This is a genomic window from Paenibacillus shunpengii (genome assembly GCF_042684905.1).
Lineage (GTDB): Bacteria > Bacillota > Bacilli > Paenibacillales > Paenibacillaceae > Paenibacillus > Paenibacillus shunpengii.
In genome coordinates, this window is record NZ_JBHUMJ010000005.1 from 1 (window position 1) to 57,671 (window position 57,671).

Below are 57,671 nucleotides of genomic sequence, written 5' to 3' on the forward strand. Positions count from 1 at the left end.
AGGCTGGGGGTGGAAGTGCAGCAATGCATGGAGCTGACCAGTACTAATCGGTCGAGGGCTTATCCTAAAAGTTTTCGAAGAAAACTACTTCGGAAGCATAAGCTTTAAATCGCAAATTGTTTCGTATCTAGTTTTCAGGGAGTAAATCCTTGGAGTGAAAAGTTCACATCGTTAGAAACATACACACTAACGTGATGTACCATTTCTAACGTAAACCGTGGATTTTTCTGATGATTTTTCAAGAAGCGAAGGCTTCGAAAAATCCTGTTTGGTGGCGATAGCGGAGGGGTTCCACACGTACCCATCCCGAACACGACCGTTAAGCCCTCCAGCGCCGATGGTACTTGGACCGCAGGGTCCTGGGAGAGTAGGACGTCGCCAAGCAAAGAACCACTGTCGATCACGACGGTGGTTTTTATTTTGTCTATTTTTATAGATGAATCGTTTATGTAATAGGTAGTAACATTTTTGTTACGGATTAAAACACATGAGAAGTTATAATAGAATAGGGTTCTTTTAACATAGAGATCGTGTCACTTCGCAACAAAGGGGGAATTTCGACTGCGTTACAGAATGCTATGTCTCTATGCTATCATCTGCTTCACTATAATCCTTACTGCCTGCAGCCAAGGCACATCGTGGGACTCATACGAGGGTGCAGTGAATGTTAATACCTTTCCCGTACCTAAAGAAGCCAATCGAATGGATCGAGCATCGAACAATCCGGAAATGGATTATGTACAATACACTCTGCCTGGTATAGGGAAGAATACAGATATACCTCAAGAATATATTAATGAAATTATAGAGTGGGGCTGGAAAGAAGATACGGCAGCCGAGGATACGAGCAACACTGACTCTGCTCCTCGCATTTTCGTAAAAGATAGCACCCGTGTTCATTTATCCTTGCATAATGGTTATCTTACGGTATTGGTACCCACACAGGACCCTTCAATTATTAAACCTAAGACCGTAGACAGTAACTAGACCTTCACGAGAGTGAAGGTCTTTTTTATATGTATAGAATGAGCAGTATGCGCTCTATTTTATTGAATATAGTAGGCCACTTCTTGATGGGATATTTTTAAATAGCCGTCTTTTCTTTGTCTGAATAGCCATAGGAGGCACGTTAGACGCGGTGCCATCAGCCATACATGCCAAAAAAACAAGCTCATCGCAAAAGAGGGGGGAGAAGCGACGATAAAAACAAAGACAAAGATAAGACCAATCCAGGTCATATGTAAATGAATACGGCTAAAAAGAGGATAAGCAATATGCTGTGAAGGAATTAGTCCTATCCAGGGAGCTCTCCAGGACCAGTGCCAACGATGAAGCTGCCGATTACTAAGAAGAAGAATAGAACGTGAGACTAAATAATGAATCCATACCATGGTTACGCAGGACAAAATGAAATACAAAAGACCAGACCAAGTAAAAAAAATGAGGCTGGCGAGCAGCATAATGAACGTTAAGCTTAAGTAACTAAGTAAAGCTGGCCTAGATATATTGATTTTGCGGATAAGACGATATTGATAGTAAGTAGCCTGATCTCCGATTACCGCGGACATTCCATTCATAACCTCCTATTTATAGCAGAGAACGGCTCTTGATATGAGCTACATAGCAATCAAAAGACCGAATTTATATAATATATATCGGATTGCTGTTTGGAAAAATTTAAATGTTATAAATAATTGGGTACAGACACCTACACGTATTAGGTTGAATAGCATAGGTTATGGAAATAAAGTAGAGTTTCACTATGAAAAGGTTTAAAATAGTAGAAACTGTACCATACTGATAGCAAAAGAAGTGAAGGTGGGATCGTATGGAAACACAACAAATGGAACATACGTGCATTGTTTGTGAGCAGCGTAAGAGGGAAGGCATTTTTATAGTTTCTGAGTTTATTTGCACCGATTGTGAGACGGAGATGGTACACACTGACGCGCAGGATGCCAAGTATCCATTTTTTATTCATCAGTTAAAGCAGATTTGGCTGCATCAAAATAATGTATAATAGACAAGTCATAATTATGAACTTATTTTTAAAGGTCTGAGTAAGGCCTTTTTATTTTTTCTAATTTAATGGATGGGTTCAGAGTAAGTTTGATATGATATACCTTTAAAATGTTTTACAATGGAAGAAGGATAATGACGGAAAGGTTATATGATCTATGGGAAACCAGCTTGATAAGCATAGAGCACCTTTATATGAAGCACTTTTGAAATACAAGTCATCTCAACAACGAACCTATCATGTTCCAGGTCATAAAAATGGACAAGTTTACTCTGATGCATACAGTCGATTCATGCAAGACGTCATGAGTATAGATGTGACTGAAATAACAGGAACAGACGATTTACATCATCCTGAGGGTGTCATTTTAGAGGCACAGCATCTGGCGGCAGATTGTTTTGGTGCTGAAGAGAGCTACTGGCTCGTCGGAGGCAGCACTTCAGGAAATATCGCCTTACTTCTTACGGTATGTACAGAACCTGATGATCTTATACTTGTTCAGCGGAACGTTCACAAGTCGGTATTACATGGGTTAATGCTGGCCGGAGCTCAGGCCGTCTTTATGTTACCGGAGATGGATCATCATTCCGGGTTAGCTACAGCTCCTTCAGTCGAGACGGTTAAGGCCTCCCTTGAAGCCTATCCGCAAGCAAAGGCAGTATTGATTACGATGCCGAATTATTATGGAATGGGCTTTTCTATCGAATCCATTGCAGCAATATGCCACCAATTCCATGTTCCGCTTCTTGTGGATGAAGCACATGGGGCACATTATGGAATGCACCCGGATGTCCCGGCATCCGCGTTGTCGGCTGGAGCAGATGGTGTGGTTCAATCCACACATAAAATGCTGTCGGCGATGACGATGGGAGCCATGCTGCATGTACAGGGAGAGCGGATCAATCGGACACTGCTGAAGCAGCGCTTGTCCATGATCCAGAGCTCCAGCCCTTCGTACCCGCTCATGGCTTCGCTTGACTTGGCGCGCCGACATCTGCATGTGCACGGCGCAGAGGCTTTCACGGCTGGGCTCACTGCCGTGAAAACAGCAAGGCGCGGCATACAGTCGATGCCGCGTTACGGTATCCTGCAGCCATCGGCAACTGGGGCCGCAGGATATACCGCTCAGGACCCATTTAAGCTTGTCATATATGACAAGTTAGGGGACCTGAGCGGTTACGAGCTGCAGCGTGAGCTTGAAGCTCACGGCTGCATGCCAGAGATGAGCGACGACCGTTACGTCGTCCTCCTGTTTAGCCTGGGCTCTACAGAAGAGGATGCCATGCACCTTTTAGGTGCACTCATGCATATATCGTTAGAGAAGGAGCCCAGAAATAAAGACATTACAGAAGCAAACAACAGTCCTGTTTCCACGTGGAACATTTTGCAATCTGATGTCTATTCCTGTCCGATCCCTTTTGATATGCGTACAAGAACGGAAGAAGATATCGAATCTGTTGAACTTAGTAAATGTGCTGGTCGCAGAGCTGCTGAGATGGTGATTCCTTATCCGCCAGGTATTCCGATCCTGTATCCAGGAGAGCTGATTAGTGAAGCAATGCAAGAGCGTTTAATTGCACTTCGAAATGCTGGGGCCAAATGCCAAGGGACGCGGGATGCAAGTTTACATCAGCTGCTCGTTATACAAGAAAAACGCTAGCGAAAGCTGAATATTTCAAATAGATCAAGTTGAAAACGTAGTTTAGGAGAGATACACATTGCCGATGGGAAAGTTTATTACATTTGAGGGTGGAGACGGCTCCGGTAAAACAACCATGATTAAGAAGCTGTCTGCGTATCTAGAAGACAAGAAAATTCCTTACTTGATGACACGCGAGCCCGGTGGAATTGATATAGCAGAAAAAATCCGCTCCATTATATTAAATCCGGAGCATACAACGATGGATGCTCGCACTGAAGCACTGCTCTATGCAGCTGCTCGCAGACAACATCTTGCGGAGAAAGTCATTCCCGCACTTCAAAATGGAGTAATGGTCTTGTCTGACCGCTTTGTCGACAGCAGTCTGGCTTATCAAGGATATGCCAGAGGGCTTGGTATGGAAGAGGTCCGCTCCATTAATGAATTTGCTACAGATCACTTATCACCTGATCTGACACTTTATTTTGATATTAGTCCAGAACAAGGATTAGCTCGGATTGCTGCCAATCAAGGGCGTGAAGTGAATCGGCTTGATATGGAGAACCTATCGTTCCATGACAAGGTGAGAGAGGGATATTTGATTCTAGCTAAGCAAGAGCCGAATCGAATCCAGATTATTGATGCTTCCTTGTCGCAAGAAGAGGTTTTTTGTAGCTTAATTACGAAGCTAAGGTGTGTAATAGAGGATATTTAAGGGTATATGTCTAATTATTAAGTATTTAAGGAGTACTGTACATCTCTCAGGTACGCTTTGAATCAAACTTTAGGATTTTAGTATGGGCTATCACTGCAACTTAAGATTCTTAAGGACTAAGTTTTATTCCTCATTATTCGTCGAACTCCTATAGGCGGGAGAAGATTCATCATATCTTTGAAGGTTACGCTGCCTTCGGGCAAGGGTGACTTACTCTGGAATAGAGTAGTGACTTATGATTTATTCTAACGGTGGAAGCTTGGTTGAAGGCGGTTGGGAACATAAGTGCTGAGCATGAGATTATTTAGAGGAGGCGTTTCAAGATGAAACTTATTGTTGCGATTATTCAGGATAAAGACAGTAATCGTTTATCTAGTGCACTGGTCAAAGCAAACTTCCGTGCGACGAAGCTGGCGAGCACAGGTGGATTTTTGAAAGCAGGGAATACCACATTCATGATCGGGGTGGATGACAGCCAGGTTGAATCCGTGATGAACGTGATCCGCAGCAGCTGTAAGGTAAGAGAGCAGCTCGTTACTCCGGTTACTCCAATGAGCGGAACGACCGATTCCTATTTACCGCTTCCTGTAGAGGTTCAGGTAGGAGGAGCGACGGTGTTCGTTCTGCCGGTTGATCGATTTGAACATTTTTAAGAGCACTCTTTTGGCAACAGAAAGCAGGGATATCTTGTGAAAATCAATCCAGGATTCAGACCACTTCAGAGCGGCATCAATTCAAATGAGAATAATAGCAAGCCTGTGCAAAATAAAGGTTTTGCCGATATGATGCAGCAACAGGGTGAACGAGCTTCTCAGGCAGAGCTGACTCGGCGGTTGAATGAGATTCAGCTGCAAGGTGATCGGTTAGCGAGATCCATGACCATACGGGAGCTCAAGGCCTATAAGCAGCTGGTCAAGCGTTTCTTAGATGACACGGTAAGAAGAGGCATAGCGACGAAGCAGACCAAAGGCTGGGACCGCCGCGGACGCGGGAAGAAGTACTTACTGCTTGATGAAGTGGATGCCGCTCTGGTTGCTATGGCGGAGGAGCTGCTTCAGAGTGAGCAGGGGAAGATAGAGCTTCTGCAAAAAATCGGCGAGATTCGGGGAATGCTGATTAACTTGAGCTTTTAAAATCTCATAGCTTATGACGTATCCAAAGACAAGTGATTTCGATCGCTTGTTTTTTTTGTAGATAAGAGCCGTCGGCAGATAAGCCGATTGATTTTTTTGGCTGCAGAAATGGAAAATGTTTTTTTTGTGAATACTAAAATTAAAATGGTTGCGTGTCATGGTATAATGAAGTTTAGAGGATTGAACTAAGGGATTCCCTTCTTCTGAGGATTCATTAAGAGGAATCTATTCCCTACGTTTGGAATGGATTCCGGGCAGGGTTAACGATGGATGATCTCTTTGGTTCTTCTCTTCTAAATGATATATAATATCTCATGCTGACTAACAGGTGAAGTTCTAGACCGCAGCAGCTTTTTTTATAGGGGAGGAACTCATGTCATTTCGTGAAATTTTGGGGCAAGATACAGCTAAACAAATGCTGCAGGGCGGACTCCGCAAGAACGCGATCAGTCATGCTTATTTATTTAGCGGTCCATTAGGCAGCGGACAACGTCAGATGGCAACAGCATTCGCCCAATCTATTTTTTGCACTCAAAATGCAGACGATGCATGCGGTGAATGTCTGGAGTGTCGGAAGGTTAAGCATGGGAATCATCCAGACCTCCATTATGTAGAGCCTGAGGGCGCAAGCCTCAAAATAGATCAGATTCGCGATTTGCAAAAAATCTTTGCTTATCGGTCTGAAAAAAATAATCCTAAGATTTATATTATTGATCAGGCGGATAAAATGACAGTTCAAGCTGCCAACAGCATGCTGAAGTTCCTTGAGGAGCCGCAGGTGCCGGCAGTAGGAATACTGATCACGAGCAACAAGGGAGCTATGCTTCCTACGATTTTATCTCGAACGCAGGAGATCCCCTTTAAGGCATTGAATCCTGAGCTGGTTCAGGAGATGCTGCAGAAGGAGGGTTACGCGCCCGCGCTCGTTCGAACAGCTTCATTTTTAAGCGCAGGCCTTGAGTCTTGCAAGAATTTGCTTGACCAGAATTGGTTTGCAGAAATTAGAAATGTAGTGTTACAATTAGGGAAAGAATCTCTGTCCAGAGGCGATATAGCGCTGATTTCTGCCCAGCAGAAGCTGTTCAAGACAGGGCTTTCTGAACATCTTGAACTGATGTTTGAACTCTTTCATTTATGGTTCAAGGACATGCTTTATATTATTTACGGTAAGCAGGAGAACGTTATTTTTATAGATCAACTCAATACACTCTCTACCATTGCTATGACTCGTACAACCGAACAATGGGTGTCCTATATGGACTTGGCTGCAGAATGCAGAAAGAAGCTTCGGTATAATGTGAATGGTCAGCTATGTGTAGAACAATTACTAATTGGACTAGCCTCTTGAGGTGGAGCACGCAAGTATTAGGCGACGATATCTCAGGGACGTTCATTCTATGCCCTAGCACAGTCCTAACATGATACGCTTCTCGATTGCGGCCCTGTTTTCAGGCTTCGATAGAGGTTTATTGGCATACAAGGGGGTTAATTTTTTTGTATAATGTAGTCGGTGTCCGTTTTAAGAAAGCGGGCAAAATTTATTACTTTGATCCCCTCGATCTTCCTATTGAAAAAGATTCTAGCGTCATCGTAGAGACAGCGAGAGGGATTGAGTACGGCAAAGTCGTTATAGGAAAGAAAGTCGTTGGTGAATCTGACGTTGTATTACCTCTCAAGAAGGTAATTCGTATTGCAGGTGACTCGGACGCCAAAGTGGTGGAAGAGAACAAGCTTGCTGCAAAAGACGCATTTGGCACCTGTTTAAATAAAATCAAAGAGCACGGACTTAAGATGAAGCTTGTCGATGTGGAATTCACATTTGACCGAAATAAAATTATATTTTATTTTACGGCTGAAGGACGTGTCGATTTTAGAGAGTTAGTTAAAGATTTGGCCAGCATTTTTAGGACACGGATTGAGCTTCGCCAAATTGGCGTACGTGATGAAGCGAAGATGCTTGGAGGGATCGGCCCATGTGGGCGGATACTCTGCTGTTCCTCCTGGCTGGGTGATTTCGAACCGGTATCCATTAAGATGGCCAAGGATCAGAGCCTGTCCCTGAATCCAACCAAAATATCCGGACTTTGCGGCAGACTTATGTGCTGCTTGAAATTTGAGCATGATAACTATGAGAGTGTTAAGGAAGAGCTGCCAGCCGTCGGCAAGCTTGTCGTCACCTCGTTAGGTGAGGGCAAGGTCGTTGGAATTCACGCAGGCAACCGCAAGGTACATGTTCAATTGTTTGAGATTAACAAAGTAAAAGAGCTTTCTATGGATGACGTCGTCATCAAGTAACCATTATGTTTGCTTTCGGGGTGGGATCTTGGAGAAAAAATCGATTTTTGCGCACATTCTTGAAATGGAAACACAAATGGGACAAATGCATAATGATCTTGGCGAGTTAAAAATGATTGTAAAGGAACTGCTCGAAGAGAATCAACGTTTGACGCTGGAAAATGAACAGTTGCGCAAGGTCCTAAAGCGGGAGTCCTCTACAGAGACACCTGCACCAGCTCCCAAAAATCCTGTACAATTCGTGCCCGCAACCGAGACTACCGAAGAGGTGGTTGGAGAGGGATACGATAATTTGGCAAGATTGTATTACGAAGGTTTCCATATTTGTAACGTTTATTATGGGCATTTACGTACAGAGGGCGATTGTTTGTTCTGTCTGTCATTTTTGAATAAGTAATGAGCCGTAGGGATACCCTACGGCTTTTCTATTAAAGCTGAATGGGTTCGATTCATGCATCGAGGTTTGGTTTAGTATACACATTAATATGAATCAGGCAGGTATCAGAATGAGTATAAACAAGGTTAAGTTACAGCCATCTGAACGACTGGATGATCTGTTAACTCATGATTTGCGTATTATTCAAAGCGATGAGGTGTTCAGCTTCTCTATGGACGCTGTATTGCTGGCCAGATTTGCAGGCCTTCCCAAGCGGGGAAAGGTCCTGGATCTCTGCACAGGGAATGGAGTCATTCCTCTCCTGATGTCCACAAGAACAGAGGCATCGATCGAAGGCATTGAGATTCAGCCTAGAATTGCCGATATGGCCAGACGAAGTGTGATGCTGAATGGACTTGGAGATCAGATCATGATTCGGGAAGGGGATCTGAGGGAATTGCCTGGCATTACAGGTTATGGGGTCTATGATGCCATTACTGTTAATCCACCCTATATGCCGTTAAACGGAAGTGATATTACACTGAATGAGCATCAGGCGATCGCTAGGCATGAGATCCATTGTACTTTGGAGGAGGTCCTGAAGGCTTGTATGCATTTGGTACGTACAGGCGGAAAAGTATCCATGGTGCACAAACCCCAGAGAATCGGTGAAATTATCACATTAATGCGTAAATATCGGTTGGAGCCGAAACGAATTCGCATGGTTCATCCACGAATCGACAAAGAGGCGAATATGGTGCTCATTGAGGCTTTACGAGATGGCAAGCCGGATGTGAGAATGCTGCCGCCGCTGATCGTATATAACGAAAATGGGGAATATTGCAAAGAAATTATGGATATTTACTATCCGAGTCCATGACTACCACTGGAGATGGATACAAGCAGGATCGGTGAGACGTGGAACTGGAGAGGAGTTAGCTATGAGTATTCAAGTACAGAAGAGCTTTGAACAGAAGGAAGGAACGGGTACACTTTATCTTGTAGGTACGCCGATCGGTAATTTGGAAGATATCACATATCGCGCGGTAAATACCTTGAAGTCATGTGATATCATTGCCGCGGAAGATACAAGACAAACCCGCAAGCTATTAACTCATTTTGAGATCAGCCCTGAGATGTTGTTTAGTTATCATGAGCATAACAAGGAAGCCAGTGGACCTGAATTAATTCGATATATAATAGAAGGAAAAAATTTAGCCCTTGTCAGCGATGCAGGTATGCCGGCCATTTCAGATCCTGGTTCAGACCTGGTCCGTCTTGCCATTCATGCACATATTCCCGTGGTGACGGTGCCAGGAGCGAACGCTGCTCTATCTGCGCTAATTGCATCCGGTCTTGGAACCGAGCGATTCACCTTCGTTGGTTTTCTTCCCCGTGAGAAAAAGGACATTACAGCTATCCTGAAGAGTTTTGGCGCATCGCAGGGCACCCTGCTGTTTTATGAGTCGCCGCATCGGGTACAAAAAACGTTAACCGTCATGCTGGAGCTATGGGGAAACCGAAGAGCGGTGCTCGCAAGAGAGCTGACCAAGCGTCACGAGGAATATGTGCGAGGGAATCTACAGGAGTGTATAGAGTGGCTTGAGGAGCATCCGCCCCTAGGCGAGTATTGTTTGATTGTAGAGGGAAGAAGTCAGGACGAAGAGAAAGAGCTGCAGAAGGCGTGGTGGCAGCAGTTAAGTCTTACGGAGCACGTGGAGCACTATGAGAAGGAAGGCCTCTCTCGCAAGGATGCGATGAAGAGCACGGCTGCAGATCGAGAGCTATCCAAAAGGGATGTATATAATGCTTTATTAAAAGAGGAACAATAGACCTCAGACAGAATAAAAGAAAAAACACCTTCTTCGGCAGATTGGATCTGACGAGGAAGGTGCCTAAGGAGATATGAAAAAGGTTAGAAATAACAATTATATATTCTCAAGAAAAGCGAGCATCTATATTAAAGGAATCGTAATGATTACTGATTAAAGGTATGCTTTTCTCTATCCAAAATTGATTATAACCTATTTTACTTAATTTGTCACAGGTGCTGGAATTTCAGAAATACATTCGTGACAAACAATTTTACCTTTGAAGTAAGTTACGTTCTCAGCGTTGCCGCAGAAGATACATGCAGGCTCATATTTCTTAAGCATGATGCGCTCACCGTCTACGTAGATTTCAAGAGCATCTTTTTCACCAATACCGAGTGTACGGCGCAATTCGATAGGAATAACAACCCGGCCCAGTTCATCAACTTTTCTTACAATACCTGTAGATTTCATCATTTTATACTAACTCCTCTCGCCATCGCTTATTACTGTCATGATTCGACATTATTTTATCTTTTATGCTAATCATCATACCAACCATTCCCAAATCAGTCAACATTGAAAATAAAGAATAAAGTTAACATTGTATGAAGAAAGGGAATGAGTACTGGTATTAACGATGATTTTCTAGTATCTATCTATTATTATAACGCGTGTCGATTTGGAAATCAAAACTGCATCATTATTCGACAAACTTTGTCGTATAATGTCGAATATATGAAGTGATTAGCTTGGATAAAGTCGAAATCCGACTTTAGTTGCACACAATTGAATTTTGCTATAAGAATTTAGGTTGAAAAAAGGAGCTGATTATCAATGGAACAAAAGCTTAGCGAAGAGAAAGTATTTAAAGACCCTGTACATAACTACGTGCATGTCCAGGATCCGATTATATGGCAGCTTATCAACACCCCGGAATTTCAGCGTCTTCGCCGAATTCGACAATTGGGGACTACATATTTGACTTTTCATGGAGCAGAACACAGCCGCTTCTCCCATTCATTAGGTGTGTATGAAATTACAAGGAAGATCATATCGCAGTTTGAACGCAATGAATATCCCGATTGGCCTAAAGAAGAGAAGCTAGTTGCTCTATGCGCAGCTCTGCTGCATGATGTTGGGCATGGTCCTTTTTCCCACTCTATTGAAGAAGCTTTTGATATGGATCATGAAGAATGGACCTGTAAGATCATACTGGGAGATACCGAAGTGGGCCGGATACTGGGTACCGTAGGTCCTGATTTTGCCCAAAAGGTCGCTTCTGTGATTGCCAAGACGTATGACAAGCCTATTGTTGTCAATCTGGTTTCAAGTCCGCTCGATGCCGATCGAATGGATTACTTGCTGCGGGATGCCTATTATACCGGAGTGAATTATGGAACCATTGACCTTGACCGAATACTTCGAATGCTGCGCCCTTACCAGGGAAGAGTTGTGGTTAAAGATTCTGGAATGCATGCCGTAGAAGATTATTTAATGTCGAGATATCAGATGTATTGGCAGGTATATTTTCACCCTGTAACTCGAAGCTCCGAAATTGTCCTGCGTCAAATCTTTAGAAGAGCCAAGGAACTCGTAGAAGAAGAGTACATCTTCAGCTTCATGCTTAGACCCCTCCTTCATCTGATTAAGGGCGATGTATCGGTCAAGGACTATCTTCGTATCGATGAATCTACGATTCAGGCTGCCTTTAATGAATGGACTTATGAGAAGGACCCCATTCTGAGTGAGCTGTGTACCCGGTTCCTGGACCGTAAGCTCTATAAGTATGTGGAAGTGGATTATATCGAGCAGAAGGATATCAAGCGAATAGAAGAAGCATTTCTCAAGGCAAACTTGAATCCAGCCTATGACCTTGAAATTGATTTTCCTACCGATCTGCCGTATGATGTGTTCCGACCTGATATTGCGGGGAGCAAGAGACAGATCATCATTCTAGACAAGCAGGAAAGACAAAGAGATATATCCGAGGTATCCGAGATTGTCCGCTCTATTAGCGGCATGCAAAAAGGGAATTATCATCTGTACTTCCCGCAGGAGAAGCTGATGAATGCACTACCCAAGCTGCCTCCGGAAATTGCCGGTATGTTTAAATAATGTGAGACAAGATACAGTCCTTGAAAGGAGAAAAATATACGATGTTATTCGACACACATACACATTTGGATGCACCCGAGTTCGACGCTGACCGCGAGGAAGTGATTCAGCGCGCTGTCGAAAAGGGGGTTACCCGAATGATTAATATAGGATTTAATCGGGAAACAATTCCGACTACGATGAAACTTGCCGAAACCTATGATTTTATCTATGCGGCAGTAGGCTGGCATCCTGTCGATGCCATTACGATGAAGGATGGAGATTTGGAATGGATTGCATCATTATGTAAACATGAGAAGGTCGTTGCGATCGGTGAAATTGGTCTGGATTATCATTGGGATACGTCTCCCAAAGAGATTCAGCATGAGGTGCTGCGCAAACAAATTGGACTGGCTAGAGAGATCGCTATGCCGATTGTTATTCATAACCGGGATGCGCATGAAGACATTATTCGAATTCTGCGGGAAGAGAGGGCACAAGAAGTAGGCGGAGTGATGCATTCTTTCTCAGGCAGCTGGGAAACTGCAAAAATGGCGCTGGATATGGGCTTTCATATCTCCTTCGGAGGACCGATCACGTTCAAGAACGCGAAGCAGCCCAAAGAGGTGCTTGCAAAGGTACCGCTTGACCGGCTTTTGATCGAAACGGATTCACCATACCTGACTCCACATCCATTCCGCGGCAAGAGAAATGAGTCAGCTCATGTGGCCTTGGTAGCAGAAATGGCAGCGGAGCTGAAGGGCATTTCTGTGGAGGAATTGGCAAGGATTACGACCGCAAATGCACTGGAACGATTTGACATTCGTTAAAATAGAGAGAAAAACAGGTGAAAAAGGGAGTAAAACGGAGCGATTAAACTTTTTGTAAGACTTTTTCGCTGATTATTACAAATTTTTAACCAATTATTTAGAAAAACATAGTTGAATACTGCTTTACAACATGTATCGAAACAGGATATCATCGTTTCAGTGAATTGTTGATTGTTGGTAAAGTCCATTTTACATTCAGTTGATTTACCACTTTGAATTCACTTCATGAGTCATTCTCGCTGAATCTTTTGTAATTTAACAAAGAACGGGGGAACCGATATAGTGGTCTGCTGCTAGTCAGAAGATGGAATTAAGAGAGTTGTCTCTCTTGCTCTGACCACTGTATTTGATTTCAACACTTGAGTCTTGGGGTGAACGTAAAGGACAGCTGCCATGAGCAGCCTGGATCTGAGCGGGGGCGACTCTTACGCCCGAACCCGACAGCTAACTCCGTAAGCGTATTGAAGAGGCAAAACTCGTGCATGATGTTTCCGATATTCTCATTTGAACTTATCGGAGCCACGAAAGATTTCCTCTTAAACTCTTTTTTGGCTTCTTTGTTTTAGGAGAATAAAAGTTACATTGTCGTCATACTGTTGGTTAACAGGAGGTGACATCATGCTGCGAAGAGTGGCACATGATGCAGAATCGGACGGGAGTTTCTCCGGTTTTGTAGACAAATCGGTATAGTCGCGTCAAATACAATCATGCAATACTCTTGACGGCGGGACTATGAAGGAGGACGGAGGAAGTGGGAAATTTCCAACTAGAGGAGACCCATGAGTCACCATCATCCAGCAAGTCTTTCGCGTTGCGATGGAAGCATGAGAATCTGCGTCAGATCACACTAGTCGCAATCTTCTCAATCGCACTGTTAGTCATGATCTCACTCATTGTGTATGGTCAGGGAGGCAAAGAAATCTCAATTGTCGTGGACGGCAAGGTTCAAACCTTGGAAACACGTGAAGGAATGCTTAGTGAAGTGCTGGATGAGCATTCAATCGCAGTCAGTCCACATGACGAAGTATCGATGTCTTTGAGTGATGAGATTGAAGATGGGGATCGAGTAACAATTAACCGGGCCGTAGCGATTAACGTAACGGCAGACGGTGAGACAGAGCAAGTTTATACAACACAGGATACCGTTAAGGAAGCACTTGCTGCTCATAGCATCGAAGTATCAGAAGATGATAAAGTATATCCTGCTGCTGACACTGCGGTGAAGGCAGATCTTAATATTCGAGTAGTCCGGGTGACTAAGCAAACAGCGTCACAAGAAGCTTCGATTCCGTTCAAGGTGATCAAGACGGCTGACCCAAGCTTGTACAAGGGCGATAACCGGGTCATTCAGAGCGGCAAGGAAGGTGTAATTGTCCAGACGATCGAGAAGACCTTCCAGGACGGCGAATTGGTGTCCAAGAAAATGACGGGCAAGAAGGTACAGACCAACCGTGTCGACAAAGTCATTGCCGTAGGAACGAAGAAGAAGCCTGAGCCAGTTCAGGAAACCGTGGTTGCCTCTGCAAGTGAAGCTGAAGCTGAAGCTGCAACTGCAACTGCTTCTAAAGCTTCTAATGCATCCTCTTCGAAATCGTCAGCAAATCTGGCTGATAAAGTGAAGAAGGTATCTGCTTCAAGTGACAGCGATTCTGTCACGAAGGACGGAGTTACATTCAAGGCCAAAAAAGTGCTAAGCAATGTATCTATGACGGCCTATTCCTCAGAACAAGAGGGCATTGGTACGAAGACGGCTTCCGGCACGCGTGTACAGGAAGGGCGTACCATTGCAGTTGACCCTGATGTGATCCCTCTCGGATGGTGGGTATACATTGAAGGCGTAGGATTCCGTCGTGCCGAAGATACAGGCGGCGCAATCAAAGGCAACAAAATTGATGTGTATTATGACAGCTTGGAGCAGGCACTCAATTTTGGCCGCAAAAAAGGTAAAACAGTATACGTTATCGGTCCGGTGAAGCCGGAACTGAATTAAAATATATTTTACAATGCGTCCCTGATGTTATAGTATTAACATCAAGATTAGGTGATGCTATATAAGGTGAACGAAAGTTTAGACAGCAAGTCTATCGTTTGCCTCTTACATGCAGAAGAGGAGTTTTTCCTCTTCTCTTTTTGTTTAGAAAGGAAGTCATGTGATCATGATTAAAGAAATCATTGTCGTTGAAGGCAGAGATGATACCGTAGCCATCAAGCGTGCAGTGAATGCAGATACAATAGAAACCGGCGGTTCTGCTATAAACGCCCGTATACTTAAGAAAATTGAGCTTGCTCAGCAAAGAAGAGGTGTTATCGTCTTTACGGACCCTGATCATGCAGGCGAGCGAATTCGCAAAATAATATCGAACAAGATTCCCGGCGTGAAGCATGCCTTCATTAAGGAGCAGGATGCGACCCGCAAAGGTGATATTGGTGTGGAGAATGCATCTCCTGACTCTATCCGCGCAGCACTGTCCAAGGTGCATACAACCTATGATGGAGCTAAGCCGCTCATAGACTGGCAAGATCTGATTGAAGCCGGACTCATCGTCCATAAGGACGCCGCAAATCGGCGTATGATGCTGGGTAACATTCTGGGCATAGGATATTGTAATGGCAAGCAGCTGCATAAGCGGCTGACGATGTTTCAGATAAGCCGTGAGGAATTTGTACGAGCACTAGAGCAAATAGAACGTGAGGGATCATGAGAACGTGAAAAATATAGATGAGATTGCAACGCCAAGACGAACGAAAGAGATCATAGCGAAACACGGTTTTTCTTTCAAAAAAAGCCTGGGACAAAATTTTCTGATCGATCAAAATATACTCCATAAAATTGTGGATGCTGCTGATCTGGATGAACATAAAGGTGCACTTGAGATCGGACCGGGAATCGGTGCTCTAACAGAGAAGCTTGCACAGCGTGCAGGGACGGTAACTGCGGTCGAAATAGACCAACGCTTGATACCGATCCTCACCGAAGTGCTGGAACCTTACTCTAATATATATGTACATCATGGAGACGTTCTTAAAACAGATCTTCCTGAATTATTTGCAAAAAATTTCGCGGGCATGGATAAGGTCAGCGTCGTTGCTAATTTGCCTTACTATGTAACGACACCGATCTTGATGAGACTGCTGGAGGAGAAGCTCCCGCTCGACAGCATCGTTGTCATGATTCAGAAGGAAGTTGCAGAACGAATGGCTGCTTCCCCAGGAACGAAGGATTATGGGACGCTCAGCATCGCGGTGCAATATTACAGCGAGCCTGAGCTGGTATGTATCGTTCCTCATACGGTTTTTATTCCCCAGCCTAATGTTGAATCTGCTGTTATTAAGTTAAAGGTAAGAGAGAAGCCTCCGGTTGAAGTGAAGGACGAGAAGTTTTTCTTCGAAGTGATTCATGCTTCATTTGCACAAAGACGGAAGACCATCGCGAATAATCTGAAGAGCCGTTTCTTTACCAAAGAAAACAGAGATCAGCTGGAGCCCCTGCTGGAGGCAGCTGAGATTGAACCTGCGAGACGAGGAGAGACACTCAGTATTGAAGAGTACGCCCGTCTAAGCGATGTCTTGCTGGAAGCAGGGATTAAAGGTTAAGACGCTGAAGAGCCTTGTACTCCGCAAATTACGAAAAAAGAGATGAACCAAAGCCCTGCCTCGCCCATAACATAGGGTTAGAGGTGATAACGTTGATGAATATAGGAGACTTGGTCGTTCGGAAATCGTATGGGGGAGATGTCACGTTCCGAGTGGAGGGCCTCGAGAAGGATAAAGCAGTCATTAAAGGAACTGAATTCAGGCTCCTTGCGGATTCTCCGCTGAATGATCTGATCAGAGTGCCGTATGAGCCAGAGACGAACAAGACCCGGCTGGCACATATTAAAGCAAACGAATCTTACTCGCTATTGCAGAAGCATCGTCTGGAGCAAGCACAGCGTAACCAGGCGGGGTTAGTTGATGAGTGGAGCAAGAACACACAGACAGAGTCTCCTTCTTTTTTTGAAATGCCTGGCAAGGTGCTCCATCTGGATGGAGATCCTAATTATCTTAAGAAAAGCATGGCATTGTATGAAAGACTGCGTGTACCCGCAGAAGGCCATTATGTACATGAAGCTTCCATGGCAGATACACTATATCGGCTCCTGCCGCGCTCACGTCCTGATATAGTCGTTATTACGGGGCATGACGGAGTACTAAAGGGCAGACAGCCCTATGATCTGTATAACATCAATCATTATAAGAATTCATCAAACTTCATTACAGCTGTTCAGGTAGCGAGACAATATGAATGGCATTTGGATGCGCTGACGATCGTTGCAGGTGCGTGTCAGTCTCATTTTGAAGCACTGATCCGTGCAGGTGCGAATTTTGCCAGCAGCCCCAGCCGGGTATTAATACATGCGCTTGATCCTGTATATGTGGCAGCGAAGGCGGCGTTCACTTCCGTAAAGGATACCATTAACATTAATGATATTATCCATCACACGATTAGCGGCAGTGACGGTGTCGGCGGGCTTGAGTCCAGAGGGAGCTATCGGATAGGCTTACCTCCCCTTCAGGATTTGTCCACTCTTAAGGTCACACCAGCGGCGATCTGAAGCTTATAGAAGAAATATTTGTGTCACAAGGACTCCTTAATTTAAAGGGGTCTTTTTTTGCTTCATATAACAAGGGTGAAATGAGCTATTTACCAAGAGAAGGGTAGCGAATTCGATCCAAAAAATATGGTGGCGAATTAAAGCAATAACGTTGCTAAAATATTCGTTGACAACACATTTTTGATGCTGATATAATTGATGATTTGACAAACTCTGAAACCCCTTGTATAATGGACAAGGAAAGAGGTGGTCGTTAGCCATGGCTAAAAATTCGCTATTGGATATCAAACGCAGTCTCGACGCTCATGTTGGCCAGAAGATTCTACTTCGTGCAAACGGTGGACGCCGTAAGACAATTGAGCGTACTGGTGTATTGGAAGAAACGTACCCTTCTGTTTTTATTGTGAAGCTAGATCAAGAACAGCAAACGTTTAAACGGGTGTCTTACAGTTACGCCGATATATTGACTGAAGCAGTACAGGTTTCAGTATATGATCCTGAGCAAGTGGTCAGCGAAATATCGTACAACGAAGTGTAAGCTTGATTTCTCAAGGCGGCTCTCGTCCATTAAGGACGAGGCCGTTTTTTTTATTGTCCAAGTGAGAGGATTAGCTGCCAGCACCGTCTTATTAAGGGCGAGGGATAAGTACGGCTTAAGGAGGGCGTTATGGAGGACACACACAGCATAGAAGAACAGCAAATCATCGCAGATATCCTTAATGGAAATAAGCAGCTATACAGCGTGATCGTAAACCGCTACAAGCATCGAATATTTTGCTTTATACAAGGAATGGGGATTCCAAGGGAGGACGCAGAGGATCTTGTCCAGGAGACCTTTATTAGAGCTTACCGCAAGCTGGCAAGCCACAGATTGGATAGCAGCTTTAGTGCTTGGCTGTATAAGATTGCAGTTAATCAAGCAATTGATGCACGTCGGAGACAGAAGACCTGGCTGCCTCAGGAATACATAGCTCATAAAGAAGCGTTAAATACTCCGGAGAACTTGATGCTCCAAAGTGAAATGATCTCTGAAGTGCATGCCCTCCTGCAGGTGCTTAAAGATGAGGAACGCTTAGTCATTCTATTGAGGTATACAAACGAGCTGAGTTATGAGGAAATAGCCAACATTACAGGGCTCAGCTCACATCAAGTGAGAAACAGGCTCCACCGGGCGAAGAAACGGATGAAAAAGGCATTGACTGAGGAGGTGAGGGATTATGAGCTGCTTGAAGCCTCATCAAATGGAAGATAAAGTGATTCGCGGATTAACGCTAACAGACAAAGAACATCTTAGCCGCTGTGAGCATTGCAGCACATTATATGAGTCGATCCTGCATGAACAACAGGATTGGAACAGCAGGCTGTATTCAGCTCGCGCAAGCGAAGAGTTCACCACCAATATAATGAATGCATTAGAAGATGTTGAAGTAGAGCCGGCTGGTTCGATAGAGGAGAAGAACATGACTTGGTTTAGACGTACAAACATTAAGAAATGGGTTTCAGCAGCAGCTGTAATAGTGATTTTGGCGTGGGGTTCATATTTTGCTCTGCAGCAGCCTTTAGTTCAGCAACAGCTGGGGATTAAACAAGAGCAGCCTGATTCTTGGTGGGCAACGCCTATGGAGCTTGTAGGTTATGGTATTTTCAAGAAATACGGAGAGTTGGCGCACTATCCAAAAATTGAGGCAGAGAGCAACGGTATTACAGTGAGTGTAGAAGAGGTTTTGGCTGATGACACACAGATTTTAATAGCACTGGAAATCACTAAAGATAAAGATGTAAATTACTCGCCTCATCTCGGATGGGAAATGAATATGGAGGATTACTTTAGGGTAACGAACTCGGAAGGAAAGGATATTGGCATCGTGGATAACAACAAGAGCAGGGGAATGAACGAATATAAATTCGTTAGGATCCCGCTGGACACGAGCAATATTTCGGACACCATACAGATCACCAGCACACTTAACAAGCTGCAGGCCTCAGACGCAAATGGCGAGCCGATCTTTCTCGAAGGAGACTGGAGCTTTGAGTTTGATATCGATATGAGGAAAGCGATGCAGCAAGCTGTCATTACTGAACTTCATGAATCTTATCAAATGCCTGATGGGACAAAGGTGAGAGCAGAGCAGCTCACTCGTACCCCGAACGGATACAGGATAGATTTTGTGACGGAGCAAGCGAGTGCCGATGTAAGTGAGGAGAATCCGCTTTATTCTGGGGATGAGGAGACGCTTCTATATTTTGACCTAGCCAATGTGACAGCTGGAGACAACTATGAGAGATATGTTTACTTTAATGATGATGATAACCGAATGACGATTCGTTATAGAGACGACAAGGAACTCCATTGGAGCCTCTACTTTAATGCAGAACAGGACATGGTTGACAAGCCATTCGTATTTCATTTCAAAGGATACTCTCAGCTTGCTTCTACCAAGGGAGAAATAACCTTTAGACCGAGAGCTCTCCTGTCCAAGCCGGCGGTGTTTAAAGATCAAGGAGATCAGTTCACATTTACCAGCATGACCGTGTCGGATGACCCCGGAGGAGAAGATGAAAAGGTAGGCATACTTAGTCTGACGGCTGAACTCAAGAACAACTTTGCTAAAGATAAGTGGGTAATGACCGATAAGAATGGGCAGGAGTATCAGGTTGAATATAGAGGAGCCATGGATATGGACACGAAAGAATTGTCCGGTTTCAAATTCATTATGAGAGGGATGTCAGAGCTGCCAGAGGAAGTGACCCTGAAGCGGGTTACAACCGATAAAACAGTCTATGATATGAATTGGAAATTAGAGCTGCCTGGCGTAAAGGAAGTTCCATGGGAATTAATCGATTGGGAGAAGGAAGAGCTCAAGTATAGAATGAATTTGGTAAGTGAATCAGTAAAATAAAGGGAAAACTATGTCTACGCTCTAAGCAGATGCGCATACTTTATGCCTGCCAGACACATACTAACGTTCGAAACATGAAATTATGAGTCCCCTAATATAAGGAGGAAATCTGATGAGCCGCAGAAGACGCAGTGTAATGTCAGAAGAGCTCAAGTATGAGCTGGCCAAGGACCTGGGCTTTTATGATACTGTTCAGCAAGAAGGCTGGGGCGGAATCAAAGCCAAGGATGCAGGCAATATGGTGAAGAGGGCTATACAGCTTGCAGAGCAGGCAGCACGTAAGAATCAAGGATAAATTGGAGGGTCCCCTGGGATACAGCAGGGGGCTTTTTATATATTCGTATTCTAACAGCCTTATTTGTGAAGGGAAGAATATGACTTGACAGTCTGCTTTTGATATAATATGTTAAGTTGTCTTGAGGGAATAGCTGAGGGTGGGTGAGTCGCCTTGAAAATTTATGAAAAAGCTCCTGCGAAAATTAATTTGATGTTGGATGTATTACATAAAAGAAGCGATGGTTATCATGAAGTAGAAATGATTATGACCATGGTTGATCTTGCCGATCGGATTGAAATGTCTGAAATCAAGCGGGATACGATTATGATATCAAGCCAGGCGGGATATATCCCCCTGGATGAGAAGAACCTGGCCTTCCAGGCTGCCAAGCTGGTGAAGGAGAGATATGACGTTAAGAAAGGTGTGTACATTCATCTCGATAAGAAGATACCCGTTGCTGCCGGTCTTGCAGGCGGCAGCAGTGATGCTGCGGCAACCCTGCGGGGCTTGAATAAGCTGTGGGGTCTCGGTATATCAGATGAAGAGCTGAGGCTCCTGGGTGCAGAATTAGGCTCGGATGTACCTTTTTGTATTACCGGAGGTACCGCACTAGCTACAGGAAGAGGAGAACAGCTGCATCAGCTTCCGAATCCGCCGCAATGCTGGGTCGTGCTGGCAAAGCCGCCGATTAACGTCTCTACTGCAGAGGTATATGGTCGTGTACGCAGCGATCAGATCCAGAAGCATCCATCCGCCAAAAGAATGGAAGATGCGATTCGCAATCAGTCTTTTGCAGGGGTTTGTAAGGAACTAGGTAATGTATTAGAGGATGTGACAGTGAAGCTGCATCCAGAGGTAGGACAATTGAAGGAAGCCATGTTGAAGCTCGGAGCGGATGGTGTTCTTATGTCCGGAAGCGGACCTACTGTATTTGGTCTCGTATCAAAAGAATCGAAGGTGCCGAGAATTTATAATGGTCTTCGAGGATTCTGTAAAGAAGTTTATGCAGTAAGATTACTGACATAGGCTTCATTTTTTCCATTTATAGTATAAAAACGAATTGATTGTTGTACAAATACGTACAAAAATGATATATTGAATTGTAAACATTCGGATTTGGAGATAGATCGTGAGGAATCGACGTGAAGAAATTAAAGCGAAGCGCTCGTTTAGTGGAAATGACACAATATTTGCTCTCGAGACCACATACACTGATTCCCTTAACGACTTTTGCAGAGCGTTATGGTGCGGCGAAATCTTCAATTAGTGAAGATCTTGCCATTATCAAGGAAGTATTTGAGGATGAAGGAATGGGAGACTTGCAGACACTCGCTGGCGCAGCGGGCGGGGTGAAGTTTATGCCCAAGATGTCTTATGAACGTTCGTTATCCTTCATACAGAATTTATGTGAACTACTCGAACAGCCTGATCGGATTTTACCTGGCGGATATTTATATATGTCTGATCTGCTCGGTCAACCCGCTACAACGAACGAGATCGGCAAGATTATGGCTACTGCATTCGCAGGCCGAGACATTGATGTCGTGATGACAGTGGAGACCAAAGGCATTCCGCTTGCCTATGCTGTAGGCTCCCAGCTCAATCTTCCTGTAGTCCTAGTTAGACGAGATCATCAAGTGACAGAAGGCTCAGCTGTGAGTATCAATTATGTATCCGGCTCTCATAAGAGCCTGCATACGATGTCCCTATCCAGAAGGGCTCTTCCAGAGAAGTCTCGCGTGCTCATCGTCGATGATTTTATGAAGGCTGGAGGAACGGTGCAAGGGATGATTGATTTGTTGAAGGAGTTTAATGCGGAAGTGGCTGGAGTCGGCGTGCTTGTTGAGTCGGGCGAAGTTGATTCAGAAGAGCGTTTGCTTCATGATTATGTTTCGCTGGCAACACTGACAGCAGTGGATCCCAAGACGAAACAAATCTCAGTGGCACCAGGCAATTATTTTAACCGAAGCGAGTGACATGAACACCTGTGATACAGAAGGATTTTTATCGATCTTTCGCAAGTTTTGTCGAATAGCTCTTGAATTGCACCAAAACTCAAAAAATTCCTTAAATTAGGACATTTTTATGGAAATAAAAAGAAGGAGTTTCTGTATGCTGTGTGGAATTATACACCAAGTTCCGATGGAAAAAGGTGGTGAACACACATGCAGATTACAGATGTCAGACTCCGCCGTGTCAACTCTGAGGGGAGAATGAAGGCTATAGCTTCGATTACAATCGATAACGAGTTCGTCGTTCATGACATTCGCGTTATTGATGGTAACAACGGAATGTTTGTTGCTATGCCGAGTAAACGGACTCCCGATGGAGAATTCCGTGACATCGCCCATCCGATTTCTTCCGGTACACGCGAGAAGATTCAAGCCGCTGTTTTAGCTGAATACGAACGCGCTGCAACTGAGGAAGAGGTTATTGAAGAAGGCGCTTAAGAACATTATTGGGGTTCGAAAGAAAAGAGGGTCATTTTATGGCTCTCTTTTCTTTTTTTCAAGAATGAAGTATATTCATTAATGAGCAATATTGGAGCACAGACTTGTTCTCTCCCATAATATGGATTATGGGGTACTTGCTTGTGCCCAATTTAATGTTGACTAGACCGTTATTCCTTTCAAAGTGAACGAGGAATGGGATCCTTTTCGTTCTGTAACAGCAGAATGGATAACATTACAAATTTCAGCGCAGGAGGTCGGGATGTTGAAGAAAATGGCTATTGTACTTGCCGCTGGGCAGGGCAAACGAATGAAGTCCAAATTGTATAAGGTGTTGCATCCGGTATGCGGCAAACCGATGGTCGGCCACGTTCTGGACACCGTAAAACGTGCAGGCGTTACTCGTAACGTTGTCGTGGTAGGACATGGAGCAGAAGCTGTACAATCTTACTTGGGAGCTTCCGCAGAATACGTATTACAAGAGCAGCAGCTTGGCACGGGACATGCCGTTAAACAGGCTAAGGATTTGCTAGGTTCTGAGGAAGGAACCACGATTGTCATTTGCGGCGACACCCCGCTCGTTACAAGTGAAACACTCGAAGGCTTGATGCAGCTGCATGAAAGCCGCGGTGCTGCAGCTACCGTTCTGACCGCTCATATGGACAACCCGGCTGGTTATGGCCGTGTCATTCGGGGCGAGGATGGATCTGTAACGAAGATCGTTGAGCAGAAGGACTGCAACGATGCAGAGAATGCGGTTCAAGAGATAAATACAGGTACCTATTGCTTCGACAATGCCAAATTGTTTGAAGCTCTGGATAAAGTGACGAACAACAATGCACAGCAAGAATATTACCTGACTGACGTTGTCGGTATTTTCCGTGAAGCAGGCGAAACGGTTGAAGCCTTCATGACCTATGATGCAGCAGAATCGATTGGTGTAAACGATCGTGTAGCTCTATCTGAGGCGGAAGGATTTATGCGCGAACGTCTTGCACGCAAGCATATGCTTAATGGGGTAACGATTATTGATCCTTCTTCCACCTATATCGGTGCCGATGTTGAGATTGGCGCAGACACGGTCTTGTACCCTGGAACGATGCTTAAAGGCAACACCAAGATTGGAGAGCAATCCATCATTGGTCCGAATACAGATATTGAGAACAGTGTCATCGGCGATAACGTTACCGTGAAACAGTCCGTATTAGTCGATGCTGAAGTGGGCAATGAAACATCGGTAGGGCCATTCGCGTATCTGCGTCCAGGTGCCAAGCTGGGAGAACAAGTGAAGGTCGGCGATTTTGTTGAGATCAAAAACGCAACCATTGACAACGGATCGAAGGTGTCTCACTTGAGCTATGTAGGTGATGCAAAAGTCGGTAAGAATGTGAATATCGGCTGCGGCGCGATAACTGTGAACTACGATGGATATAATAAGGCTGTCACAGAAATTGAAGATGATGCCTTTGTCGGCAGTAACGTGAATTTAATTGCGCCTGTCAAAGTAGGTAAAGGCGCTTATGTTGTTGCAGGCTCGACCATTACGCATGCTGTTCCGGAGAATGACCTTGCTATTGCAAGATCGCGTCAAGAGAATAAGCCAGGCTATGCAGAGAAGATTCGAGGACGTGCGATAGCCAAGAAGAATAACGCTAAATCCTAATATTTGCTGCATTTCTCGATGAAGCAGCGCCGACGTTTTAGACACAAGCAGATCTAAAAATAGATTCCAATGAACCAGCACGGAGGTTTTTTATTTTATGACTTATTTTGATTCCAAATTAAAAATATTTACTTGTAACTCGAACCCGAAGCTTGCACACCAAATTGCTGATTACATTGGTATTCCTATGGGCGAATCCCATACCACAAGTTTTAGCGACGGTGAAATTCAAGTGAAGCTGTCTGAAAGTGTACGTGGCAGTCATGTTTACATTGTTCAATCGACTTGTGCCCCAGTAAACGACAACCTCATGGAGATGCTGGTTATGATTGATGCATTGAAACGTGCATCTGCCAAAACGATCAATGTCGTTATTCCTTACTACGGATATGCAAGACAAGATCGGAAGGCACGCTCAAGAGATCCGATTACCGCTAAGCTTGTAGCTAACCTGATCGAAAAAGCAGGAGCAACACGCGTCATCGGGATGGACCTGCATGCCATGCAGATTCAGGGCTTCTTCGATATTCCGGTAGACCACATGCTGGCGGTTCCGATCTTGGCACAGTATTTCCGTTCCAAGCAAATTGAGAATCCTGTTGTCGTATCTCCAGACCATGGCGGCGTTGTACGCGCACGCAAACTGGCGGACTTCCTGAATGCTCCACTTGCGATTATCGACAAGCGCAGACCGGAGCCTAATGTCAGTGAAGTTATGAATATTATCGGTAATATTGAAGGCAAGACAGCAATCTTGATTGATGACATTATCGATACTGCGGGTACAATTGTGCTGGGCGCCAATGCACTTATGGAAGGCGGAGCCAAAGAAGTGTACGCTTGCTGTACACATCCTGTATTGTCAGGCCCTGCGATGGAGCGTTTGGAGAATTCTCCGCTGAAGGAAGTTGTTGTAACGGATACCATTCCGATTACACAGCCGAATCCAACGAAGAAGCTGAATGTTCTATCCGTCGCTCCATTGCTTGGCGAAGCCATCATTCGGGTTCACGAGGAATTGTCGATTAGTAAATTGTTTGAAATCGAATAAAGATCTGCATGAAATAAGAAAAAGGGGTTACGTTGTCGTCTAGGACGACAATGTAACCCCTGTCGGCGTATCCCGGTTATTTAATATCCGGGCCTTGAAATGAATTGATGATAAGATCGGTTAAACAGAGCACCGTTAATTTCTACAAAGGGCTCATCATAAGTGGTAATGCATCCGATCTCGACATGGTTGCCGTGGTCATACACTTGCACCGGTATGGCCTGTTCCAAATGGTGTTGAAATTGGTACGGCTGCGTTAAACGTTCAATATCATGGCGCATGACCGGTTCATCCTTTCTTGCTGTTATGCTGATCGAATCTAAACAATTGTTTTTATTGTAAAGTGAAACTTCGTGTAAGTCCAATTGGTTGTTCAAGATTTATGTGCTGGCAAGGAAGCAATATAATATATGAAGGAGGCAGCTTCTCATATGAAATGGATAGTGGGACTTGGTAATCCTGGTTCCGAATATGCCAAGACGAGGCATAACATAGGATTTATGGCCCTCGACGCTATGGCAGAGCGCCATGGCATCACTATTAATCAGAGTAAGTGCAAGGCTCTCATCGGAGAAGGTATGATACAAGGGGAGAAGGCTGTATTGATTAAGCCAATGACGTATATGAATCTCTCCGGCGAATCCATTAGAGCGTATATGGATTATTATAAGGTTGCCCTTGAAGATCTTATTGTAGTCTATGATGATATGGACACTGAAGTAGGCAAGATCCGCCTCCGATACCAAGGCAGTGCAGGCGGCCATAACGGAATTAAATCGATTATTCAGCATACCGGGACACAACAATTTAATCGTGTCCGTATGGGTATTTCGAGACCGGAACCAGGCTACGCGATTGTAGATTATGTTCTGTCTAAGTTCGCGAAGAAGGAGCAGGAAGCAGTTGAATCTATGATTGAAGCAACCTGTGACGCCCTCGAGTATGCGATGAAGGATACTTTCGAACGGACGATGGCGAAATTTAACTGATTTCATTTCCATGATAAAGTATCAAGAAAAGAATTATATAAACTCGTGATTTCTGGAAAGAATAGAAGATATCATTTCTTTTCAGGAGGATACGAGTATGCCAATTCATTATGTCTGCAGACATTGCGGGACTTCAATCGGACAAATTAATTCATCCGAAATAACAGAAGCAAGGCTGGGTCTTCATTTCTTGACCCCTGCAGAACGAAGGGATATAATAGCCTATAATTCAAAAGGCGAAATGATGGTTAACATCACATGCGACTACTGTAATGAGGCTATCCTGGTGAACCCAGAGCTTAGTCTGTTAACAAGCCCGCTGCAATAGCGGTTAATAGGGAATCAAGAAGCATAGTACAGTGCTTTAAGGATGGGAATTATGCATCCAGCCTTGCGGCCTTGGCAGCGTTTGCTGAGGCTTTTTTTTCAGTTATCGGACGGCAGCCGGACCACTTTTGCTGGTAAGGTCAGTCAAAAAAGATTATGATGAAATCAGATTCATTATCCATATGTTTACAGTTTAAAAGGCAATGACAGGTTATATTAAAAGTAAAGTAAGTTATAAGAGAGGTGCCCCTTTTGCTACAAGCACTTATTGAAGCTTTTACTAAAGATTCCGATTTTGAATCGATAACTTCCGGTATTCGGTCAGGAATGAAGGAGCAGCTTATCTCCGGATTATCGGGTTCAGCTCGCCAGGTCATGATGGCTGCGATGCATAAACAGCTGGATCGGCCGATGCTCGTGGTGACACATAATATGTTTGCGGCACAGAAAGTGGCAGAAGACTTACAGGAAGCGCTTTCTGCGGACCAAGTGCTGCTCTATCCTGCTAATGAATTGATTGCTGCAGAAGCAGCGATTTCTAGTCCTGAAACACTTGCTCAGCGCATTGAAGTATTACTGAAGTGTGCAGCCGGTTTTCGGGGCATTGTTGTGATTCCACTCTCTGGTGCAAGACGTTACCTTCCTGCTCCGCAGGTGATAGCAAGTGCAGAGATAACCCTTAAGCAGAGTGGAACGATTGAGCTGGAGCATTTTCTCAAGCGTATGGTTGAGCTCGGATATGAACGCGTTGAGCGTGTCGAATCTCAAGGTGAGATGAGTGTACGCGGAGGAATTATTGATTTCTTCCCACTCACGGCCGAGCTGGCTTATCGTATTGAGCTGTTTGATGATGAAATTGACTCGATACGGACATTTGATCCCGCAGATCAGCGTTCCATTGACCGAGTAGAGCAAGTGGTTATAACACCGTGCAAGGAACTGATTGCTAGTCAGGAGAGAATGGAACAGGCAGCAGATCGAACCGCGATTCTGCTTGAAGAGCAGCTTGATAAAACAACGGACCGCCAAGCGAAGCTGCGTCTGCGCGAGGAGATCCATCGTGAAATCGAGCTGCTGCGTGAGCATGTCTATTTTCCGGAAATCTATAAATATGTAACAGAGCTGTATCCAGAGAAACAAACCATCTATAACTACATGCCTGAAGATACGATTCTTATTATGGATGAGCCGGCAAGGCTTCTGGAGACAGGCAAGCAGCTCGAACGAGATGAATCGGAGTGGAGCGTTCATTTGCTGCAAAATGGCAAAACGCTGCCGCAGCTTACACTCTCGCTTGACCATGATGAGGTGCTGTACCATCGACCGTTCCAGACTTTGTTCGTATCCATCTTCCTTCGTCAGGTACCACACACACAGCCACAGAACATCCTAAATATGGTCAGCCGCAGTATGCAGGATTTCCATGGCCAAATGAATGTGCTTAAGGCGGAGATGGAGCGCTGGCAAAAAGCCGGCGTCAACGTCGTTATGATGGCCAGCGGTGAGGAACGGCTTGATCGGATGCGTAAAGTGCTGCAGGATTATGACATCCATGAGCCAAACATGGTCATTGGTAATTTGCAGAGTGGATTTGAAATGCCTTCGATCCATCTGGCTGTCATCACTGAGGGAGAGATGTTCTCTCAGAAACAACGTAAAGTACGGAAACCGATGCGTAATGTGGACAATGCAGAACGGATCAAGAGCTATAGTGAGCTCAAGGTTGGAGATTACGTCGTACATCAAAATCATGGAATCGGCAAGTATATGGGTATCGGCACCCTTGAAGTAGGCGGTATTCATAAAGATTACATGCATATTTTATATGCAGGCGGCGACAAGCTGTCTGTTCCGATTGAGCAGATCGATCTCATCCAGAAATATGTCGGTTCAGAAGAGAAAGAGCCGAAGATCTATAAGCTGGGCGGAAATGAGTGGACCCGTGTCAAAAATAAAGTCCGCAGCTCTGTCCAGGATATAGCCGATGACCTGATTAAGCTCTATGCAGAGCGGCAATCCTCTCCGGGGTATGCCTTTGATAAGGATACCGCAGAGCAGCAGGAATTCGAGGATATGTTCCCATATGACGAAACGCGAGATCAGGTTCGGGCTATTGAGGAAATCAAGAAGGATATGGAGCAGGGTCGTCCCATGGACAGACTGCTGTGTGGGGATGTAGGCTACGGTAAAACAGAGGTGGCTATACGTGCTGCATTCAAGGCGGCGATTGAAGGCAAACAGGTTGCTGTTCTTGTACCGACGACTATTCTGGCTCAGCAGCATTACGAGACATTCCGCGAACGCTTCTCGGGGTATCCGTTTAATGTCAGTGTCCTTAGCCGCTTCCGTACACGTAAAGAGCAGAACGAAACGGCCAAAGGCATCAAGCAAGGAACGATTGATATCGTCATTGGTACGCATCGTCTGCTCTCTCAGGATCTTGTGTTTAAAGATCTCGGGTTGTTAATCGTGGATGAAGAGCAGCGATTCGGCGTTACACATAAGGAGAAGCTGAAGAAGCTGAAGACGAATGTCGATGTGCTTACACTAACGGCTACTCCGATTCCGAGAACTCTCCATATGTCGATGCTGGGTGTAAGAGATTTGTCGGTTATCGAAACACCGCCGGAGAATCGCTTCCCCGTACAAACGTATGTTGTAGAGCACAGTCAGACGCTCGTTCGTGAAGCTATTGAGCGGGAGCTGGCACGAGGCGGTCAGGTGTACTACTTGTACAACCGAGTACAAGGTATACAAGAGATGGCAGCAGAGATTTCCGCACTTGTCCCAGAGGCAAGGGTGGGGGTTGGTCACGGCCAAATGTCCGAATCTGAACTGGAAAAAACGATTCTCGATTTTCTGGATGGTGAATTTGATGTGCTGGTCAGCACCAGTATCATCGAGACCGGGGTTGATATTCCAAACGTGAATACACTGATCGTGCATGATGCGGATAAAATGGGCTTGTCCCAGCTGTATCAGCTGCGCGGTAGGGTAGGGCGTTCGAATCGGATTGCGTATGCCTATTTCACGTACCAAAGAGACAAAGTCCTTACAGAAGTAGCGGAGAAGAGACTGCAATCCATCAAGGAATTTACAGAGCTCGGCTCTGGATTCAAAATTGCGATGCGAGATCTCTCTATCCGCGGGGCAGGGAATTTGCTTGGTGCGGAGCAGCATGGCTTCATCGCCTCTGTCGGTTTCGATCTGTACTCTCAGATGCTGTCAGAGGAGATCAATCGACGCAAAGTAACGATGCTCGGTGAAGAAGCACCGCAGGAGCAGAGCTGGAGCACCTCCATTGATATCAGTATTGATGCTTATCTGCCTTCTGATTATATCTATGACAGTATTCAGAAGATCGAGATTTATAAGAAGGTTGCCGTACTGGCTGCATTTGATGATGCAATGGAGCTTGAGGATGAGCTGGTTGATCGGTTTGGCGATCTGCCGGAAGCCGTTACGAATCTGCTGTCTGTTGCCAGACTCAAAATATATGGCAAGAAATACGGAATCGAGACGATTATGCAGCGCGGAGACCAAATCTCTGTGAAGTTCTATGAAGGACGGGAAAAAGCAGTGGATGGCGCTAAGCTTGCAAGGATTGGCAATCAATTCGAAAGACGTGTACAATTTGAACAAGGACAGAGCATGATTGTCCATATTAAAGGCAAGGGTCTGAGCGATCAAGAATTGCTCCAAACATTAGAGAAGTTTCTTGCAGCCATGAAGGATGCATTCAAATCAAAGGGGGAACTACAGGATGTTGCAAAATAACAGAAAAACCTGGAAGACGATCGCGGTGACCGCTGTCGGTGCTCTATCGATCTCACTTCTGGCAGCATGCGGAAGCAATGATGCGGGAGGAGGCAGCACCAGTTTCAATAACTCAATTGAAGGCGACACGAGCAGTGTGGTTGTAAAATATAAAGGCGGCGAAATCACGGAGAAGGAATTCAATTCAGAGCTCAAGATTATGGAGTTCATGAATCCGACGATTGCAGCCTACCTGCAAATGGATGAAATGCGCGAGATGTTTGTGAAACAGCAAGTAGCGTATGAATATTTGAGTAAAGACGTGTCTCAAGAAGCAGGGGGAAAAGGTCTTGAAGAGGCTGAAGCACAGCTTACTCAAATGAAAACCCAGGTTGGCGGAGATGAAGCCTGGAAACAGATGCTTACGGATTATGAAGTAACAGAGGACGAGCTTAAGAATTATATGACTCGTGTCTTAAGCTTGGTTGAGTATAAATCGCAGGATGTAACGGACGAGCAGGCAAAGACGGAATATGAAGCGAATAAAGATCAATTTATTACAGCAAGTGTACGTCATGTGCTGATCAGCAACACCGATCCTGAGTCAGGGGAAGCTCGCCCGGAAGGGGAAGCTCTTAAACTTGCGAAGGAAGTCAAAGCCAAGCTAGATAAAGGTGAAGATTTTGCTGCCATCGCGAAAGAATATTCGGAAGACCCGGGATCTGCAGAAAATGGCGGATTGTATGAGGACACACCGGTTACGAATTGGGTAGAGGCTTTTAAGGAAGCTGCAAAGACTCAAGAGAAGGGTGTCATTGGCGAACCGGTTGAAACGGATTACGGCTACCATATTATTAAGGTGGAGAAACGTACAGAGCCAACTTTTGAAGAATTAACAGAAGCTCAAATGAAGATGCTGAAGAGCTCTGTTGTAAACCAGGACGTGCAGGAATTCATGACGAATGAAGTGGATGGAGTCATTGAGGGAGAGATCACTCTGCCTGCGAAACCGGCTGCTGAAGAAGGTACAGAGGGTACGGAAGGCACCGAAGGTACTGAAGGAACCGAAGGAACTGAGGGAACTGATGCTGGAACTGAAGGTTCTGAAGAAGGATCGACAGGCGATGAAGGCGCAGCAGATGCAGGAACAGAGGGCGAGACCACAGAATCGAATACTGATGGTAAATAAAAAGAAGGCAGAGGCGCGGGAAACCGCGCCTTTTCTTTTTTGGCTGAAGGCTGATTCTGTACTTAGGAACTTATTGTATATTTCATGTATAAGGAACTGGGAACAGAAGAATACTATGGTCTAGATAGATTGAACTAAAGTTCTGCATCGTCATTATTTTGATCAGAGGTGGATCTGGTGGCAGGACTAACCCTGCAATTACTGCAGGAAGCCCTTCACATTGGGGCTGATCTGTTACCTGTGATGAACATATTTTTCTTTAGTTCACTCTATATAGAAATCACACTTAACTACCCTGGCCCTCCTCATAAAAAGGAACAGTAGTTGAAAAATCTTCTCGAGAAAGTGGGGCAACATGTAAATGAAAGCTACTGGTATCGTCCGCCGTATTGATGATCTTGGTCGTGTGGTTATTCCGAAAGAGATTCGCCGTACTTTGCGAATTCGTGAGGGAGACCCGCTAGAGATTTTTGTGGACCGTGACGGCGAGGTCATTCTGAAGAAGTACTCTCCTATTGGAGAACTTGGCGATTTTGCGAAGGAGTATGCAGAATCACTGTATGAAAGTACCGGCCATGTAACGTTAATCTCAGACCGGGATACGATTATTACTGTGGCAGGCGGATCCAAGAAGGAATATTTGGATAAGCAGATTGGTCATATGGTAGAAACATCTATGGATAACCGCAAGACATTGCTTGAGAACAGTAACGGATCTTATGAATTAGCTAAAGATCATATCGAACCTTTGTCATCCTATGTTGTGGCACCGATCATATCGGGAGGAGACCCGATTGGTGCAGTCATTATGTACAGCAAGGACGAATCCATTAAAATGTCTCAGCTCGAGACCAAAATGGCTGAAACCGCTGCTGCATTCCTTGGAAAACAAATGGAGCAGTAGCGTGCAGAAAAACTCCCGCCTTCTTATAGGCAGGAGTTTTTTGCTTTATTTGAAGCTTGTTTTGGGATTTATGCAAAATGCTCGTATAATAGAGATCATGTACTTCACCTTCATTTTATAACAAAGCAGGTATACATAGATGAACTCATCCAATTCGAGCAAGAAGCTGCTTCAAGGTGCATTTATTCTGAGCAGTGCTGCTATTTTATCCAAATTGATTGGAACACTGCAGAAGATCCCGCTGCAAAATATTGCCGGAGACAGCGTTTTCGGTATATACAATACAGTCTATCCTTTTTATATTATGCTTGTTACACTCGCAACCGCCGGCTTCCCTATTGCTGTATCTAAGCTAGTCGCAGAGGCCGAAGCAAGAGGTGATGAAGAAGAGGGACGGAGAGTACTGAAGGCGACGACCATTCTGCTTGCCATCGTTGGAGGATGTCTCTGCGTCCTTACGTATTGGAGCGCACCGCTGATCGGTGGTCTAATCGATAACAGCGAGGTCATTGCATCGGTACAGGCAGCCTCTCTCTCCTTGTTATTCGTGCCTGTGATGGCAGGGCTGAGGGGGTACTTCCAGGGTCTCCAGAACATGGTGCCCACCGCGGTGTCTCAGGTTACCGAACAGACGATACGTGTGACCGTCATGTTAATTGTGCTATTTCTGCTCATGGGATATGGTGCCGGTGCAGAGGATATTGCCGCAGGTGCTATGCTGGGATCGGCAGCAGGTGGGGCGGCAGGTCTTGTCGTCATGTGGATATTCTGGCTGAAACGATCCCGGTCAAAGGGATTTCGACCAATGGAGAACAGTTCTGGAGTAAAGGCGAAACCTTTGGTCCGGGAGGAGAAATCTACAAGAGCGCTGCTCCGGACGGTACTGAAATATGCGATTCCGGTTGCTCTCGGCTCGGTTGCTGTACCTCTCATTAATATGGTCGATACATTTACCGTCCCTCGTCTGCTAAAGCAAGAAGGACTGAGCGATCTGGAAGCCATGGGAACATTCGGCATCTATAATCGGGGATTGCCGCTTGTCCAGCTTGTCACCATGCTGGCAACGTCTTTATCGGTACTATTTGTTCCCGCTCTGGCAGAAGCCAGAATCAGACAGGATCAAGCGGGAATTCAAAGACACAGCAGCCTGGCCTTGAAGTGGTTTTGGCTGATCGGACTTGCCGCTTCGGTTGGTATTATTGTGCTGGCAGAGCCGATCAACCGCATGCTGTATATGAACGCAGAAGGGACAATGACGCTTCGTATACTCGCGTTATCTGCTGCAGGGAGCACCGTTAGCGTCATCGCTGCTGCCTTACTGCAGGGGCTCGGCAGCGCCAAAGCGCCTGCGCTCATCATGCTGGCAGCAGCAGCGATCAAGACGCTGCTGAACCTCGTGCTCGTGCCGCCGCTCGGAATCAGCGGAGCGGCTATCTCGTCGGCGGCAGCCTTTGCTGCAGCTGCCGCCATGAACGCGCTGCTGCTGGCAAGGCTCCTGCAGCTGCGTGTGTCCCCCAGCGCCGCGTTACTCAAGCCGGCGCTGGTTACCGCCGCGATGGCAGCCTTCGCGGCGATCGTCTCCGCAGGCGCTGCTGTGCTGTGCACAAGCGCCGCCGGGCTTAGCGCGGATGGGAGAATCACCGCGCTCGTCCAGAGCCTGCTGGGTGTCACAGCAGGCGTGCTTGTCTTCGTGCTGGGAGCCATCCGCACGAAGCTGATTACGGCAGCAGAGATTGCCGTGCTGCCGAAGGGAGCGAAGCTCATACAGCTGCTGCAGAAGCTGAAGCTGCTGTGAGCAGCCTGCATGCTGATGACTGCATGCAGGCTGTCGGGCTGTGTTATAGTGAATACGACTTATACTATTTTGGAGGTAATGCTTATGAGCGGAGCGATCACGGTTGTTGGTCTTGGTTCGGGAGGGGAAGACCAGCTGACGCTTGGAATACTGAAGAAGTTGAAGCAAGCGAAGCGTATCTATGCACGGACACTCGATCATCCGGTGTTTCATGATCTGACAGATCTACAATTAACGATTGCTTCTTTCGATAATATATATGAAGCCAAGAGTTCTTTTCCCGAGGTCTACGATGCCATTACGGAGGAGCTGATCCATCTGGCTGCCGGAGCGGCCGCAGGGGAAGAGATTGTGTACGCTGTACCCGGGCACCCCATGGTAGCGGAAGCTACGGTCCGCCTCCTGAAGGAACGTTGTCCAGAGCGGGGAATAGAGCTGACTGTGCTTGGCGGAGAGAGCTTCCTGGATGAAGCCTTCACAAGGCTCGGCTTTGATCCAATTGAAGGCTTTCAGCTGCTGGATGCCGGTGTCATTGACGCAAGCCTGTTTCATCCCCAGCTTCATACGGTGATAGGACAGGTATATGATATGTTTACCGCTTCCGATGTGAAGCTGAGCCTGATGGAGGTCTATCCTGACGATACTCTTGTCTATGCCTGCCATGCGCTCGGAGTAGAAGGTCAGGAGCAAATTCATGAAGTTCCGCTATATGAGCTGGATCGGGTAGAGGGATATGGCAATCTGTCCTTGATTTATGTACCAAGAAGAGACGACGAGCAGCTGCGCAGACGTACCTTCAGCCGTTTGCATGAGATTGTGGCCATTCTCCGCAGTCCGGAGGGCTGCCCATGGGACCGTGAGCAGACGCATACTTCGATCCGTAAGAATCTGATTGAGGAAACCTATGAAGTGCTGGAAACCATCGATGATGATGACCCAGAGCACATGAAGGAGGAGCTTGGAGATTTGCTGCTGCAAATCATGCTTCACTCCCAAATGGAGGAGGAGCTGGGCTCATTCAACGTATATGACGTGATTGAAACGCTGAATGATAAGCTGATCTTCCGTCATCCGCATGTCTTTGGCGATAATCAAGCAGAGGATGCAGACGAGGCGCTCGCGAACTGGGAAGCGATGAAGCTGCAGGAGAAGAAGCGCAAAGGACAAGAGAACGAGGATACATCGGCCCTGGCGGGGATTCCAAGAGATCTGCCTGCATTGATGAAATCGTACAAGCTTCAGAAGAAAGCGGCCAAAGTCGGGTTTGACTGGGACGATGTGAGCGGCGTCATCGCTAAAGTCGAGGAGGAACTGGCTGAGCTGAAGGAATCGATTGCCGAGGGGCAGTCTCCACAGGAGCAAATGCTGGAGCTCGGTGACATTTTGTTTGCATCTGTCAATATTGCAAGGTTCATTGATGCGGATCCGGAAGAGGCGCTGTCTGCCGTAAACCGCAAGTTTAGCCGCAGATTCCGCTACATTGAGGAGCGGCTGGCCGAGCAGGGACGAACGGTTCATGACAGCAGCTTGGACGAGATGGAAGGTTACTGGCAGGAAGCAAAGCAAGTGCTGAAGGATTACTGATGGAACCTGTTCTTTAGCTCCAAGGTATTGCTGAGAAATGGATTCAGGAATGAAGGAAATGGAATAGCATTCCTATTCACAAGAGGCGGCCTTGTTTGACAATGGCCCCTAAAATATCGTATTCTTGATCAAACCATGGGACAAATACCGGGCTTGTCACAAAAAAAGATCCATTACAGAAGGATTTATCCGGTATAAGCAAGAATAGACAAGTAGTAAAGTTACGTGACAGGATAGCGTTAGTGCGCTAAGGCTTTAGTTGCGTATCATTTTCTTTAATTTGGGAGGCTTTTAAACATGAACAAAACAGATCTGATCAACAACATCTCTGAAAAGAGCGGATTAACTAAAAAAGACGTAGAGTCTGTACTTAACAATTTCCTGGGTGAAATTACAGATGCACTTGCAAGCGGCGATAAAGTTCAATTGATCGGTTTCGGTACTTTCGAAACTCGCAAACGTTCCGGACGTACGGGACGCAACCCGCAAACAGGAACAGCGATTGAGATCCCTGCTTCTAACGTTCCAGCATTTAAAGCGGGCAATAAACTTAAAGAAGCCGTAAAGTAAATGCGTGTTGATAAATTTCTTAAAGTGTCCAGGCTGATTAAGCGCCGTACCGTGGCAAAGGATGTCTCTGAGCAGGGGAGAGTGCTGATTAATGGACGCGAGGCGAAGCCTAGCACAAGTGTTAAGGTGGGTGACGAGATTACGGTCCAATTCGGGCAGAAGCTCGTTACGGTTCGCGTCGAACGATTAGCTGAGAGTACACGTAAGGAAGAGGCATCCAGCTTGTTCTCTGTGGTGAAGGAAGAAGCCATCGCCAAGGATAATGGACTTTTTTAAATGCCGTCAACATCATGGAAGAGCACTCTATCCCTCGGTCGGATAGAGTGCTTTTTTTCTATTCCTGGGATGTTCTAATCTCTGTATCTTGCCCATAAGCTAGGTGTAAGAAGGGAGGGGTACATGCCATGATGGAACAAACGAAACTGAAACAGCACAGCATGTCGATACAGAATCGGAAGCTGCTCGATATTACGGGTGTCATGAATGTAGAGAGCTTTGACAGTGAGGAATTTCTGCTCAAGACAGAGCTCGGTCATCTGACCATTCGGGGCAACAATTTACATATTAAGAACCTCAGCTTGGAGGAAGGATTGCTCTCAATTGAAGGTTACGTCAGCTCCCTTGTATATCTTGATCCCGGTTCTAATGCTAAATCTGGTAAGGGGCTTCTTGGCAAGCTGTTTCGATGAATCCAGAGCTTCAGTGGCTTACGCTGGGATGGATGCTCCTCTCCGGAGGGATTATGGGAATTGTGTATGACAGTTACCGGGTGCTGTCAGGCCAGTTAAGATTTCCGCGGTGGAGCATTCATATCCTTGATTTGATGTACTGGCTGATCGCAGCCTTATTTATATTTCGAACACTCTATTCGGTTAACCATGGAGACTTGAGGTTTTATGTCTTTTTAGGTCTGTTCATAGGGGTTTGGATCTATTTTTTGGTTTTAAGTGTTACGATACAAAAATTTGTGGTAATGTTAATTGGAATTGTAAAACGTTTGGCATATGTGGTTTACCGGATATTCAATGTGCTGATTGTTCTTCCGATCAAAGGGATGATAAGAATCCTGCACATTTTATTCGGATTTATCATGGCAGCTCTTATTTTTATCATCAAGATGCTGTATCAGTTGGTCAGACCGATATTGAAGCTGCTCTATTGGCCGCTTCGGCCACTGTTCAGCAGATGGAAGACGCCGATGTGGCTGCAACGCATATGGGTTCGGATTAAAGAGTGGTGGACCTACTGGTTCTAGACCACCCTGATTATGATGAAGGAGGTTCCACGGATGAGTAAACCGTCTGGACGTCATGCTCGAAGTACAACTCAAGGAAATACACAAAAATCAAAAACGACGGGGGCACGCAGGCGAATCATGCTGTGGCTTACCTTTATGATTTGCTTTACAGGGTGGGCAGGGTACACTTTCTATAGTCAGTCTGTTCAAATGGCGGACAAGAGTGCCAAGCTTGAGCAGGCGACAAAGATCAATGCTGAGGCTGAGAAGGAGAAGACTGAACTGTCCAATGAAGTGGAGCGGCTGCAGGATCCAGAATATATCGGGCAGCTGGCACGGAAGAAATACGGAATGTTTCTGCCGGGCGAAACCCCCATTTATCCAGTAGACGAATAGGACAGGCAGGTACTTTGTAATTAGACAAAATTACTGGTATTTGATGCATATATAACCGTAAAATAGGCTATAAAGCAGGCGTCCGCTCAGTTGACCTTGCTTTGTGGCATAAGGTATAATTGACATACCGCAACAGATTCAAAAATCGGGTTGTATAATTTTAAGGGAGGATCATTTTATTCTATGGCAATTGAAGTGGGCACCAAGTTAGAGGGCAAAGTGACAGGCATCACGCATTTTGGAGCATTTGTGGATCTGTCAGGAGGTGTCACGGGTCTCGTTCACATCTCGGAAATCGCCGATAATTACGTTAAGGATGTCAATGATCACCTGAAGATCAATGACGTTGTAACCGTTAAGGTCATTAACGTTGATAAAGACGGCAAAATTGGACTTTCCATTAAGCAGGCGGTAGATCGTCCTGCAGGTGAAGTACAACAACAGGCTCGTCCGCCAAGAGCACCAAGACCGGAACGCACGGGTGGAGACAGAGAACGATTTGGCGGCGGCGGCAGCGGTAGTGGCGGCGGTAGCTATAACAATCGTGAACGGGGAGGGCGTCCTTACAAACCTTCTTCCGGCAAGCCTTCGTTTGGCAAGCCTTCATTCGAGGATAAAATGTCACGCTTCCTGAAAGACAGCGAAGAGCGAATTTCGTCGCTGAAGAAGAACACGGAAGGCAAACGTGGAGGCCGCGGCGCGAAACGTATGTAAGTTATCAACCTGATCTTACGCATAGATTGTAACGTATGGAAGAACCACAGACTTTTAGAGTCTGTGGTTTTTTTGTCGCTTGTGAAGAATCGTCCGACAGGTTTCAAGTGATTTCCGGTATTCTCTTTTCATATCGCTAGCAGATTTAGGCAGAAGGGTGTATGCAAAATAGAGTAACTTGATTCGAGTGGGAATGGACGAACCTAGATGGGCACTTCATTCGCCTGTGTTTCTCTGAACTTTCGCACACTCCCTGTTTTTGTCGGAAATTTCTTTTGGCACGGTCTGTGTTTCTGACAAACTTTCACAGAACAAGCTGACTATAATGGGTACCATCAAATCAAACGATTGGGGTGCCAAATTAAATGGACAAGTGGAATGTAATACCTTTTCCTGGACTGAGAACAGGCAAAGGAGGCAAAGCCATTCGTAAAGAAGCGGGCATGAGAATCAAATCCTGGGTGGGATCGCTGAAGGCTGTACAGTTCATTGCGGAGAAGAAATGGATGATCCTGCTGACGGTAATGGGTTTTTTGCTCGGAAAGGCTATGATATTGGACGAGCTATCTCCCTTTGCCATAGCCTACTTCGCCGTCATTATGTTCCTGAGAAGAGATTTTTTGCTCCCGGTAGGGATCGCTATCTTGGCTGGAGGCTTTTTCGCTCCCTATCCCACACTGTTTACGATCGCCGCCGAGGTCAGCATTTTCTATCTACTCTATCGAGGACTCTCGTCTTTTGGCAAAACAGAGCTGTCTTACGCACCGGTGATGGTATTCACTTCAGCCTTTATGGTCAATTTGTTTACCGTCCTGATCGGACCCTCATTCACATGGTACGCGGTCCTAATGATGACCATCGATGCTGTACTCAGCTTCGTGCTCACTCTTGTCTTCATTCAGGCCATTCCCGTGTTCACCTATCGCAAGAAGAATGTAAACCTCCGCAGCGAGGAGATCCTGTGTCTTATTATTCTACTGGCATCTGTTATGACAGGGGCTGTCGGTTTTACGGTATATAATCTATCCGCAGAGAATGTATTGTCACGATATCTTATTCTTGTCTTTGCTCTAGTAGGGGGTGCACCACTTGGCGCATCGGTTGGGGTAATTACAGGACTGATCCTGAGTCTGGCCAATATGTCAGCGATCTATCAGATGAGCTTGCTTGCTTTCTCCGGTATGCTGGCGGGGATGCTGAAGGAAGGGAAGAAGCTGGCTGTCTCTCTAGGGATGCTGCTTGGCTCCTCCATTCTAGCCATTTATCTGGGCGGAACAGGAGATGTGATCACATCAACCTATGAGAGCTGTGCCGCGATCTTGCTCTTTTTACTGACACCGAAGAGTATATTGAATGTCATATCAAAATACGTGCCTGGCACGCAGGATCATAGTCATAATCAGCATGAGTATGCGAAGCGGATTCGGGATCTGACAGCAGAACGTGTAACAAGGTTCTCACAGGTGTTTAAGCAGCTGTCGAAGAGCTTTGATCAGATGTCGGAGGTGCCTGAGATCAAGCAGGGACAACAGGACATGGAGCATTTCATGAATGCTGTGGCTGACGGGACTTGTGCTGCTTGCTTCAAGCAGTCTCAGTGCTGGGACGGCAAATTCTATCAGACATACAAGTATATGACGGAGATGATGTCGGCCATCGAAGAGAATCCAGATTTTGAAGCCAAGGATATTCCTGCTTCCTGGACCAAATCCTGTGCCAAGACGGAGGCTGTATTAGACGTGATGAAGCGTCAGTACGGGCTATACCAAGATAATATGCAATGGAAGAGGCAAATATACGACAGTCGTGTACTGGTTGCCGAGCAGTTGTCCGGCGTGTCTCAGGTAATGGAGGACCTGGCACGTGAAATCCAACGTGAAACGACGATTATGCATAAGCAGGAGGATCAGATTCGTTCCGCTTTGGAGCAGCTCGGTTTATCCATTCACAGCATCGACATCATTAACCTGGACGCAGGTCATGTTGAGATTGAGATCGTACATGCTTATACGAAAGGATTTGATGAATGCCGCAAAATTATTGCACCACTGCTGTCCGATATTCTAGATGAACACATTGCTGTAGTAGAGGAGGTCATGACTTTACCAAAACAGGGTCTGGCGACGGTTACCTTCGGTTCGGCAAAAACCTATGAAGTAACCACTGGCGTTGCTGGAGCAGCCAAGGGAGGAGGACTCTTGTCTGGTGACAGCTACAGTACAGTCGAGCTCGGGAATGGAACCTTTGCTGTTGCGTTAAGCGATGGTATGGGCAATGGTGAGCGGGCGAGAATGGAGAGCAGCACGGCTCTTAACATTTTGGAGCAGCTGCTTCAATCCGGAATGGATGCCAAGCTGGCCATTAAATCCGTTAATTCTATTCTGATGCTGCGGTCTCCGGAAGAGATTTATGCCACAGTGGATATGGCACTGATCGATCAATATTCTGCCCAGTCCACCTTTTTGAAGATTGGATCAACACCAAGCTTTATCAAGAGAGGAGATGAGGTGATCCCTGTGTCTGCAAGCAATCTGCCGATAGGAATTATTAAAGATATTGAGGTTGATCTTGTCAGTATCCAGCTGAATCCGGGGGATATCGTCATTATGATGACCGACGGCATCTATGATGCACCCGGCTATGCGGTGAATAAAGAAATGTGGATGAAGCGGATGATTCAGGAGCTGGATAGCGAAGATCCACAGGAAATTGCCGATATCCTTCTAGAAAGGGTGATTCGTTATCAGCAAAATAAAATTCATGATGACATGACGGTTGTAGTCGGCAAAGTAGATCACTTCAGACCTGAATGGGCAACACTGCGTATTCCGGGAATGGATCGAATGGAACGGCCGAGAACGGTCAGCTGATCAGGCTCTATTATATAGAAGAAAAGAAAAATCCCCCCCGTTTGAATCAAATCCATACTGGAAATAATAGGAATGATCCAGTTGATTTGAAAGGGGAATGAAGGATGAAGCAGATTTTGCTGATTACAGATGGATGTTCGAATGTTGGATCAAGTCCGATTCTTGCAGCGGCGCATGCCTTGGAGGAGGGCATTACCGTCAATGTGGTCGGTGTAGTGGATTACGGGACCATTGGAGAGCTGGGATGTCAGGAGATCGATGAGATCGCGAAGGCAGGCGGGGGGATCAGCCGTATCGTCGGTACGCCTCATTTGGCCAAAACGATGCAGATGATGACACGCAAAACCGTGGTTCAGACGATTGAGATGGCGGTTAATAAAGAGCTGAAGCAAATTTTAGGCAAGGGGACATTAACGGAGCTACCACCGCATCAGCGCGCGGAGGTTGTGAAGGTAATGGACAACTTGAGTGAAACGACTCCCTTGCAGGTCGCGCTCTTAATTGATGCAAGTGCGAGCATGAAGCCCAAGCTTCCTGCTGTTGAGGAAGGAATCCGGGATTTAATGCTGAGCCTTCAAGCGCGTGAAGGCATGAGTCAAATCTCTGTATTTCATTTTCCGGGAAAGCATGGAGGCGAGGATGCTGTCAATGATATCCCATGGACGAACGATGTTCATGCCCTTCGCTCGATGTTTAACAGACTCCAGATGAGGGGAGCCACCCCTACAGGACCCGCAATATTAAAGGTGATGGATTACTACCGTTATGGTACACTAAACGAACACGAGCTTATATCTTATGATCAAGGGACTAAAGAAGGGATGCTGGGTGACTATGCCGCTGGATCCTGATTTTTCTCCTGGAACGGTGGTAACCGGCAAATGGAAACAGGGCAAGTATGTTATCCTGAGAACGCTGGGTAAGGGAGCAAACGGGATCGTTTATTTGGTTCAGCGTGAACCGGGTGGAGGCCGGTATGCGTTGAAGATGGGCTTTAATGGAGTAGACTTGCAGTCAGAAATTAATGTCCTGACATCGCTCGAAAGTCGGTATTCGCAAGCTGGACATAAGTCCGCTTCCTATCTTAAGGAAGTCGATGATTACCGGACTAATGGTATCGATATTCCTTTCTACGTGATGAAGTATGTTCGAGGTGAACCTATTCACCATTTTATTCAGAAGCATGGCTCGGACTGGATTACGATCACGGGTCTTAGGCTGCTGAAGAAGCTGGCCGAGCTGCATCGCCTGGGCTATATATTCTGTGATCTAAAGCCGCAAAATGTACTCGTCACCCGGTATGGGGAAGTTGAGCTCATTGATTACGGCGGAGTAAGTCCTGTCGGGCGCAGTGCCAAGCAGTTTACAGAATGGTATGATAGAGGATACTGGAACGCGGGAAGCCGTGTGGCAGATCCTGAATATGATGTATTTTCCTTTGCACTCCTGCTCATTCATCTCTTGGAGGGAGATGAATTACAGCGGCTTGCCGGAGAAGGCCTCCCCCAATTAAGGGGAATGGGTCCACTGACTGCATTGATTCAGCGCAGCGAGAGGCTCTCTCCATATAAAGGCTGGCTGGCACAAGCGGTTCAAGGAAAATTTGAAAATGCGGAGATCGCATTTCTACATTGGAAGAAGCACGTGTATGGACCGGTTAAACGGCAAAGAGAGTCCAGATCTGAGCCCGCTCCTAGATGGTTAATTCCGTCGTTTGCATTATCTGCTCTAATCATGGCTGGAGCGATTATGTTCCTGTTCCGCTGATGGTTTAGAGGTACATAGGCTAACCTTGATTTATAGAAAGAAGGAGCAGCATGGAAGGACGCAACAAGCTGAGCAAGACAGCACTTCAGGTGCTAGAAACGGCAGAGGCTTTTGGTTTATGGCAGCCGGGTTACCGGATCGTGGTCGCAGTATCCGGAGGAGCGGATTCTGTGGCTCTTTTACATATCCTGCACCAAATTTCGAAATACCACACACCGCTTACACTGATCTGTGCTCATGTTCATCATGGCTTTCGGGCTGAGTCTGACCAGGAAGCAGAGATCGTGAGGGAATTCGCCGAGTCTCTATTGATTCCGTTCGAGATGACAAGGGTAAATATACCGCAGTATGTCGAAGACAGTGGAAGGAACGCACAGGATGCTTCACGCGAGAAGCGGTATGCGTTTCTTCATCAGATAGCTGCCAAGTATGATGCGGATAGTATTGCTTTGGCTCATCACGCCGATGATCAGGCGGAGACGGTCCTGCTTCATTTGCTGAGGGGGAGCGGTCCTTCAGGACTCACCGGAATAAAAATTAAACGTTTTGAAAAAAACGTGGAACTTATCCGCCCTTGCTTACGTATTAACAAGACGGACTTGGTTCATCATTGTGAACAATACGATTTGCCCTATGTTGTTGACAGCAGCAATATGAGTACGAAGTACAGAAGAAATGCGATTAGACTGGATGTACTTCCTTTTTTGGGGCAATATAATGGTCAGTTTACAGAGTCACTGAATCGCTTGGCTGAGGTCATGAGTGTTGAAGATGATTATATGGATACCATCTCCCGGCAGACGTATTCCGAAATGGTTCGAAATTCAGAGGGCAGCCTGTCCTTTAAAGTGACTGATTTCAAGGAGCTACATGTCGCTTTACAACGGAGGTTGATTAAATTAATATTAAATTATCTGCCTTCGAACGATGATTTTGTTGATTTTTCGAGGATTGAAACCATTCGCAGAGGTGCGGTTCAGCATGAGCCCACAACGTGGAGCCACGATATAGGCCAAGGAATTGTTTGCATTCGGGAATATGATCATATCATTTTTTCTACCCAGAGGTCTTCTGTATTAGAGCATTATAATTACCAGTTGGATTTCTTGGATGGAGACGCTCAATTGGATCTTACTGAGATTGGCACAAGACTTCATTTATCCTGTCTGGACAGTTGGTCCAGGCCGGTTTCTGCTAGTGAAGCGCTGTTTGATGCGAATACATTCATATGGCCGCTTACGATTCGTTCGCGATTGCCTGGAGATACCATGAAAGTGATGGGATTAAACGGAAGCAAAAAGGTTAAAGATATTTTTATAGATGCCAAAATTCCTCCGTCCCTGCGTTCTCGTATTCCCGTAATATGCGATGGTGCCGGAAACATCATCTGGATTCCGGGCGTACGTCGCTCGATTCATTTCCCGGTAAGTGAAGATTCTACGTCCATCATTCGAATGCTGGTGGAGGAACTTTAGTGGGCCCGAGTGACAGTAATGGTGCAGGTAAGACTTTCATAGTATAACTTAGGAGGTTCGCGACGTTGCAGAACGATATTCAAGAAGTATTGATTAGTGAAGAAGAGCTTCAGAGCAAGATTAAGGAATTGGGAGAAATCCTGAGCAAGGAATATGCAGATCGCAATCCTTTAGTCATTTGTGTACTTAAAGGCGCGTTTATATTTATGGCTGATTTGGTGAAGAACATTACTGTTCCAGTCGAAATGGACTTTATGGCTGTCTCAAGCTATGGTGCTTCGACCAAGTCGTCAGGCGTTGTCAAAATCATTAAAGATCTAGACGCAAGCGTTGAGAACCGTGACGTCCTCATTGTGGAGGATATCATTGACAGCGGTCTTACACTCACTCACCTAATTGATCTTCTGCAGCGCAGAGGAGCCAAGTCAACGACAGTGGTAACCTTGTTTGATAAACCTTCAGGCCGGAAAGTCGATCTGGAGGCGGACTACACAGGATTTGTGCTGCCTGATGCATTTGTAGTCGGATACGGTTTGGATTATGCAGAGAAATACCGGAACCTCCCCTACATCGGGATTTTGAAACCGGAAATTTACACTAGCTGATATCCCAGCCATTGAGTAAGGATAACGTTCCTCCCTTTGTTGAGAAGGGCAGAATGGCTATGTTAAAATAACTTAAGTGTCTTGAGAGGAGGTAGGGGATGAATCGGTTCATCCGGAATTCTGGCTTTTATTTAATTTTATTTTTAGTAGTGGTCGGTATCTACCAGGTAATTAATGGTGGAAATGAAGCGGCTGATACCCCTAAATACAATCAGTTTCGGCAGGAGTTATCCGCTAACAACGTAAAGAATCTGAGCCTCCAATTTGACGGTTACACATATCGTGTAACAGGTCAATATAATGAAGTAGCTGAAGGCGAACCAGAGAATTTCATTACGTATATCCCTTACACTGAGACTGCTGTACAGGAAATCGTAGAGGCCAGCGAGACCAATGGCTTTGAACTTGAGCAACAACCGATGAAGGGTGACAGCATTTGGCTGACACTGCTAACATCGTTTATACCTCTTATTTTAATGTTTGTTCTATTCTTCTTTCTGTTCAATCAGGCACAGGGCGGCGGCGGCAAAGTAATGAACTTTGGCAAGAGCCGTGCACGTCTGTATAACGAAGAGAAGAAGAAGGTTACTTTTGAGGATGTCGCAGGAGCTGACGAAGAGAAGCAGGAGCTTGTCGAAGTCGTGGAGTTCTTGAAGGATCCTCGTAAATTTGCGGCAGTTGGCGCAAGAATTCCAAAAGGGGTTCTGCTTAACGGACCTCCGGGAACAGGTAAGACGCTCCTTGCTCGTGCAGTTGCAGGAGAAGCAGGCGTACCGTTCTTCAGTATTTCGGGTTCTGACTTCGTCGAAATGTTCGTCGGTGTCGGTGCATCCCGTGTACGTGACTTGTTTGAGAATGCGAAAAAGAATGCTCCATGTATCATCTTCATTGACGAGATTGATGCGGTAGGTCGTCAGCGCGGCGCCGGACTCGGCGGCGGTCATGACGAGCGTGAGCAAACGCTCAACCAGTTGCTCGTTGAAATGGACGGCTTCGGTGCAAATGAAGGTATTATCATTATTGCTGCGACGAACCGTCAAGACATTCTTGACCCAGCCCTTCTCCGCCCAGGACGTTTTGACCGTCAAATCACGGTAGACCGTCCGGACGTTAAAGGCCGTGAGGCAGTTCTGAAAGTACATGCGCGCAACAAACCACTTACGAAAGACGTTAAGATGGATGTAATTGCGAAGCGTACTACTGGGTTTACCGGTGCAGACCTGGAGAACCTGCTGAATGAAGCAGCCCTTCTGGCTGCAAGACGTAATCGTAAAGACATCTCCATGCGTGAGATGGATGAAGCGATTGACCGTGTCATTGTCGGTACAGAGAAGAAGAGCCGTGTAGTCAGCGATCGCGAGAAGCGCATTGTCGCTTATCACGAAGCAGGCCATACGATTGTCGGATATTTCTTGGAGCATGCCGATATGGTTCATAAAGTAACGATTGTCCCACGTGGACGTGCAGGCGGATATGTTATCATGATGCCTAAAGAAGATCGTATGCTTGCAACGAAGCCAGAGCTGCTTGACCGTATTACTGGTTTGCTCGGCGGACGTGCTGCCGAAGAAATCTTTATCGGTGAAATCGGAACCGGTGCATACAGTGACTTCCAACAAGCGACAGGCATTGTACGCAGCATGGTTATGGAATATGGTATGAGTGAGAAGCTCGGACCTCTTCAATTTGGCAACTCTCAAGGACAAGTCTTCTTGGGACGCGATTTTGGACACGAGCCTAACTATAGTGATGCGATTGCACATGAAATAGACCAAGAGATGAGACGCATGATTACAGAATGCTATGATCAAGCTAAAGAATTGCTGAACAAGTATTCTAAGGAAGTGCACCTGATTGCTGAAACTCTTCTTGAGAGAGAAACCCTTGATCTTGAAGATATTAAGCAGTTGATTGAGAAAGGTGCCATTACAGACAATGGTTCTGATTCATCTGGAGGTTCTTCTGAGAGCGGCGAGCCTGTCATCGACAATGTCGGTGATGTGCGTGTTCGCATTCAAGGTAAAGAGAACAACGGATCTCAGCCTGGTGATGTTTCCAATGATGGTCCGAGTCAGACAGAGCCTGACACATCATCATCTAATCCAGAGTCTGGGGATGCGAATTCACCAGATCATAACAAACCAACGACGTAATGAATGAGTCATAAAAGAGATTAAACCGGAGAACGCAGGAGCGTTCTCCGGTTTTTTTGATTTAACATGGACAATGCCCCTTAATTTGCGACAATTTTGTGAATTGACACATAGAGGAACCTTCTGTAAATTAGGTGTAAACCTGAATCAGCTTCATGGACTCAGAAATTCAAGTGAGAATGAAATTGATCCACCGATGGTATTCGTATGTCGTACTTTGTGAATCGAATAACAAGCGATGGCATCACAAAGGTGAAAGCGGTTTTTAATCTATTGCTTATATAAGGGAGAGGGTCTTCAAGTGGAAGCATTAGCATTAGAGCGTAAGGCAGAAATGAATCGTGAACTGAAGGAACGTATTAAGGTGTTAAAGAAAGAGCGCAATGCAATTATTTTGGCACATTATTATCAACGTGATGAGATTCAGGAGGTAGCTGACTTTCGGGGTGATTCATTCCTGCTTGCTCAGAAGGCAGCACAGACCGATGCCGATGTTATTGTGTTCTGCGGTGTTCACTTCATGGGAGAGAGCGCGAAGATTCTGGCACCGGACAAGAAAGTCATTATTCCCGATGAAAGAGCCGGCTGTCCCATGGCTGACATGGTGAATGTGGATGGATTGCGCAAGCTAAAAGCACAGCATCCGAATGCGAAGGTGGTTACATATATAAACTCCTCGGCCGAGATTAAGGCAGAGACAGATATATGCTGTACTTCTTCCAATGCAGTTAAAGTCATTCAATCCTTGGATGCAGAAGAAATTATATGGGTTCCTGATAAAAATCTGGGCCATTATGTACAGCAGCATACAGACAAGAAGATGATTATCTGGGAAGGCTATTGCAATACTCATGATATGCTTACCGTAAAAGATGTCGTTGAAATGCGTGCCAAATATCCGAATGCAGAGTTTGTTGTTCACCCAGAATGCCGCCCAGAGGTCGTTGAGATGGGTGATTTTGTGGGAAGTACGACAGCTATTTTGGAATATTGCAGAGATTCGGTATGTAAAGAATTTATTGTAGGCACGGAGGACGGAACAGGATATCAGCTTCGAGTCGATAGTCCGGATAAGGAATTCCACTTTGCAACGAAGTTCTTGGTCTGCCCGAACATGAAGGTGAACAATCTCAAGAAGCTGGCCAAGGCACTTGAAACCATGAAGCCTGAAATTTATGTGCCGCAGGATGTGGCTGATCGTGCTCGTTTGTCCCTTGAGCGTATGTTGCAGGTGAAATAATTCACTATGTTTTCAGCAGTCTACCTTTTATGAAGAGACGGGAGATAGCAGACGATGATTCCTTCTTACTTGGTTAATTTCAATTTGAATGAATTGCCTCGAATCGAAACCGATATTCTGATTATTGGCTCAGGTATTGCCGGACTTTACACAGCAATTGAAGCGAGCAGAGATCATCAGGTTCTTATGATTACGAAGAAAACACTCCTTGAGAGCAATACAAGGTACGCGCAAGGAGGCATTGCAGCCGTGACGGCCGAGGATGACTCACCCCTTTATCATATGCAGGATACATTAACAGCAGGAGCAGGATTGTGCCGCAGCGAAGCGGTGGAGGTACTGGTTAGTGAAGGACCGGACCGGGTTCAGGAGCTCATTCAGCTGGGGACGGCATTTGATATTGAGAACGGCGAACTTGCACTAACACAGGAAGGGGCACACAGCCATCGCCGGATATTACATGCCAATGGGGATGCAACAGGGTATGAAATCGTAAGAGCCCTGGCTAAAGAAGCAGCAGATCATCCGTCAATTAACGTATGGGATGAGCATTTTGTAATCGATCTAATCACAGAAGATGGTGAATGTATTGGTGCGCTTGTCCAGGCTGCGAATGGTCAGCGTACTTTTGTGCGAGCAGATGCCGTTGTTCTCTGTTCTGGTGGAGCAGGGCAGTTGTATCGTTATACAACGAACCCTGAGGTGGCTACTGCAGACGGTGTAGCTATGGCCTACCGGGCAGGAGCTGAGATTCGGGATATGGAGTTTATCCAGTTCCACCCGACATCATTATGTTATCCCGAGGCGCCTAGATTTCTGATCTCAGAGGCTGTACGAGGAGAAGGGGCCGTGCTGCGGAATATTCATGGGAATCGGTTCATGGAACGGTATCACCCTCAGCTGGAGCTTGCACCGAGAGATGTGGTTGCTCGTGCCATCGTCAGTGAGATGGAGGACACTCATGCGACACATGTCTATCTGGACATTACTCATGAGACGCCAGAGCTCATTAAGCGCCGTTTTCCAACAATCTATGAGACCTGTATGAGCTATGGTCTTGATATGACAATAGACTGGATTCCTGTAGCCCCAGCGGCTCACTATATGATGGGCGGTGTAAAGACGGACCTGCACGGAGAGAGCAGCATCCCTCGACTGTTCGCATGCGGTGAAGTATCCTCAACCGGGGTGCATGGAGCTAATCGACTGGCGAGTAATTCCTTGTCTGAGGCTATCGTATTTGGCAAGCGTATTGTAGATAGAATCAGACAGCTGCCTGACACCAAGCACCATATCTCTGGACTTCGCGTTCATCGTGAGCTTACCGCAGGTGCTATGGAATCTGTACATGTACGAAGGCTGGCTCTGCAGAAGGTAATGGTCAGACAAGTAGGGCTGCGCCGAACCGAATCGGGATTGTTGAAGGGTAAAATTCTACTGGAGCAGGAACGCTCTATTTTTAATACCAAGCTTGATAAGCAGGAAGAATACGAATTCGCAAATTTGCTGACCTGTGCACTGCTGGTTACAGAGGGCGCCTTATACCGGAAGGAAAGCCGTGGAGCCCATTATCGCGAGGATTATCCCGTAAGAAATGATCATCGCTGGCAGATGCATACGGTTCAGCAGCGGGATCGGGACATTGTGGAGGAAGTAAGTCATGCTTAATGGATATAATGAAGTATTGAAGGAATCAATTAAAGGCTGGCTGCAGGAGGATGTGGGTGCAGGTGACGTTACTTCCTTGACGACAATCCCGGCAGGACATAAGTCCAAAGCTGTCATTCACGCCAAGGATGAAGGTATCATTGCAGGAATTACAGTCGCTGAGCTTGTATTTCAAATTGTAGACCCAGAGCTCAAGTTTACGGCTTGTGTCCAGGATGGCGATGTGGTGACTAAGGGAACGATCCTCGCAGAAGTGGAAGGAAGCACACACCGTCTTCTGACGGGAGAACGCCTGGCTCTGAATTTGCTGCAAAGGATGTCCGGAATTGCGACAAGAACACGTAGCTATGTGGATGCTCTGGAGGGTCTTAACACAAGGCTCGTCGATACGCGGAAAACAACACCGGGTCATCGTTTGCTTGAGAAATATGCTGTCCGGGTCGGCGGCGGCCATAATCATCGGTTTGGACTTTACGATGCGGTTATGATCAAAGATAATCACATCAAAGGAGCAGGCGGGATTACTGAGGCTGTTCAGCGTGCCAGAGCTGCTATCCCCCACACCATGACGATCGAGGTCGAGGTCGAGTCGCTTGAACAACTGGACGAAGCCCTGGAAGCTGGCGCTGACATCATTATGCTGGACAATATGGACCTCATGATGATGCGTGAAGCAACTCAGCGTATCCACAGACGGTCACCTCATGTTAAAATAGAAGCTTCGGGCAATGTTTCGCTTGCTACAATTCGTGGTATTGCTGAGACGGGAGTGGATATTATATCAGTCGGCAGACTAACCTACTCTTTTGAAAGCCTTGATATCAGTTTAGATCTGAATGAAAAGAAAGGAGGATAATCCTCTTTGATTCTTGTCGTAGATGTAGGAAACAGCAATATTGTACTTGGTATTTACAAGAAGAAGGAGCTTCTTCACCATTTTCGCATTAGTACTTCCAGACAGTCGACTGTAGATGAGTATGGAGTCATGATCCATAACTTGTTTCAGATGTCAGGTATATCTGCTTCCGATATAGAAGGCGTGATTATCTCTTCTGTTGTCCCGCCGCTCGTGAACGTGCTGGAGGAGATGTGCATCAAATATGTAGGCAAAAAACCGCTGCTGGTAGGACCGGGTATTAAGACAGGACTTAATCTCCGCTACGAGAACCCGCGAGAGGTCGGTGCAGATCGTATCGTAAACGCGGTAGCGGCTATAGATCGTTATCAATGTCCATTGGTTGTTGTTGATTTTGGTACAGCGACTACCTTTGATTGTATTGATGCAGAGGGCAACTATTTGGGAGGGGCCATCGTCCCGGGAATTGGAATCTCTACAGAGGCGCTATATCAGCGTGCATCCAAGCTGCCCCGGATTGAACTGGAGAAGCCCAAGAAAGTGATTGGGCGCAACACCGTTCATGCAATGCAGGCCGGAATTATATTCGGCTATGCCGGACAAGTGGATGGAATCGTGGAGCGCATCAAGGACGAGATGAAGGCTGAACCCAAGGTCATTGCAACAGGCGGACTGGCAGAGCTGATCGCAAGTGAGACCAGAACGATCGAAGAGGTAAAACCCATGCTCACCCTGGAAGGGCTTCGAATTATATATGAAAGAAACAAGGGATAATTATACCTGTTCTCTATAAAAAGATAATGGAAGGAGGCAAGAGCTTGGCTGCCTTTATTCCATTATCTTTTTCGATTACAATAAAGAAATAACGAAGCATGATTGAATTGACGTCGTTGCATGATAAACATACAGGGCAGCCAAGAACTGGCTGCCTGTCTTGTGAGACAATAGTCATCGTCAAATCTAGATTATAGAAGTTATAGGCGTTGCAGCTTTCGGGATTTGCACAATCTGAGTCAATCTTTTTTAGGATATATCTAATATTAAGGAGGCATTTATACAGCCATGGACAACAACAAGAAGGACTATCTAGTACGTGGAACGGCATTAGGAGGACGTGTACGCGCTTTTGCGGTGAGCACAACCCAACTGGTTGAAGAGCTTCGCAGAAGACATGATACTTTTCCGGTCGTAACGGCAGCTTTGGGACGCACAGTAACTGCTGCGGCAATGATGGGTGCTATGCTCAAGGGAGAAGAAAAGCTAACAGTGCAAGTTAAGGGTGAAGGCCCTGTCGGGCAGATCGTCGCTGATGCGAATGCGAAGGGAGAGGTTCGCGGCTACGTAAATGAACCTCATATTCACTTGCCGAGCAACAGTATGGGCAAACTCGATGTGGCCGGAGCGGTCGGTACTACAGGCTACATTCATGTAATCAAGGATCTTGGTTTGAAGGAGCCTTACCGGGGAAGTATCCCGATTGTTTCCGGCGAGCTTGCCGAAGACTTTACGTATTATTTCGCAACTTCAGAGCAAACGCCGTCTGCAGTGGGTCTGGGTGTGCTTGTTGATACAGATAACTCGGTCATTGTTGCGGGCGGTTTTATTATCCAGCTGCTGCCGGGGTTAAACGATAACGAGATCACAGAGATTGAGAATTCCCTTGGTTCGCTGCCTCCTGTAACCACTCTGCTTGAGCAGGGACTAGAAGTAGAGGATATGCTGCGCCGGATCTTACCGGATGTGGAAATTCGGGATCAAATGGATATTGAGTTCAAATGTCAGTGCTCTCGTGAGCGCGTTGAGCAGACACTGATTTCCTTGGGAGAAGAAGAACTGACAAACTTGATCGAGGAAGGCAAGGCAGAGGTTGTATGTCACTTCTGCAATGAAGCTTATCAATTTGAGAAAGAGGACCTGGAAGCGATACTTGAGCAAGCCAAAAGCTAATCCATTATGGGGTAGATGAGATGGGATGAGGAAACAGGAAAAAGGACTGTGGGTAACCGTTGTTGTCTTGACCGCTTCAGTTGTAATGATGGGTACTTTCATCCTTCAGGGATTGAACACGGCTTCTGACGAAGCCGATTCTCAGACGCAGGATCAGGAGGAGACTGTAGCCCGGATTGCCGGACAGGATGTTTCAGAGGAAGAATGGGTGAACTTGCTCAAGGCAAGATACGGGAAGAACATGCTTACTGAGATGCTGAATCGTCGTGCGGTGTTGGAAGAAGCCAAGGAGAAGGGTTTAACGATAACCGAAGCAGAGGTCGAGGCTGAACTGGAGGAGACAATGGAAGGCTACACCTCAGAGGAAGCTTACTACAAGGAGATGTTCACTCAATTCGGTCTTAGTATAGATGACCTTAAGGCAGAGGCTACCTATCACATTCTGCTCGAGAAAATCGCTACTGCTGGTATCGAAGTCAGTGAAACAGAAGTTGAGCAGTACTATCAAGAGCATTTGGACAGCTATACCCCAAGCAGACAGCTCGACCTCTCCATGATTCAAGTGAATGATGCAGAGACTGCGGAGCAGGTCATGTCACGACTGGAGCAGGGAGAGAGCTTTGAAGCGCTGGCTCAGGAGCTGTCGACGGATGAATACAGCAAGGATACGAATGGCAGGCTTGGACTGATTGATGAGGATGATCCTTTTCAGCCTGAGGCGATGATGGCGGTTGCCAGGGAACTTGACATTGGTGAGGCTGCCGGTTCTATTCTCATAGATGACGCTTATATTATTATCCGGCTTAACGATATTAACGAAGAGAACGCGATGACTCGTAAGCAGGCAATGGAGGATATTCGGCGGATGCTCGCGCTTAATGAAGCAGGGCCGCTCTCTGAAGTGGAGAAGTCGCTTCGGGATAAACATGGAGCTGAGATTCTGGTAGAGCTGGATAAGGCATCCTAGTCTAAGCTTAGTTTAGTAAAGACACTAATCTGGTTATAAAATACTTTGACAACCGGCTAAAGGCCCAAGTCAAAGTATTTTTTTTGAGCAATATTGACAAGTGCAGCTAAGGTTGATAAGATTAACTTTGAAATACCTACTGATTTACTCGGAATATAAATGATTTTTATCAATCTTGTATGAATTCTTTATAAATTCGGACTCATGACACGCTATTTAAGATTAACCTTGTACTAAAGCGTGCCTGCCCGAATGAATTTAACAACCAAGAAGCAGCAGCATTTTTTCATATTTCATCTATCTCAAGGAGGTCAATAATCATGGCTAAAGTTGTTAACAACGTTACTGAACTGATCGGAGACACACCCCTTGTGCGTCTAAATCGCGTCGTGCCTGAGGGAAGCGCAGAAATTTATGTTAAGCTCGAGTACCAGAACCCGGGTGCCAGCGTTAAAGACCGTATCGCCATCAGCATGGTAGAAGAGGCTGAGAAGCAAGGGCGCATTAAACCAGGTGATGCTATTGTTGAAGCAACAAGCGGCAACACAGGTATTGGCCTCGCAATGGTAGCAGCAGCAAAAGGCTACCGTGTTATTATTGTTATGCCTGAAACAATGAGCTTGGAGCGCCGCAATCTGCTTCGCGCATATGGTGCAGAGCTTGTACTGACACCAGGGTCAGAAGGAATGAACGGTGCTGTTAAGAAAGCAGAAGAGATCGTTCAAGAGAATCCGAACTACTTCATGGCAGAACAGTTCAAGAACCAAGCGAACGTGAAGATTCACCGTGAAACGACAGGACCTGAGATTGTGGAAGCCATTGGCTCCATCGGCGGAACACTGGACGCATTCGTTGCAGGAATTGGTACTGGCGGAACGATTACAGGTGCTGGCGAAGTGCTGAAGCAAGAGTACCCGGACATCAAGATCGTAGCTGTTGAGCCTGCAGCATCTCCAATTCTTGCTGGAGGAACACCTGGACCTCACAAGATTCAAGGAATTGGTGCTAACTTTATTCCAGAAATTTTGAATCGGGACATCTATGATGAAATCGTTCATATTGAGAACGATGATGCCTTTGAAACGGCACGCCAAGTAGCTAAAGAAGAGGGTATTCTTGCGGGAATCTCCTCTGGTGCAGCCATTCGCGCAGCTCTTCAAGTAGCTAAGCAGCTTGGAGCTGGCAAGCGTGTAGTTGCCATCGTACCAAGTAATGGTGAGCGTTACTTGAGCACACCGCTGTACAACTTCGAAGGCTAATCGTAATCCGAACTTTGAATCATGCAAGTTTACTCACTTCTTAGGTCATCCTAAGAGATGAGGCAGACTGTAGACAAACTGCTTAATTGAGTTTGCCTGCAGTCTTTTTTTATTTCCATCCTCTTTATGGATGCTCTGAAATTTAAGAATGGTGCAATGCGGCTCTTTCCAAAAAGCAGCACGCTCTAGTATACTTACAAACAATAGATCAGGCGGCTGGGGGATATAGATTTACATGAATAAAGTAATAACGACATATGAACACTGGCAGGCCTGGAGCAAGGGCGATTGGACTGTACTTCCTTATGTTATCTGCAAGCCATTTCCTGGAGACGACAGAGTTGGCTCATGGAAGCCCGCTTGGGAACAGGCTTCTCCATATGCTTTTGTATTAGAGAGCGGCAAAGACGGAAGGTATACGTATCTGGGCCTTAATCCTGTATCTGTTATTACAGGCAAGGGGAATAGGGCACAGACAGAGGAGCTTACGGATACAGCCGAAGCAGAGCTGTCTAATCCTCTGGAGGGAGATCCTCTGTCCATACTTGAGGAGTGGCTGAGTCCTTATACTGCTCCGCGTGTTGAAGGGATACCGCCTTTCTCTGGTGGCATTGTCGGCTACTTGAGTTATGACATAGCTCGCTCGCTTGAGAAGCTGCCTGTAATAGCGAAGGACGATCCCGAGCTCCCTGATTATATGTGGATGCGGTTTGATGAAGTGTGGATGATCGATCACGAGAGCAAGATGCTCTTCAGTGCCGTTTATGTACTTAAACAGGCGGAGCTTTCTCTTGAAGAGCAATTTCAACAAGCCGAACTCCAGGCTGAACGAATGATGGTAAGAGCTGAGAAGATAATTGAAGCGGCAAGTGGCTTAAAATACAGGACTGAGCTGGAGCAGCGGTTAGATCGGATGAAGCTGGCGTCGCAGCAGGGAGATGCATCTATTGACGTTACGACAGACTGGGAGTCCTCCTTTGCCCAGGAGGCATTCGAGCAGGCGGTACGCAAAGTCCAGGATTATATCAGTCAAGGCGATGTATTTCAGGTGAATCTGTCTCTACGTCAGCAAAAGGAGCTTCACACCTCCCCGGAGGATGTATATGAGTGGCTGCGTGTGCTTAATCCATCTCCGTATATGGGGTATGTACGTACTCCAGAATTCGAGCTGGTGAGCGGTTCTCCGGAGCTCCTAGTCAAGCTTGATCATGGACAAGTGGTAGCAAGGCCGATTGCAGGCACGAGACGAAGAGGAAAGACACCCGAAGAAGATGAGCAGATGGCAAACGAGCTGCTGCATACCGAGAAGGAGCGGGCTGAGCATATCATGCTTGTTGACTTAGAAAGAAACGATATCGGACGTGTTGCGCAGTACGGTTCGGTAAGGGTCCCTGAATTAATGACGATTGAGTATTACTCCCATGTCATGCATCTCGTATCTCAAGTCGAAGGAACGATTGCGGACGGGAAAAATGCTTTCGATGTCATTGCAGCCGCCTTTCCAGGAGGAACGATTACCGGCGCTCCCAAGGTTCGAACGATGGAGATCAT

55 protein-coding genes, 1 rRNA gene and 1 riboswitch (1 of these 57 running past the window's edge) are annotated in these 57,671 nt (G+C 46.0%); of the genes, 54 read left to right on the forward strand and 2 right to left on the reverse strand.

Annotation, left to right across the window (positions count from 1 at the left end; translation table 11 throughout):
• The first annotated feature begins 267 nt into the window (after positions 1-267).
• The 12 genes from rrf (at position 268) to rsmI (ending at position 10,010) form a co-directional block, all read left to right on the forward strand.
• A 5S ribosomal RNA gene (rrf, locus tag ACFSVM_RS18765) occupies positions 268-384 on the forward strand.
• A 276-nt stretch (positions 385-660) separates the two neighbouring features.
• On the forward strand, positions 661-987 hold the full coding sequence (locus ACFSVM_RS18770; RefSeq protein ID WP_143757813.1) for a hypothetical protein: 327 nt from the start codon (positions 661-663) through the stop codon (positions 985-987).
• Between the two features lie 841 nt (positions 988-1,828).
• Positions 1,829-2,020: a sigma factor G inhibitor Gin gene (locus ACFSVM_RS18775; protein WP_379263859.1), complete on the forward strand. Its 192-nt coding sequence runs from the start codon at positions 1,829-1,831 to the stop codon at positions 2,018-2,020.
• 157 nt (positions 2,021-2,177) lie between these two features.
• Positions 2,178-3,680 carry an aminotransferase class I/II-fold pyridoxal phosphate-dependent enzyme gene (locus tag ACFSVM_RS18780; RefSeq protein ID WP_379263861.1) on the forward strand — a complete coding sequence of 501 codons (1,503 nt, stop codon included), beginning with the start codon at positions 2,178-2,180 and terminating at the stop codon, positions 3,678-3,680.
• 64 nt (positions 3,681-3,744) lie between these two features.
• Positions 3,745-4,374, forward strand: a complete 630-nt coding sequence (gene tmk, locus ACFSVM_RS18785; RefSeq protein ID WP_379263932.1) for a dTMP kinase — start codon at positions 3,745-3,747, stop codon at positions 4,372-4,374.
• A 323-nt stretch (positions 4,375-4,697) separates the two neighbouring features.
• Positions 4,698-5,027 carry a cyclic-di-AMP receptor gene (locus tag ACFSVM_RS18790; protein WP_047914178.1) on the forward strand — a complete coding sequence of 110 codons (330 nt, stop codon included), beginning with the start codon at positions 4,698-4,700 and terminating at the stop codon, positions 5,025-5,027.
• 36 nt (positions 5,028-5,063) lie between these two features.
• A complete protein-coding gene (locus tag ACFSVM_RS18795; RefSeq protein ID WP_379263864.1) occupies positions 5,064-5,507 on the forward strand; it encodes a YaaR family protein in 444 nt (147 codons plus the stop codon).
• A gap of 373 nt (positions 5,508-5,880) precedes the next feature.
• On the forward strand, positions 5,881-6,855 hold the full coding sequence (gene holB / locus ACFSVM_RS18800; protein WP_076315666.1) for a DNA polymerase III subunit delta': 975 nt from the start codon (positions 5,881-5,883) through the stop codon (positions 6,853-6,855).
• Between the two features lie 146 nt (positions 6,856-7,001).
• On the forward strand, positions 7,002-7,802 hold the full coding sequence (locus tag ACFSVM_RS18805; protein WP_047914176.1) for a PSP1 domain-containing protein: 801 nt from the start codon (positions 7,002-7,004) through the stop codon (positions 7,800-7,802).
• Positions 7,803-7,830: 28 nt separating this feature from the next.
• Positions 7,831-8,199 (forward strand): DNA replication initiation control protein YabA, encoded by a 369-nt coding sequence (gene yabA, locus ACFSVM_RS18810; protein ID WP_076315665.1) that lies wholly within the window; start codon positions 7,831-7,833, stop codon positions 8,197-8,199.
• 109 nt (positions 8,200-8,308) lie between these two features.
• Positions 8,309-9,058, forward strand: a complete 750-nt coding sequence (locus ACFSVM_RS18815; protein WP_076315672.1) for a tRNA1(Val) (adenine(37)-N6)-methyltransferase — start codon at positions 8,309-8,311, stop codon at positions 9,056-9,058.
• Between the two features lie 61 nt (positions 9,059-9,119).
• Positions 9,120-10,010, forward strand: a complete 891-nt coding sequence (gene rsmI, locus ACFSVM_RS18820) for a 16S rRNA (cytidine(1402)-2'-O)-methyltransferase (RefSeq protein ID WP_379263867.1) — start codon at positions 9,120-9,122, stop codon at positions 10,008-10,010.
• Positions 10,011-10,211: 201 nt separating this feature from the next.
• Here the strand turns inward: rsmI and ACFSVM_RS18825 are convergent, their stop codons facing one another.
• Positions 10,212-10,466, reverse strand: coding sequence for an AbrB/MazE/SpoVT family DNA-binding domain-containing protein (locus ACFSVM_RS18825; RefSeq protein WP_047914173.1), 255 nt, complete (start codon positions 10,464-10,466; stop codon positions 10,212-10,214).
• Between the two features lie 360 nt (positions 10,467-10,826).
• Between ACFSVM_RS18825 and ACFSVM_RS18830 the strand changes: the two genes are divergently transcribed.
• The 15 genes from ACFSVM_RS18830 to ACFSVM_RS18900 all read left to right on the forward strand — a co-directional run bounded on the left by ACFSVM_RS18830 (position 10,827) and on the right by ACFSVM_RS18900 (position 25,852).
• Positions 10,827-12,107 (forward strand): HD domain-containing protein, encoded by a 1,281-nt coding sequence (locus tag ACFSVM_RS18830; RefSeq protein ID WP_379263869.1) that lies wholly within the window; start codon positions 10,827-10,829, stop codon positions 12,105-12,107.
• Between the two features lie 41 nt (positions 12,108-12,148).
• Positions 12,149-12,916: a TatD family hydrolase gene (locus tag ACFSVM_RS18835; protein ID WP_076315662.1), complete on the forward strand. Its 768-nt coding sequence runs from the start codon at positions 12,149-12,151 to the stop codon at positions 12,914-12,916.
• Positions 12,917-13,143: 227 nt separating this feature from the next.
• Positions 13,144-13,390, forward strand: a riboswitch (cyclic di-AMP (ydaO/yuaA leader).
• Between the two features lie 277 nt (positions 13,391-13,667).
• Positions 13,668-14,906, forward strand: coding sequence for a ubiquitin-like domain-containing protein (locus ACFSVM_RS18840; RefSeq protein WP_379263872.1), 1,239 nt, complete (start codon positions 13,668-13,670; stop codon positions 14,904-14,906).
• Positions 14,907-15,072: 166 nt separating this feature from the next.
• On the forward strand, positions 15,073-15,618 hold the full coding sequence (gene rnmV / locus ACFSVM_RS18845) for a ribonuclease M5 (RefSeq protein WP_047914170.1): 546 nt from the start codon (positions 15,073-15,075) through the stop codon (positions 15,616-15,618).
• Positions 15,619-15,622: 4 nt separating this feature from the next.
• Positions 15,623-16,510, forward strand: a complete 888-nt coding sequence (gene rsmA, locus ACFSVM_RS18850; RefSeq protein ID WP_076315671.1) for a 16S rRNA (adenine(1518)-N(6)/adenine(1519)-N(6))-dimethyltransferase RsmA — start codon at positions 15,623-15,625, stop codon at positions 16,508-16,510.
• Between the two features lie 95 nt (positions 16,511-16,605).
• The gene (yabG, locus tag ACFSVM_RS18855) at positions 16,606-17,511 is read left to right on the forward strand and encodes a sporulation peptidase YabG (protein ID WP_076315660.1); all 906 of its coding nucleotides are present in this window, start codon (positions 16,606-16,608) and stop codon (positions 17,509-17,511) included.
• Positions 17,512-17,770: 259 nt separating this feature from the next.
• On the forward strand, positions 17,771-18,049 hold the full coding sequence (gene veg, locus ACFSVM_RS18860; protein ID WP_076315659.1) for a biofilm formation stimulator Veg: 279 nt from the start codon (positions 17,771-17,773) through the stop codon (positions 18,047-18,049).
• Positions 18,050-18,178: 129 nt separating this feature from the next.
• Positions 18,179-18,763: an RNA polymerase sigma factor gene (locus ACFSVM_RS18865; protein ID WP_379263876.1), complete on the forward strand. Its 585-nt coding sequence runs from the start codon at positions 18,179-18,181 to the stop codon at positions 18,761-18,763.
• The gene (locus ACFSVM_RS18870; RefSeq protein ID WP_379263878.1) at positions 18,729-20,411 is read left to right on the forward strand and encodes a DUF4179 domain-containing protein; all 1,683 of its coding nucleotides are present in this window, start codon (positions 18,729-18,731) and stop codon (positions 20,409-20,411) included. The genes ACFSVM_RS18865 and ACFSVM_RS18870 overlap by 35 nt, the downstream gene beginning before the upstream one ends.
• Before the next feature lie 112 nt (positions 20,412-20,523).
• Positions 20,524-20,706 (forward strand): small, acid-soluble spore protein, alpha/beta type, encoded by a 183-nt coding sequence (locus ACFSVM_RS18875; protein WP_076315656.1) that lies wholly within the window; start codon positions 20,524-20,526, stop codon positions 20,704-20,706.
• 153 nt (positions 20,707-20,859) lie between these two features.
• A complete protein-coding gene (gene ispE, locus ACFSVM_RS18880) occupies positions 20,860-21,714 on the forward strand; it encodes a 4-(cytidine 5'-diphospho)-2-C-methyl-D-erythritol kinase (protein WP_076315655.1) in 855 nt (284 codons plus the stop codon).
• Between the two features lie 116 nt (positions 21,715-21,830).
• Positions 21,831-22,664, forward strand: a complete 834-nt coding sequence (gene purR / locus ACFSVM_RS18885; RefSeq protein ID WP_090727841.1) for a pur operon repressor — start codon at positions 21,831-21,833, stop codon at positions 22,662-22,664.
• A 189-nt stretch (positions 22,665-22,853) separates the two neighbouring features.
• Complete coding sequence (gene spoVG / locus ACFSVM_RS18890; RefSeq protein ID WP_047914164.1) at positions 22,854-23,138, forward strand: septation regulator SpoVG; 285 nt, start codon at positions 22,854-22,856, stop codon at positions 23,136-23,138.
• Positions 23,139-23,400: 262 nt separating this feature from the next.
• A complete protein-coding gene (gene glmU / locus ACFSVM_RS18895) occupies positions 23,401-24,801 on the forward strand; it encodes a bifunctional UDP-N-acetylglucosamine diphosphorylase/glucosamine-1-phosphate N-acetyltransferase GlmU (protein ID WP_379263882.1) in 1,401 nt (466 codons plus the stop codon).
• 97 nt (positions 24,802-24,898) lie between these two features.
• Positions 24,899-25,852, forward strand: coding sequence for a ribose-phosphate diphosphokinase (locus ACFSVM_RS18900; protein ID WP_076315652.1), 954 nt, complete (start codon positions 24,899-24,901; stop codon positions 25,850-25,852).
• An 80-nt stretch (positions 25,853-25,932) separates the two neighbouring features.
• On the opposite strand, the gene ACFSVM_RS18905 is transcribed toward ACFSVM_RS18900, so the two are convergent.
• On the reverse strand, positions 25,933-26,133 hold the full coding sequence (locus ACFSVM_RS18905) for a hypothetical protein (protein ID WP_047914161.1): 201 nt from the start codon (positions 26,131-26,133) through the stop codon (positions 25,933-25,935).
• 150 nt (positions 26,134-26,283) lie between these two features.
• Between ACFSVM_RS18905 and pth the strand changes: the two genes are divergently transcribed.
• The 27 genes from pth to ACFSVM_RS19040 form a co-directional block, all read left to right on the forward strand.
• The gene (gene pth, locus ACFSVM_RS18910) at positions 26,284-26,841 is read left to right on the forward strand and encodes an aminoacyl-tRNA hydrolase (protein WP_076315651.1); all 558 of its coding nucleotides are present in this window, start codon (positions 26,284-26,286) and stop codon (positions 26,839-26,841) included.
• Between the two features lie 97 nt (positions 26,842-26,938).
• A complete protein-coding gene (locus ACFSVM_RS18915; protein WP_076315650.1) occupies positions 26,939-27,169 on the forward strand; it encodes an anti-sigma-F factor Fin family protein in 231 nt (76 codons plus the stop codon).
• A 251-nt stretch (positions 27,170-27,420) separates the two neighbouring features.
• Complete coding sequence (gene mfd / locus ACFSVM_RS18920) at positions 27,421-30,945, forward strand: transcription-repair coupling factor (protein WP_076315649.1); 3,525 nt, start codon at positions 27,421-27,423, stop codon at positions 30,943-30,945.
• A complete protein-coding gene (locus ACFSVM_RS18925; RefSeq protein ID WP_379263886.1) occupies positions 30,932-32,113 on the forward strand; it encodes a peptidylprolyl isomerase in 1,182 nt (393 codons plus the stop codon). Before mfd ends, ACFSVM_RS18925 begins: the two co-directional genes overlap by 14 nt.
• Positions 32,114-32,474: 361 nt before the next feature.
• The gene (gene spoVT, locus ACFSVM_RS18930) at positions 32,475-33,017 is read left to right on the forward strand and encodes a stage V sporulation protein T (protein ID WP_076315647.1); all 543 of its coding nucleotides are present in this window, start codon (positions 32,475-32,477) and stop codon (positions 33,015-33,017) included.
• Positions 33,018-33,156: 139 nt separating this feature from the next.
• Positions 33,157-34,812 carry a putative polysaccharide biosynthesis protein gene (locus ACFSVM_RS18935; RefSeq protein WP_379263889.1) on the forward strand — a complete coding sequence of 552 codons (1,656 nt, stop codon included), beginning with the start codon at positions 33,157-33,159 and terminating at the stop codon, positions 34,810-34,812.
• Positions 34,813-34,896: 84 nt separating this feature from the next.
• Positions 34,897-36,396, forward strand: a complete 1,500-nt coding sequence (locus tag ACFSVM_RS18940; protein WP_379263891.1) for a bifunctional methyltransferase/pyrophosphohydrolase YabN — start codon at positions 34,897-34,899, stop codon at positions 36,394-36,396.
• A gap of 297 nt (positions 36,397-36,693) precedes the next feature.
• Positions 36,694-36,966 (forward strand): HU family DNA-binding protein, encoded by a 273-nt coding sequence (locus tag ACFSVM_RS18945; RefSeq protein WP_047914152.1) that lies wholly within the window; start codon positions 36,694-36,696, stop codon positions 36,964-36,966.
• Positions 36,967-37,242 (forward strand): RNA-binding S4 domain-containing protein, encoded by a 276-nt coding sequence (locus ACFSVM_RS18950; protein ID WP_076315644.1) that lies wholly within the window; start codon positions 36,967-36,969, stop codon positions 37,240-37,242. It abuts the gene before it with no gap.
• A 128-nt stretch (positions 37,243-37,370) separates the two neighbouring features.
• On the forward strand, positions 37,371-37,655 hold the full coding sequence (yabP, locus tag ACFSVM_RS18955; protein WP_076315643.1) for a sporulation protein YabP: 285 nt from the start codon (positions 37,371-37,373) through the stop codon (positions 37,653-37,655).
• Complete coding sequence (gene yabQ, locus ACFSVM_RS18960; RefSeq protein ID WP_076315642.1) at positions 37,652-38,221, forward strand: spore cortex biosynthesis protein YabQ; 570 nt, start codon at positions 37,652-37,654, stop codon at positions 38,219-38,221. Before yabP ends, yabQ begins: the two co-directional genes overlap by 4 nt.
• A gap of 33 nt (positions 38,222-38,254) precedes the next feature.
• Positions 38,255-38,599: an FtsB family cell division protein gene (locus ACFSVM_RS18965; RefSeq protein ID WP_076315641.1), complete on the forward strand. Its 345-nt coding sequence runs from the start codon at positions 38,255-38,257 to the stop codon at positions 38,597-38,599.
• A 183-nt stretch (positions 38,600-38,782) separates the two neighbouring features.
• Positions 38,783-39,313: a S1 domain-containing RNA-binding protein gene (locus ACFSVM_RS18970; protein ID WP_076315640.1), complete on the forward strand. Its 531-nt coding sequence runs from the start codon at positions 38,783-38,785 to the stop codon at positions 39,311-39,313.
• A 365-nt stretch (positions 39,314-39,678) separates the two neighbouring features.
• A complete protein-coding gene (gene spoIIE, locus ACFSVM_RS18975) occupies positions 39,679-42,183 on the forward strand; it encodes a stage II sporulation protein E (protein ID WP_379263895.1) in 2,505 nt (834 codons plus the stop codon).
• A 104-nt stretch (positions 42,184-42,287) separates the two neighbouring features.
• Positions 42,288-43,034, forward strand: coding sequence for a hypothetical protein (locus ACFSVM_RS18980; RefSeq protein ID WP_379263897.1), 747 nt, complete (start codon positions 42,288-42,290; stop codon positions 43,032-43,034).
• Positions 43,018-43,950, forward strand: a complete 933-nt coding sequence (locus ACFSVM_RS18985) for a serine/threonine protein kinase (protein ID WP_379263934.1) — start codon at positions 43,018-43,020, stop codon at positions 43,948-43,950. Before ACFSVM_RS18980 ends, ACFSVM_RS18985 begins: the two co-directional genes overlap by 17 nt.
• Positions 43,951-44,000: 50 nt before the next feature.
• The gene (gene tilS, locus ACFSVM_RS18990; RefSeq protein ID WP_379263899.1) at positions 44,001-45,425 is read left to right on the forward strand and encodes a tRNA lysidine(34) synthetase TilS; all 1,425 of its coding nucleotides are present in this window, start codon (positions 44,001-44,003) and stop codon (positions 45,423-45,425) included.
• Between the two features lie 65 nt (positions 45,426-45,490).
• Positions 45,491-46,030: a hypoxanthine phosphoribosyltransferase gene (gene hpt / locus ACFSVM_RS18995; RefSeq protein ID WP_090727856.1), complete on the forward strand. Its 540-nt coding sequence runs from the start codon at positions 45,491-45,493 to the stop codon at positions 46,028-46,030.
• Between the two features lie 98 nt (positions 46,031-46,128).
• Positions 46,129-48,183, forward strand: a complete 2,055-nt coding sequence (gene ftsH / locus ACFSVM_RS19000) for an ATP-dependent zinc metalloprotease FtsH (RefSeq protein ID WP_379263901.1) — start codon at positions 46,129-46,131, stop codon at positions 48,181-48,183.
• A gap of 301 nt (positions 48,184-48,484) precedes the next feature.
• The gene (gene nadA / locus ACFSVM_RS19005; RefSeq protein WP_379263903.1) at positions 48,485-49,423 is read left to right on the forward strand and encodes a quinolinate synthase NadA; all 939 of its coding nucleotides are present in this window, start codon (positions 48,485-48,487) and stop codon (positions 49,421-49,423) included.
• Positions 49,424-49,477: 54 nt separating this feature from the next.
• Positions 49,478-51,091, forward strand: coding sequence for an L-aspartate oxidase (gene nadB, locus ACFSVM_RS19010; RefSeq protein ID WP_379263905.1), 1,614 nt, complete (start codon positions 49,478-49,480; stop codon positions 51,089-51,091).
• Positions 51,084-51,947: a carboxylating nicotinate-nucleotide diphosphorylase gene (gene nadC, locus ACFSVM_RS19015; protein WP_379263907.1), complete on the forward strand. Its 864-nt coding sequence runs from the start codon at positions 51,084-51,086 to the stop codon at positions 51,945-51,947. Before nadB ends, nadC begins: the two co-directional genes overlap by 8 nt.
• 6 nt (positions 51,948-51,953) lie before the next feature.
• Positions 51,954-52,721 carry a type III pantothenate kinase gene (locus tag ACFSVM_RS19020; protein ID WP_379263909.1) on the forward strand — a complete coding sequence of 256 codons (768 nt, stop codon included), beginning with the start codon at positions 51,954-51,956 and terminating at the stop codon, positions 52,719-52,721.
• 288 nt (positions 52,722-53,009) lie between these two features.
• Positions 53,010-53,894 (forward strand): Hsp33 family molecular chaperone HslO, encoded by an 885-nt coding sequence (hslO, locus tag ACFSVM_RS19025; protein ID WP_076315629.1) that lies wholly within the window; start codon positions 53,010-53,012, stop codon positions 53,892-53,894.
• 25 nt (positions 53,895-53,919) lie between these two features.
• Positions 53,920-54,861, forward strand: coding sequence for a peptidyl-prolyl cis-trans isomerase (locus ACFSVM_RS19030; RefSeq protein ID WP_379263911.1), 942 nt, complete (start codon positions 53,920-53,922; stop codon positions 54,859-54,861).
• A 320-nt stretch (positions 54,862-55,181) separates the two neighbouring features.
• A complete protein-coding gene (cysK, locus tag ACFSVM_RS19035; protein ID WP_047914135.1) occupies positions 55,182-56,120 on the forward strand; it encodes a cysteine synthase A in 939 nt (312 codons plus the stop codon).
• A gap of 235 nt (positions 56,121-56,355) precedes the next feature.
• On the forward strand, positions 56,356-57,671 hold the 5' portion of the coding sequence (locus tag ACFSVM_RS19040) for an anthranilate synthase component I family protein (RefSeq protein WP_379263913.1). It continues 256 nt past the right edge of the window; only the first 1,316 of its 1,572 coding nucleotides appear in the window; the start codon lies at positions 56,356-56,358; the stop codon falls past the right edge of the window.

Excerpts from the sequence above, each read along its gene's own strand:
- ACFSVM_RS18900 (WP_076315652.1), top strand. The coding sequence starts at position 24,899 with ATGACTTATTTTGATTCCAAATTAAAAATATTTACTTGTAACTCGAAC.
- ACFSVM_RS18925 (WP_379263886.1), top strand. The coding sequence starts at position 30,932 with ATGTTGCAAAATAACAGAAAAACCTGGAAGACGATCGCGGTGACCGCT.
- nadC (WP_379263907.1), top strand. The coding sequence starts at position 51,084 with ATGCTTAATGGATATAATGAAGTATTGAAGGAATCAATTAAAGGCTGG.
- veg (WP_076315659.1), top strand. The coding sequence starts at position 17,771 with ATGGCTAAAAATTCGCTATTGGATATCAAACGCAGTCTCGACGCTCAT.
- ACFSVM_RS18775 (WP_379263859.1), top strand. The coding sequence starts at position 1,829 with ATGGAAACACAACAAATGGAACATACGTGCATTGTTTGTGAGCAGCGT.
- ACFSVM_RS18945 (WP_047914152.1), top strand. The coding sequence starts at position 36,694 with ATGAACAAAACAGATCTGATCAACAACATCTCTGAAAAGAGCGGATTA.
- spoVT (WP_076315647.1), top strand. The coding sequence starts at position 32,475 with ATGAAAGCTACTGGTATCGTCCGCCGTATTGATGATCTTGGTCGTGTG.
- spoIIE (WP_379263895.1), top strand. The coding sequence starts at position 39,679 with ATGGACAAGTGGAATGTAATACCTTTTCCTGGACTGAGAACAGGCAAA.
- rsmI (WP_379263867.1), top strand. The coding sequence starts at position 9,120 with ATGAGTATTCAAGTACAGAAGAGCTTTGAACAGAAGGAAGGAACGGGT.
- ACFSVM_RS18835 (WP_076315662.1), top strand. The coding sequence starts at position 12,149 with ATGTTATTCGACACACATACACATTTGGATGCACCCGAGTTCGACGCT.
- tmk (WP_379263932.1), top strand. The coding sequence starts at position 3,745 with ATGGGAAAGTTTATTACATTTGAGGGTGGAGACGGCTCCGGTAAAACA.
- ACFSVM_RS18935 (WP_379263889.1), top strand. The coding sequence starts at position 33,157 with ATGAACTCATCCAATTCGAGCAAGAAGCTGCTTCAAGGTGCATTTATT.
- ACFSVM_RS18980 (WP_379263897.1), top strand. The coding sequence starts at position 42,288 with ATGAAGCAGATTTTGCTGATTACAGATGGATGTTCGAATGTTGGATCA.
- yabP (WP_076315643.1), top strand. The coding sequence starts at position 37,371 with ATGATGGAACAAACGAAACTGAAACAGCACAGCATGTCGATACAGAAT.
- tilS (WP_379263899.1), top strand. The coding sequence starts at position 44,001 with ATGGAAGGACGCAACAAGCTGAGCAAGACAGCACTTCAGGTGCTAGAA.
- ACFSVM_RS19030 (WP_379263911.1), top strand. The coding sequence starts at position 53,920 with ATGAGGAAACAGGAAAAAGGACTGTGGGTAACCGTTGTTGTCTTGACC.
- yabG (WP_076315660.1), top strand. The coding sequence starts at position 16,606 with ATGAATATAGGAGACTTGGTCGTTCGGAAATCGTATGGGGGAGATGTC.
- holB (WP_076315666.1), top strand. The coding sequence starts at position 5,881 with ATGTCATTTCGTGAAATTTTGGGGCAAGATACAGCTAAACAAATGCTG.
- ACFSVM_RS18825 (WP_047914173.1), bottom strand. The coding sequence starts at position 10,466 with ATGATGAAATCTACAGGTATTGTAAGAAAAGTTGATGAACTGGGCCGG.
- ftsH (WP_379263901.1), top strand. The coding sequence starts at position 46,129 with ATGAATCGGTTCATCCGGAATTCTGGCTTTTATTTAATTTTATTTTTA.
- ACFSVM_RS18815 (WP_076315672.1), top strand. The coding sequence starts at position 8,309 with ATGAGTATAAACAAGGTTAAGTTACAGCCATCTGAACGACTGGATGAT.
- hslO (WP_076315629.1), top strand. The coding sequence starts at position 53,010 with ATGGACAACAACAAGAAGGACTATCTAGTACGTGGAACGGCATTAGGA.
- ACFSVM_RS18985 (WP_379263934.1), top strand. The coding sequence starts at position 43,018 with ATGCCGCTGGATCCTGATTTTTCTCCTGGAACGGTGGTAACCGGCAAA.
- ACFSVM_RS18905 (WP_047914161.1), bottom strand. The coding sequence starts at position 26,133 with ATGCGCCATGATATTGAACGTTTAACGCAGCCGTACCAATTTCAACAC.
- spoVG (WP_047914164.1), top strand. The coding sequence starts at position 22,854 with ATGCAGATTACAGATGTCAGACTCCGCCGTGTCAACTCTGAGGGGAGA.
- yabQ (WP_076315642.1), top strand. The coding sequence starts at position 37,652 with ATGAATCCAGAGCTTCAGTGGCTTACGCTGGGATGGATGCTCCTCTCC.
- pth (WP_076315651.1), top strand. The coding sequence starts at position 26,284 with ATGAAATGGATAGTGGGACTTGGTAATCCTGGTTCCGAATATGCCAAG.
- ACFSVM_RS18780 (WP_379263861.1), top strand. The coding sequence starts at position 2,178 with ATGGGAAACCAGCTTGATAAGCATAGAGCACCTTTATATGAAGCACTT.
- ACFSVM_RS18870 (WP_379263878.1), top strand. The coding sequence starts at position 18,729 with ATGAGCTGCTTGAAGCCTCATCAAATGGAAGATAAAGTGATTCGCGGA.
- ACFSVM_RS18830 (WP_379263869.1), top strand. The coding sequence starts at position 10,827 with ATGGAACAAAAGCTTAGCGAAGAGAAAGTATTTAAAGACCCTGTACAT.
- ACFSVM_RS18915 (WP_076315650.1), top strand. The coding sequence starts at position 26,939 with ATGCCAATTCATTATGTCTGCAGACATTGCGGGACTTCAATCGGACAA.
- ACFSVM_RS18940 (WP_379263891.1), top strand. The coding sequence starts at position 34,897 with ATGAGCGGAGCGATCACGGTTGTTGGTCTTGGTTCGGGAGGGGAAGAC.
- glmU (WP_379263882.1), top strand. The coding sequence starts at position 23,401 with ATGTTGAAGAAAATGGCTATTGTACTTGCCGCTGGGCAGGGCAAACGA.
- ACFSVM_RS18965 (WP_076315641.1), top strand. The coding sequence starts at position 38,255 with ATGAGTAAACCGTCTGGACGTCATGCTCGAAGTACAACTCAAGGAAAT.
- rnmV (WP_047914170.1), top strand. The coding sequence starts at position 15,073 with ATGATTAAAGAAATCATTGTCGTTGAAGGCAGAGATGATACCGTAGCC.
- nadB (WP_379263905.1), top strand. The coding sequence starts at position 49,478 with ATGATTCCTTCTTACTTGGTTAATTTCAATTTGAATGAATTGCCTCGA.
- ACFSVM_RS18865 (WP_379263876.1), top strand. The coding sequence starts at position 18,179 with ATGGAGGACACACACAGCATAGAAGAACAGCAAATCATCGCAGATATC.
- ACFSVM_RS18970 (WP_076315640.1), top strand. The coding sequence starts at position 38,783 with ATGGCAATTGAAGTGGGCACCAAGTTAGAGGGCAAAGTGACAGGCATC.
- ACFSVM_RS18875 (WP_076315656.1), top strand. The coding sequence starts at position 20,524 with ATGAGCCGCAGAAGACGCAGTGTAATGTCAGAAGAGCTCAAGTATGAG.
- ACFSVM_RS18950 (WP_076315644.1), top strand. The coding sequence starts at position 36,967 with ATGCGTGTTGATAAATTTCTTAAAGTGTCCAGGCTGATTAAGCGCCGT.
- ACFSVM_RS18790 (WP_047914178.1), top strand. The coding sequence starts at position 4,698 with ATGAAACTTATTGTTGCGATTATTCAGGATAAAGACAGTAATCGTTTA.
- cysK (WP_047914135.1), top strand. The coding sequence starts at position 55,182 with ATGGCTAAAGTTGTTAACAACGTTACTGAACTGATCGGAGACACACCC.